This is a genomic window from Rurimicrobium arvi, from assembly GCF_039540495.1.
Classification (GTDB): Bacteria; Bacteroidota; Bacteroidia; order Chitinophagales; family Chitinophagaceae; genus Rurimicrobium; species Rurimicrobium arvi.
This window is the reverse complement of sequence record NZ_BAABEZ010000002.1, coordinates 1-57,671: the sequence shown is the minus strand read 5'-3', so window position 1 is coordinate 57,671 and position 57,671 is coordinate 1. Positions and strand designations below refer to the sequence as shown.

Annotated in this window: 43 protein-coding genes (1 of these 43 running past the window's edge); 23 read left to right on the top strand and 20 right to left on the bottom strand. The window is 47.7% G+C overall.

Annotated features, from left to right (window positions below; genetic code table 11):
* Positions 1 to 496, bottom strand: the 5' end (the start) of a protein-coding gene (locus ABD846_RS01850) for an ABC transporter permease (RefSeq protein ID WP_344822087.1). 689 nt of this gene lie to the left of the window's left edge; the window shows 496 of its 1,185 coding nt (coding positions 1-496); its start codon is at positions 494 to 496; the stop codon falls past the left edge of the window.
* Between the two features lie 162 nt (positions 497 to 658).
* Between ABD846_RS01850 and ABD846_RS01845 the strand changes: the two genes are divergently transcribed.
* From ABD846_RS01845 to ABD846_RS01835, 3 genes are read left to right on the top strand one after another with little or no spacing between them, the layout of a single operon-like run.
* Positions 659 to 1,525: a penicillin-binding transpeptidase domain-containing protein gene (locus tag ABD846_RS01845; protein ID WP_344822085.1), complete on the top strand. Its 867-nt coding sequence runs from the start codon at positions 659 to 661 to the stop codon at positions 1,523 to 1,525.
* A 24-nt stretch (positions 1,526 to 1,549) separates the two neighbouring features.
* Complete coding sequence (locus tag ABD846_RS01840) at positions 1,550 to 2,098, top strand: NADPH-dependent FMN reductase (protein ID WP_344822083.1); 549 nt, start codon at positions 1,550 to 1,552, stop codon at positions 2,096 to 2,098.
* Positions 2,095 to 2,505 (top strand): thiol-disulfide oxidoreductase DCC family protein, encoded by a 411-nt coding sequence (locus ABD846_RS01835; RefSeq protein WP_344822081.1) that lies wholly within the window; start codon positions 2,095 to 2,097, stop codon positions 2,503 to 2,505. The genes ABD846_RS01840 and ABD846_RS01835 overlap by 4 nt, the downstream gene beginning before the upstream one ends.
* A 58-nt stretch (positions 2,506 to 2,563) precedes the next feature.
* Here the strand turns inward: ABD846_RS01835 and ABD846_RS01830 are convergent, their stop codons facing one another.
* The 3 genes from ABD846_RS01830 to ABD846_RS01820 all read right to left on the bottom strand — a co-directional run bounded on the left by ABD846_RS01830 (position 2,564) and on the right by ABD846_RS01820 (position 6,100).
* Positions 2,564 to 3,268: a response regulator transcription factor gene (locus ABD846_RS01830; RefSeq protein WP_344822079.1), complete on the bottom strand. Its 705-nt coding sequence runs from the start codon at positions 3,266 to 3,268 to the stop codon at positions 2,564 to 2,566.
* A 68-nt stretch (positions 3,269 to 3,336) separates the two neighbouring features.
* Positions 3,337 to 4,845 (bottom strand): NAD(P)H-hydrate dehydratase, encoded by a 1,509-nt coding sequence (locus tag ABD846_RS01825; RefSeq protein ID WP_344822077.1) that lies wholly within the window; start codon positions 4,843 to 4,845, stop codon positions 3,337 to 3,339.
* 10 nt (positions 4,846 to 4,855) lie between these two features.
* On the bottom strand, positions 4,856 to 6,100 hold the full coding sequence (locus ABD846_RS01820; RefSeq protein WP_344822075.1) for a glycosyltransferase family 4 protein: 1,245 nt from the start codon (positions 6,098 to 6,100) through the stop codon (positions 4,856 to 4,858).
* 108 nt (positions 6,101 to 6,208) lie between these two features.
* Between ABD846_RS01820 and ABD846_RS01815 the strand changes: the two genes are divergently transcribed.
* From ABD846_RS01815 to ABD846_RS01800, 4 genes are all read left to right on the top strand, one after another.
* Positions 6,209 to 8,113, top strand: coding sequence for a TonB-dependent receptor plug domain-containing protein (locus tag ABD846_RS01815; protein WP_344822073.1), 1,905 nt, complete (start codon positions 6,209 to 6,211; stop codon positions 8,111 to 8,113).
* A gap of 120 nt (positions 8,114 to 8,233) precedes the next feature.
* Positions 8,234 to 10,078 carry an amidophosphoribosyltransferase gene (locus ABD846_RS01810; protein WP_344822071.1) on the top strand — a complete coding sequence of 615 codons (1,845 nt, stop codon included), beginning with the start codon at positions 8,234 to 8,236 and terminating at the stop codon, positions 10,076 to 10,078.
* Positions 10,079 to 10,215: 137 nt separating this feature from the next.
* Complete coding sequence (locus ABD846_RS01805; protein ID WP_344822069.1) at positions 10,216 to 12,270, top strand: M13 family metallopeptidase; 2,055 nt, start codon at positions 10,216 to 10,218, stop codon at positions 12,268 to 12,270.
* Positions 12,271 to 12,375: 105 nt separating this feature from the next.
* Positions 12,376 to 14,334 carry an LTA synthase family protein gene (locus ABD846_RS01800; RefSeq protein WP_344822067.1) on the top strand — a complete coding sequence of 653 codons (1,959 nt, stop codon included), beginning with the start codon at positions 12,376 to 12,378 and terminating at the stop codon, positions 14,332 to 14,334.
* Here ABD846_RS01800 and ABD846_RS01795 read toward each other — a convergent pair.
* The 3 genes from ABD846_RS01795 to ABD846_RS01785 all read right to left on the bottom strand — a co-directional run bounded on the left by ABD846_RS01795 (position 14,324) and on the right by ABD846_RS01785 (position 17,850).
* A complete protein-coding gene (locus ABD846_RS01795) occupies positions 14,324 to 15,676 on the bottom strand; it encodes a sensor histidine kinase (protein ID WP_344822065.1) in 1,353 nt (450 codons plus the stop codon). The two genes, ABD846_RS01800 and ABD846_RS01795, sit on opposite strands and share 11 nt — an antisense overlap.
* A 190-nt stretch (positions 15,677 to 15,866) precedes the next feature.
* Complete coding sequence (gene groL / locus ABD846_RS01790) at positions 15,867 to 17,507, bottom strand: chaperonin GroEL (RefSeq protein WP_425568006.1); 1,641 nt, start codon at positions 17,505 to 17,507, stop codon at positions 15,867 to 15,869.
* 49 nt (positions 17,508 to 17,556) lie between these two features.
* Positions 17,557 to 17,850: a co-chaperone GroES gene (locus ABD846_RS01785; protein WP_344822063.1), complete on the bottom strand. Its 294-nt coding sequence runs from the start codon at positions 17,848 to 17,850 to the stop codon at positions 17,557 to 17,559.
* A 251-nt stretch (positions 17,851 to 18,101) separates the two neighbouring features.
* Here ABD846_RS01785 and ABD846_RS01780 point away from each other — a divergent pair, with 251 nt between their 5' ends.
* From ABD846_RS01780 to ABD846_RS01765, 4 genes are all read left to right on the top strand, one after another.
* Positions 18,102 to 18,572 carry a peroxiredoxin gene (locus tag ABD846_RS01780; protein ID WP_344822061.1) on the top strand — a complete coding sequence of 157 codons (471 nt, stop codon included), beginning with the start codon at positions 18,102 to 18,104 and terminating at the stop codon, positions 18,570 to 18,572.
* Positions 18,573 to 18,679: 107 nt separating this feature from the next.
* Entirely contained in the window at positions 18,680 to 19,228 is a 549-nt protein-coding gene (locus ABD846_RS01775) for an RNA polymerase sigma factor (protein WP_344822469.1), read from the top strand.
* Positions 19,229 to 19,237: 9 nt separating this feature from the next.
* A complete protein-coding gene (locus ABD846_RS01770) occupies positions 19,238 to 20,044 on the top strand; it encodes an anti-sigma factor (protein ID WP_344822059.1) in 807 nt (268 codons plus the stop codon).
* 318 nt (positions 20,045 to 20,362) lie between these two features.
* Complete coding sequence (locus ABD846_RS01765; RefSeq protein WP_344822057.1) at positions 20,363 to 20,926, top strand: fasciclin domain-containing protein; 564 nt, start codon at positions 20,363 to 20,365, stop codon at positions 20,924 to 20,926.
* A gap of 133 nt (positions 20,927 to 21,059) precedes the next feature.
* On the opposite strand, the gene gcvP is transcribed toward ABD846_RS01765, so the two are convergent.
* The 4 genes from gcvP to ABD846_RS01745 all read right to left on the bottom strand — a co-directional run bounded on the left by gcvP (position 21,060) and on the right by ABD846_RS01745 (position 27,526).
* Positions 21,060 to 23,921 (bottom strand): aminomethyl-transferring glycine dehydrogenase, encoded by a 2,862-nt coding sequence (gcvP, locus tag ABD846_RS01760; RefSeq protein WP_344822055.1) that lies wholly within the window; start codon positions 23,919 to 23,921, stop codon positions 21,060 to 21,062.
* A 140-nt stretch (positions 23,922 to 24,061) separates the two neighbouring features.
* The gene (locus ABD846_RS01755; RefSeq protein WP_344822053.1) at positions 24,062 to 25,537 is read right to left on the bottom strand and encodes a hypothetical protein; all 1,476 of its coding nucleotides are present in this window, start codon (positions 25,535 to 25,537) and stop codon (positions 24,062 to 24,064) included.
* A gap of 12 nt (positions 25,538 to 25,549) precedes the next feature.
* A complete protein-coding gene (locus ABD846_RS01750; protein ID WP_344822051.1) occupies positions 25,550 to 26,740 on the bottom strand; it encodes an ABC transporter ATP-binding protein in 1,191 nt (396 codons plus the stop codon).
* A 9-nt stretch (positions 26,741 to 26,749) separates the two neighbouring features.
* Entirely contained in the window at positions 26,750 to 27,526 is a 777-nt protein-coding gene (locus ABD846_RS01745; RefSeq protein ID WP_344822049.1) for an enoyl-CoA hydratase-related protein, read from the bottom strand.
* Between the two features lie 101 nt (positions 27,527 to 27,627).
* Here ABD846_RS01745 and ABD846_RS01740 point away from each other — a divergent pair, with 101 nt between their 5' ends.
* The 5 genes from ABD846_RS01740 (at position 27,628) to ABD846_RS01720 (ending at position 32,728) form a co-directional block, all read left to right on the top strand.
* Positions 27,628 to 28,704, top strand: coding sequence for a PA0069 family radical SAM protein (locus tag ABD846_RS01740; protein ID WP_344822047.1), 1,077 nt, complete (start codon positions 27,628 to 27,630; stop codon positions 28,702 to 28,704).
* 77 nt (positions 28,705 to 28,781) lie between these two features.
* Positions 28,782 to 29,639, top strand: coding sequence for a T9SS type A sorting domain-containing protein (locus ABD846_RS01735; RefSeq protein ID WP_344822045.1), 858 nt, complete (start codon positions 28,782 to 28,784; stop codon positions 29,637 to 29,639).
* Between the two features lie 120 nt (positions 29,640 to 29,759).
* Positions 29,760 to 30,566 carry a T9SS type A sorting domain-containing protein gene (locus ABD846_RS01730; RefSeq protein ID WP_344822043.1) on the top strand — a complete coding sequence of 269 codons (807 nt, stop codon included), beginning with the start codon at positions 29,760 to 29,762 and terminating at the stop codon, positions 30,564 to 30,566.
* 139 nt (positions 30,567 to 30,705) lie between these two features.
* Complete coding sequence (locus tag ABD846_RS01725) at positions 30,706 to 32,091, top strand: MBL fold metallo-hydrolase (RefSeq protein WP_344822041.1); 1,386 nt, start codon at positions 30,706 to 30,708, stop codon at positions 32,089 to 32,091.
* Positions 32,092 to 32,353: 262 nt separating this feature from the next.
* A complete protein-coding gene (locus tag ABD846_RS01720; RefSeq protein ID WP_344822039.1) occupies positions 32,354 to 32,728 on the top strand; it encodes an ArsR/SmtB family transcription factor in 375 nt (124 codons plus the stop codon).
* 45 nt (positions 32,729 to 32,773) lie between these two features.
* Here the strand turns inward: ABD846_RS01720 and ABD846_RS01715 are convergent, their stop codons facing one another.
* From ABD846_RS01715 to ABD846_RS01690, 6 genes are all read right to left on the bottom strand, one after another.
* Positions 32,774 to 35,923: an ATP-dependent helicase gene (locus ABD846_RS01715; protein ID WP_344822038.1), complete on the bottom strand. Its 3,150-nt coding sequence runs from the start codon at positions 35,921 to 35,923 to the stop codon at positions 32,774 to 32,776.
* A 75-nt stretch (positions 35,924 to 35,998) separates the two neighbouring features.
* Positions 35,999 to 36,709 (bottom strand): head GIN domain-containing protein, encoded by a 711-nt coding sequence (locus tag ABD846_RS01710; protein WP_344822036.1) that lies wholly within the window; start codon positions 36,707 to 36,709, stop codon positions 35,999 to 36,001.
* 20 nt (positions 36,710 to 36,729) lie between these two features.
* A complete protein-coding gene (locus tag ABD846_RS01705) occupies positions 36,730 to 37,893 on the bottom strand; it encodes a hypothetical protein (protein ID WP_344822035.1) in 1,164 nt (387 codons plus the stop codon).
* 64 nt (positions 37,894 to 37,957) lie between these two features.
* Positions 37,958 to 39,751: a carboxypeptidase-like regulatory domain-containing protein gene (locus ABD846_RS01700; RefSeq protein WP_344822034.1), complete on the bottom strand. Its 1,794-nt coding sequence runs from the start codon at positions 39,749 to 39,751 to the stop codon at positions 37,958 to 37,960.
* Between the two features lie 10 nt (positions 39,752 to 39,761).
* Positions 39,762 to 40,721: a FecR family protein gene (locus ABD846_RS01695; RefSeq protein WP_344822032.1), complete on the bottom strand. Its 960-nt coding sequence runs from the start codon at positions 40,719 to 40,721 to the stop codon at positions 39,762 to 39,764.
* Between the two features lies 1 nt (position 40,722).
* Complete coding sequence (locus ABD846_RS01690) at positions 40,723 to 41,292, bottom strand: RNA polymerase sigma-70 factor (RefSeq protein WP_344822030.1); 570 nt, start codon at positions 41,290 to 41,292, stop codon at positions 40,723 to 40,725.
* A gap of 190 nt (positions 41,293 to 41,482) precedes the next feature.
* Between ABD846_RS01690 and ABD846_RS01685 the strand changes: the two genes are divergently transcribed.
* Positions 41,483 to 42,148, top strand: coding sequence for a DUF2461 domain-containing protein (locus tag ABD846_RS01685; protein WP_344822028.1), 666 nt, complete (start codon positions 41,483 to 41,485; stop codon positions 42,146 to 42,148).
* Between the two features lie 8 nt (positions 42,149 to 42,156).
* On the opposite strand, the gene ABD846_RS01680 is transcribed toward ABD846_RS01685, so the two are convergent.
* Both ABD846_RS01680 and ABD846_RS01675 read right to left on the bottom strand, forming a co-directional pair.
* Positions 42,157 to 43,197, bottom strand: a complete 1,041-nt coding sequence (locus ABD846_RS01680; protein ID WP_344822026.1) for a PorP/SprF family type IX secretion system membrane protein — start codon at positions 43,195 to 43,197, stop codon at positions 42,157 to 42,159.
* A gap of 12 nt (positions 43,198 to 43,209) precedes the next feature.
* Positions 43,210 to 47,958 (bottom strand): PKD domain-containing protein, encoded by a 4,749-nt coding sequence (locus ABD846_RS01675; protein WP_344822024.1) that lies wholly within the window; start codon positions 47,956 to 47,958, stop codon positions 43,210 to 43,212.
* 224 nt (positions 47,959 to 48,182) lie between these two features.
* Here ABD846_RS01675 and kynU point away from each other — a divergent pair, with 224 nt between their 5' ends.
* From kynU to priA, 6 genes are all read left to right on the top strand, one after another.
* A complete protein-coding gene (gene kynU, locus ABD846_RS01670) occupies positions 48,183 to 49,445 on the top strand; it encodes a kynureninase (protein WP_344822022.1) in 1,263 nt (420 codons plus the stop codon).
* Positions 49,446 to 49,518: 73 nt separating this feature from the next.
* A complete protein-coding gene (locus ABD846_RS01665) occupies positions 49,519 to 50,811 on the top strand; it encodes a sensor histidine kinase (protein WP_344822020.1) in 1,293 nt (430 codons plus the stop codon).
* A gap of 58 nt (positions 50,812 to 50,869) precedes the next feature.
* Positions 50,870 to 51,436 carry an RNA polymerase sigma factor gene (locus ABD846_RS01660; protein WP_344822018.1) on the top strand — a complete coding sequence of 189 codons (567 nt, stop codon included), beginning with the start codon at positions 50,870 to 50,872 and terminating at the stop codon, positions 51,434 to 51,436.
* A 26-nt stretch (positions 51,437 to 51,462) separates the two neighbouring features.
* Positions 51,463 to 51,774 (top strand): hypothetical protein, encoded by a 312-nt coding sequence (locus tag ABD846_RS01655; protein ID WP_344822016.1) that lies wholly within the window; start codon positions 51,463 to 51,465, stop codon positions 51,772 to 51,774.
* Between the two features lie 59 nt (positions 51,775 to 51,833).
* Positions 51,834 to 54,059: a helix-turn-helix domain-containing protein gene (locus ABD846_RS01650; protein ID WP_344822014.1), complete on the top strand. Its 2,226-nt coding sequence runs from the start codon at positions 51,834 to 51,836 to the stop codon at positions 54,057 to 54,059.
* Between the two features lie 46 nt (positions 54,060 to 54,105).
* Positions 54,106 to 56,580, top strand: coding sequence for a replication restart helicase PriA (gene priA / locus ABD846_RS01645; protein ID WP_344822012.1), 2,475 nt, complete (start codon positions 54,106 to 54,108; stop codon positions 56,578 to 56,580).
* Here the strand turns inward: priA and bla are convergent, their stop codons facing one another.
* Positions 56,581 to 57,498 carry a class A beta-lactamase gene (gene bla, locus ABD846_RS01640; protein WP_344822010.1) on the bottom strand — a complete coding sequence of 306 codons (918 nt, stop codon included), beginning with the start codon at positions 57,496 to 57,498 and terminating at the stop codon, positions 56,581 to 56,583. It lies immediately after the preceding gene.
* Between the last annotated feature and the right edge of the window lie 173 nt (positions 57,499 to 57,671).

The following is a 57,671-nucleotide window of genomic DNA, read 5'->3' as shown; positions in this document are numbered from 1 at the left end:
CCGATTCGAGAAAATAGATGAATACCGAGTCGCCCGCGTGAAGGGATAATTTATCTGCGGTGGTCTGTGAAATCACAATCTGCCGTGCGTAATCGGTATCAGAAAAACCGATCGCCCGCCCATGCAGATTCAATGAAGGGCTCCAGCGGTAGTCGGGACCAATCCCTTTAAGCTTAATACCTTCCATCTGGCCTTTACCTTGCACAATAGCAGGCCTGACAATAAACCTGCTCAATTGCCGCACCCCCTGGTAAGAACGGATCTTCTGTTCCAGCTCAGGTGAAGCCTTTATCGGATCCGGAGCGATGATATTGCCGGGATTCTCATTGTAAGGCACCACCAGCACATGTCCCCAGAAACTATAGATCTTGTCCCGGATCACACTTTTAAATCCACCGATGATGCAAACAGACGTGATCATCACAGCCACACTGAGCGCAGTGGCTACAATAGCAAGCTTGATGATGAAAGAGGAAAAAGATCCTTTTTGCTTCACCAGGTACCGCCGTGCTATGAAAAATGAAAGATTCACCCTGCAAATCAACTAAAAAACGACATAAAAACAGCCCTAAGCGGTACGCATACTCAAAATAAACCTTGGCCATGTGCCAGCCGATTATGCGCTATCTTCGCGGAACGGAATATCTGGGTACTAAATATGAAGCAATTATCTGCAATCTCTCTGCTTGCCATCCTGTTATTGAACGCCTCCTGCCGGGACGCACGCATTAAAGAACACAAAGAATGGGCTGGCTTCTTCTCCGCCGCAAAAGCACTGGATGGAGGAATTATTTTACGGGATCAGGCCCATGATGCTGTGGCCTATTACAACCTTAACCGCGATACACAGCACCTGAGCCCCGCATCAACATTTAAAATCGTATTGTCGCTTGCCGGCCTTGAGCTCGGTATCCTGCAGGATGATAAATTTGTTATCCCCTGGGATGGAATTGCTACCGGAAAACCTGAATGGGAGAAAGACCTGACGCTGAGAGAAGCATTCGAAACAAGCTCGGAACCGTACTTTAAAGAACTGGCACGCCGCATTGGCCGTGAGCGCCTGCAGCATATGCTGGATACGCTCAATTACGGAAATAAAAAACTGGGCGATTCTGTAAGCACCTGCTGGACAGACGGATCGCTGAAAATTTCGGCGGACGAACAAGTGGGCCTTATGAAAAGACTCTATTTTGATGAGCTTCCGCTGAGCGACCGCACGCAGCGTATCGTCCGCAGCCTGATGCTGCATGAAACAGAGGGTGGCAGGAAGATGTATTATAAAACAGGCTGGGGCCGGAACGGCAACAATTCACTGTTATGGGTGGTCGGATTTGCAGAGTATGAAATAAAGGTAAAAGAGATGAAAGGCTCCATGAATAAAGCCGGGGAGCGCAATTACGTATATTTCTTTGCTGAAAATATTGATATCCCTTCAGATTCCGATCCTTCAGATGGATGGAGAGACCGTAATATCCGGATAGCCAAACAGGTGCTCGACAATTACGTAAACCTGAAGCAAAATTAATATCGGACAACACACACCACCTAAATGAAACATATCGTAATCATCTCCGCCAGTGTACGTAAAGGCGCCAAAAGTCCGCGCGTAGCGCAATACTTCAAAAACTTTATCGAAAGCAGGCAGCTCGCAACCACTGAAATACTCGACCTGAACGAATACCGCTTCCCCGTATTTGAAGAGCGCCTGAAATTCCAGGAAAACCCTTTACCCGCTGCAGTTTCCTTTGCCGAAAAAATTGAAAAAGCAGACGGCGTACTGATCGTAACACCTGAATATAACGGCGGCTACCCGGCCAGCCTGAAAAACGTGATCGACCTGCTGGTGGAACAATGGAAGCGTAAACCGATCGGGATATCAATGGTTTCTGCAGGCCCGTTTGCCGGAACACAAGTGATCACATCATTGCTGTTTTCTCTGTGGAAGATCGGTGCGCTGATGGTTCCTGCAATGTTTCCCGTACCCACTGTGGAAAAAACATTCGACGAGCAGGGAACACCTGCAGATAAGGAAGCAACCGACAAAAGGGCGCAGCTGTTTCTCTCCGAGTTGCTCTGGTATATAGATAAAATGTCGTGATTACAGAACGCGGATCATATATATTGTTGTTTGACGGGGATTGCAGTCTCTGCAACCGGGCAGTACAATGGGTATTGCGCCGCGACAGCAAAGACCTGTTCCGTTTTGGCTCACTGCAATCCGAAAAAGGCAGGGAACTGCTGCTTTCCGCACCGGCTGCGGTGGCAGCCAGTGACAGTGTGATCCTGGTTACCGGCGGAAAGTATTATCATGAATCCACCGCTGCACTCAAAACAATTGTTGCACTCGGAGGGATTTACCGGCTTGCCGCACTACTGATGCTGCTGCCACGATCATTGAGGGATCGGGTTTATCGCTGGGTGGCACGCAACCGGAAACGCTGGTGGCCTTACGACGCAGCCTGCATGATACCACGGAAAGATTGGGAACATAAATTTATCGACTAAAAAAAAAGCGCCGTCATGATCAAATGACGGCGCTTTCGATTTTAGAAAAAAAGGAACATTAACTTTCAGGAACCACCAGACGGAAGCCCATACCGTGAATGTTCACGATCTCTACAGCAGAATCATCCTTCAGGTATTTGCGCAATTTTGCGATATACACATCCATACTTCTGCCGTTAAAATAGGTATCACTGCCCCAGATACGTTTCAGAGCCTGCTCGCGGGGCAGCAGGTCATTTTTATATTCTGCAAGCATCAGCAGCAACTCATTCTCCTTCGGAGAAAGTGTTTGTGTATTCCCTTCCGCAGTGAGTGAACGGATCTTGCTGTTGAATTCGTATTTACCGATCTTAAACTCAGTTTGTGAATGTTGCTTCTCATTCAGTTCCTGATTACGTTTTAATACGGCTTTGATTTTGTGCAGCAACACGTCACTGTCAAAAGGTTTCGTGATGTAATCATCTGCACCGAGTTTATAGCCGTTAAGGATATCATCCTTCATGCTTTTCGCAGACAGGAAGAACAAAGGTACATCCGGGTCTACATTGCGGATCTCTTCTGCCAGTGTAAAGCCATCCATATTAGGCATCATCACATCCAGCAGACATATATCAAACTTCTCACGGCGGAATGCTGCCAGCCCCAGAATACCGTCGCGGCACAGTTCCACAATAAGGTCATTTAATTCTAAAAAGTTCTTGAGTACAAGCCCGAAGTTCGTATCGTCTTCTACCAGAAGCACTTTTGATTTTTCTTTTTCCATTTTGTATTCGTTTCAATAAATCAAATGTAATAGCAGTAAGATGCAATAGCAAATAACATGAACGAAATTTACATTTTTGCTAACTTTTGCCAGGCGGCAGGCAGCTGCAATACGAGATCTCCTGCATTCATCGCTTCCTGTCCCATAAAACCCGCTGCGATATCTCCTGCGATGCCATGCAGATGCACACCCAGCAAAGCTGCTTCAACAGCAGTATGCCCCTTCGCAAGCAAGCCTCCGATAAGTCCGCTCAGTACATCACCGCTTCCCGCCTTCGCCATTCCGGCATTGCCGGTGGTATTGTAAAAACAGTCGCCTTCCGGCGTGGCAATCACGGTATAGCGACCCTTCAATACAATACACACTTTATAGCGCATCGCCTGCATACGCACATGTTCCACCCGCTGCATGCTGTTCTGCGAAACACCAAACAGACGGTCACATTCTCCTACATGCGGTGTCAGCACAGATCGTTCCGGAATTTTATGTAACAGGTCGGGATGTGCCGCCAGCAGATTCAGCGCATCGGCATCAAAAACACAAGGCAGTTCACAGGTTGCCATGAATTGCGCAAATGCTTCTGCGGTAGCAGCATCGGTGCCCATACCCATACCCAGCACACAAGCCGTTGCCGTCTCCGGCAAAGGAAAGTCGTTCAATGTATCGTCGCCTGCAACAATGCACATAGCTTCCGGAACCGAACTCTGATAAGCATGGTAACAGGCCTCCGGTATGATGCCCGTGACCAGTCCGGCGCCCGAGCGCAGCGCAGCTTTAGACGAAAGAATCAGTGCACCCGTTTTCCCTTTACTGCCTGCCGCAACAAATAAGTGCCCCTTCCTGTTTTTATACGTAAACGGATCTCTTGGCGTAATAAGCCGGGCCATATCCGGCGATTCTATCGTGGAGTAATGCGTATGCGTCGCTTCAATGAAAGTAGGATGCAGACCGATGTCCAACAGGGTGATTAGCCCGGCATATCCGGCGGTTTCAGCATGCAGAAAACCACGTTTCAGAAATTGAAAAGACAAAGTTTCGTTGACGCGCATCACTGCATGATCGGCAGGCAATGCATTATCGGCAGGAAGTCCGGAAGGTACATCGATCGCTATTTTGAAATTAGGCAACTGATTGATATGCGCGAAAAAATCTGCAAGCCACCCCTGGATAGGTCTCGATAATCCCACACCGAGTATTGCATCTATAATCACCACCTGAGGGTGAAAGTCTGCAAGAAAAGATTCGGGAGCCACATAATCCACCAATGCGGCGTTTACCTTAAGTATCTGATTGAGGTTACTCTTGTATTCGGGTGTACCCTGATCTCTGTGCTGTATCACAAACACCTTGATGCCATATCCGTACTGCATCAGGATCCTGGCAAGCGCGAGTCCGTCTGCCCCGTTATTACCCATACCGCATAGAAACACAAACGGAGTATCAGTGCTGAAATACTGACGTATATGCGTGGCACAGGCGTTCGCTGCCCGTTCCACAAGGTCGGAAGAGGAGATTCCCTCAGCATGGATCGTGTAAGCATCACATGCTTTTATCTGAGGAGCAGAAAATATTTTCATTTTGCTTTGTTTAGGAAACAGTGACTGTTTTCTTATGCTGACTGACAAAAAGCGTATCTGTAAAAACCGAGAGTTGCTGCATGAGCGCAGGCAGACTATGATGTGCGCGCAGCAGGTCTTTGGCATTTGCCACAATACGTTGAGCGGCCTGCGGGTGCTGCATTACCCATTCCAGCTTATCCGCAAATTCCGAAGCGGTATCCGCTTTGAGGAAGTGAATATTGTCCAGCGCATCAATGCCCTGTATACCAACCGAAGTGCTGATGACGAGTTTGCCTGCAGCCATCGCCTCGAGTGTTTTCACCCGTAAGCCGGAGCCTGATTTTAAAGGAACAATGAGTATCTGCTTATCTGCTATGAATGCCTGGGCATCGGCCACCTCACCGCAGCAATTGAAGGAACTGCTTTGCTCCCGGTTCAGAAAACGTTCAGGCATGCTCCTTCCCGCAAAGTCAAAAGTAAATTCCTTCACTCTTGCCTGCACGGCAGGTACAATCGCATCCCGCATCCAATCCATCGCTTCAGCGTTTGGCTTCCAATCCATAGCTCCTATATGGTAGGCCTTCCAGCGGCCGCCCGGAATTTCACTCTCCGTATCGCTCCAATGCATGCCGTAAGGAATAACTATCTGAGGCGTATCGATATTACTGTGGCGGATATAATCTGCATCTTTCTGTGTGATCGGTATAACGGCATCGCACTCCGACCAGACCTGCCGTTCGTACACCGCGATACGACGTGCAAGATTTTCGAGATATGCTTTTTTGAGCGCGCCGGTTGTCTGACGGGCAAGGCGGGCCCATATCTCATGTTCCACATTATGCAACCTTTGTACGATGAGCGCATCCCCGGATATCCTGCGCAACTCAGGCATATATTCGTGCAGGTAAATACTTTCAAACTGAATCAGTGCCGGACGCACCTGCTGTACAAGTACTTTAAGACGACGGGCAAACTCCTTTTTAAAAAAGCGCTGTGCATGTTCCGGTTTCCGGGAAAGCATCAGATTACCGAATACCCGGCTCCAGCGAATATCTGTGTCTACATCCACCATCTCAAACGAAGCGATCTGCCGGAACAGTTCCGGAAGTTGCGCATGCGCAACACGATGACGTGATGTATTCATAGCCAACACATGGACCTCCCATCCCTGCTCCTGCCATCCCTGTATCATTGCGTACATAGCGAGCGCTCCCCCATCTTTCAATGGGTAAGGAACTCGGTTACAAACAATTAGCACGGATCTGCGATTCATGTGTACAAATGTAACAAGTAAAGTGCTAGCGGGGGGTTCCGATACCTTAAAAGCGATTAAATTTTGTTCCCCTAAATTCGCCGCGCAAAAAACCAAATTCAGACAAAAATGAAAAAACTGCTACTTCCGATTTGCGCCCTCAGCCCCTTCCTGGTAAAAGCCCAGGCAGGCGTAGATCTGAATCCGGTATCGGTGACCACTTCGCGCGTTGCGCAGAAGGTAAACGAAACCGGCAGAAACATTAGTGTGATCGACGGAGCCATGTTCCGTCAGCTTCCGGTACAGTCTCTGGACGAACTGCTGAAGTATGTGCCCGGAGTAGAGGTACAGGCCCGCGGACCTATGGGTGCGCAAAGCGATATCGTGCTGCGTGGCGGCACCTATCAGCAGGTACTGATTCTGCTGGACGGCGTAAAGATCAATGATCCGATCACCGGACACTTCAACAGCTACATTCCTGTAGCACCTTCGGAAATCCTGCGCATTGAGGTACTGAGAGGTCCTGCTGCTGCGGTTTACGGAGCCGAAGCGGTAGGTGGCGTAATTCATGTGATCACCAAAACATTCGCGGCACAAGACACCGCATCCGGCCTGCACGGTGTGGTAAAAGCCTCCGGTGGTGAGTATAATTTCTGGAATACGGACGCCGGCGTGCAATACGCAAAAGGGCGTGTGAAAGCTGCGTTAGGTGTATTGAGCAACAATACCACAGGTCAGCTGCTGCGGGGTGACAACCGCGGGTACATTCATAACAATACTGTCAGCGGATCGGTATCTGCTGATATGGCAAACAACTGGAAAATGGCCCTGCGCGGATCTTACGACAATCGTGATTTCGCCGCACAGAACTTCTACACCACATTTGCCAGCGATACTGCAACCGAAAAAGTAAGCACAGCCTGGGCCCAGGCTCAGTTGAAGCAGCATAAAAACAGGCACTCCCATGAGATAGATGCGGTGTTTAAAAATGCTTCGGACAACTATCTGTACAATTCCGTTTCAACCGCCAATGAAAACAAATCAAAATATGCAATGGCGCAATACCTGTACACGTTGTCGCTCAGCCACGGATTTGATATCGCCGGAGGTGCACAGAGCTCACTGAGGGTTATTCGTTCCAACGATCGCGGTAACCACCAGACAGGCCAGATTGCCGGTTTCGGAACCCTGTTGTATCATTATGAGCATCTTAACCTGAGTGGCAGCCTGCGTGCCGACTATGATGGTAATTACGGCTTTGCACTCATACCGCAGCTGAATGCATCGTACAATGCCGGAATCATTACCTTCCGTGGTACCGCCGGGCGCGCTACCCGCAGTGCCGATTTCACCGAGCGCTATAACAACTACAATAAAACACTGGTAAAAAGCGGCAGCATCGGCAATCCCGATCTTACAGCGGAACAATCCTGGAGCTACGAAGCAGGAGCAACCCTCAATGTTGCACAATACCTCAAACTGAGCGGAACCGCGTTCTACCGCAGTCAGGATAACGTAATCGACTGGGTAACCACGCCGTATGCCGATATGCCCCGCCAGACGAACCTCGATCCTTCAGGAACATACGCCCTAGCCAAAAACCTGAAACAGGTAAAAACCAAAGGCATGGAATTCGAGGCCACTTTCCAGAAACAACTTTCTAAAAATCAGAGCATTTATGTCAATGCCGGGATTACACTGATGCGCTCCACGAGCAACGACCCCGTTCCGTCATTCTATATTATCGCTCATGCTAAAACGCTGATCCAAAGCACGGTAATGTACCAATTCGGCCGGTTGAGTCTTTCCGGCAATATGATCTATAAAGAGCGGAATCCGCAAATGGCCAAGGGGATCAATGCGGAGATCACCTCGTCTTATGCCGTATTCAATGCGCGTGTGGGACTGCGTATCCTGTCTCAGCTCAGCGTTTACGCCAGCTGCAACAACATCGGCAATATCCGCTATTCCGACCTGCTCGGAAGCACCATGCCGACGCGCTGGTTTATGGGCGGAGCTTCTTACAACTTCTAAAAAAGGAACATTGTTCCGATACGCCGATAGCTTACAGCTATCGGCGTATTTTTTTATCGGCACGTCATTAAGAAATCGATATGTTTTTATTAGTAAAATACGTCCTAATTTTGCCGCCTCATGTCGGACGCAATTAAACACGAATGCGGTTTAGCTTATATCAGATTGCTGAAACCGTTTACTTATTACCGCCAGAAATACGGAAGTTCTTTTTACGCGCTGAATAAGCTGTATCTGCTGATGGAAAAACAACATAACCGCGGCCAGGATGGTGCGGGTGTTGCTACGGTAAAACTTAATACGGAACCGGGATATCAGTTTATGCACCGGATGCGCCTGAATGGTGCCGGTGCGATTGCCCGTATTTTCCAGGACATACATGGTCAGGTAGCCGAACTCGAAACGGCTCACCCTGAAATCAGTAACCACCCGGGTCTGCTCAAAGGGTACCTTCCTTTTATGGGAGAAGTATTACTCGGGCATCTCCGCTACGGAACCCAGGGTAAAAATGATGTCAACTTCTGTCATCCGTTTATCAAGTCTGACATTAATCCTACCCGCAACCTGATGATGGCGGGTAACTTCAACCTCGTAAACACAGAGGACATCCTCAGCAAAGTACAGCCGGATATCACCACTCCTGCAGGCAGCGACCTCGGGGCGATGATTGAGACGATCCACCATTTCCTTAAAAAAGAAGACGCAAAGAACCCTGCCGCCCTGGATGTGGAAAATATCCTGCGCGAATCCACAAGCCTGTTTGATGGCGGATATGTATGCAGCGGTCTTATCGGTAACGGGGATAGCTTTGTAATGCGCGACCCGAACGGTATCCGTCCCGCATTTTTCTACAAAAATGACGAGGTGGTGGTCGTTGCCTCCGAACGTCCTGCGATCATGACCACTTTCAATGTATCAATCGAAGACGTACATGAACTGAAACCGGGCCATGCGATTATCGTAGATGCCTCCGGCAACTTCAGACATACCGAAATACTTGCACCACGGGCTTATACGGCATGCAGCTTCGAAAGAATCTATTTCAGCCGCGGCAGCGACGCAGACATTTACAAAGAGCGTATGCAGCTCGGCCGCAATCTTGCAGGATCTGTATTGCGCAAACTCAACAACGATCTTAAAAACACGATCGTATCCTTTATCCCGAATACCGCAGAAACTGCATTTTACGGGTTGATCAAAGGACTGGAAGATTACCTGAAAGATATCAAACTTCAGCGCATCCTTACCAAAGGAGCGGAAATGACTCCGGAAGAAATGTCTGAGCTGATCAGCCGCCGGGTACGCATCGAAAAACTGGCCATCAAAGACGTGAAAATGCGCACCTTCATTACCGAAGATGCTTCGCGTGATGAAATGGTACAGCACGTATACGATATCACTTATGGTACGGTACAAAAAGGAGTGGATACACTCGTGGTGATCGACGATTCGATCGTACGCGGTACCACCCTGCGCCAGAGCATTATCAAAATGCTGGATCGCCTCGGACCCAAAAAGATCATCATCGTATCGTCTGCTCCGCAGATCCGCTATCCCGACTGTTACGGCATCGACATGAGCAAGATGGGTGATTTTATCGCATTCCAGGCCGCAATCGGGTTACTGAAAGACACCGGAATGGAGCACGTGATCCAGGATACCTACGATGCCTGTAAAGCAGCTCAGCAGAATGGCACTTTGCACCAGGAGAATTTTGTAAAAGCGATCTATGCATCCTTTACCGATGAAGAGATCAGCCATAAAATTGCTTCAATGCTGAAAGACAGTCAGGTACATGCCGATGTGGAAATTATTTACCAGACTCTGGAAGGCCTGCACGACGCCTGTCCGCATAACAAAGGAGACTGGTATTTCACCGGGAACTACCCAACTCAGGGCGGTAACCGCGTATCTAACCGCGCATTTATCAATTACATCGAAAAAACAACATCAAGAGGTTACTAAACGTAAGCTCCGCATACACCATAAAAGCAGTCACCTGTACAGGGGCTGCTTTTATTTTTCCCCTTAAATATCCCTTTCCCGAACATTTCTCAAATGAAATGCTTCGCTTACTTTTACACTTTAACATCTGATACAATATGGCATTGAACCATTTTACACGCGTATTACCGCTCAGCCTTGCGGTAGCGTTGGCATCATGCGCCGGCAACGGTGAGCACAAAGATCCGGCAACCCCAAAAGCGGATATCCTTGCCGCGAATGCCGATACCACGGTAAACCCGGCAGAAGATTTCTTCGCGTTCGCAGAAGGTGGTTGGCTGAAAGCGAATAAGATTCCGGACGAAGAAAGCAGCTGGGGTATCGCCAATCTCGTTAACGAAGAGCTCTACAAACGCAAACTCACCATTAACGAGGAAGCAGCGAAAACAGCCGGCAGCAACCGCACCTCCGAACAGCTTGCTAATTTCTGGGCCGCCGCCATGGATACCGCAAAAATTGAAGCTGATGGCATGAAACCCTTACAGCCGGTGCTGGACAAGATCAATTCGGCTCAGAACCTGGAGCAATTGATGGACGTGGCAGCCTATATGCATAAAATAGGTGTGGGGGTTTTCTTCAGCGAAGGCGTGGGCCAGGACGAAAAAAATTCTGAGTTGATGTCTTACCAGCTCTACCAGGGCGGACTAGGACTTCCCAACCGCGACTATTATTTTAAAACGGATGAACGCACCGCGAAAATCCGCAATGCTTATCCCGCTTATATCCGCAGCATCTTTATGCTGAAGGGAGACGACAGTGCCACAGCCAACGCGAAGGCTGAGTCCGTTTTCAAACTTGAAACGGCTATGGCAAAAGCTTCCCGTACCATAGAAGCTTTGCGCGACCCGTATGCCAACTACAATAAAATGGACATCGGCCGACTTTCTTCAACCGCACCTGGCGTCGCCTGGCAGCGTGTCTTCACAGGGATCGGCCTGCCAAAAGTCGATACCGTGATCGTGGGTCAGCCGGAATTTTACAAGCAATTGAGCATGCTGCTCAAAACCACACCTATCGGCACCCTGAAAGATTACATGTCATTTCACCTGATCAACGACTTTGCTTCCTATATGGACAGCAAACTGGTGAATACCAAATTCGATTTCTACGGCAAAACGATCCGCGGCGCCAAACAAATGCGTCCGCGCTGGAAGCGCGTGCTGGATGCCGAAGAGCAGGCCATCGGAGAGATTCTCGGACAATTGTTCGTGAAAGAATACTTCAATGCACAGGCCAAAAAAAGGTATGAAGACATGACGGAGGCTGTACGTGCAGCTTATAAAAAACGCATGGAGAACCTCACCTGGATGAGCGACAGCACCCGTAAAAAGGCGTTGAACAAGCTTGCCGGTATGACAAAAAAAGTAGGATATCCTGACAAATGGAAAGACTTTTCTTCACTGCAGATCGGCAAAAACTCATTCGCTGAAAATATGATGAAAGCAAATGAGTGGTGGAACAATTACAGCATCTCTAAACTGGGCAAACCTGTGGACCGTACGGAGTGGGATATGACACCACAGACTTACAACGCATATTACAATCCCTCTAATAATGAAATCGTATTACCGGCGGGTATCTTCACGGTACCCGGCTTCCGCGATGAAGAGCTGGACGATGCGCTGGTTTATGGATACGCTGCAGCTTCGACTATCGGACACGAGATCACGCACGGATTTGACGACCAGGGCCGCCAGTTCGACGAGAAAGGCAACCTCCACAACTGGTGGAGCAAGGAAGACGAAGCACAATTCAACAAGCGTGCGGAAGTATTGGCCAATCAGTTCAGCAATATGGTCGTGATCGATACGCTGCGCATCAACGGCAAGGCAACATTGGGAGAAAACCTCGCAGACCTGGGTGGTATCCTGATTGGTCTGGATGCATTTAAAGAAAGTAAAGCATACAAAGAGAACAAAACGATAGCCGGATACACCCCTATGCAGCGCTTTTTCCTCGGGTATGCCCTCGGATGGCTCTATATGCAGCGGGATGAAGAACTGGCTACACGTCTGCTTACAGACGTTCACTCCCCGGCAAAATACCGTGTGAATGGTCCGTTCCCGAACGTTCCGGAATTCTACAAAGCCTTCAATATCCCGGCAGGCAGCAAAATGTTCCTGCCAGACAGTGCCAGAGTGGCACTGTGGTAATCGTTACCGGCTGGTTATTTATATAGAATGCCTTCACTTTAAAAGTGAAGGCATTCTTAATTAAGGACGAAAAAATTTAAAACAAATTTAAATTTGCGTCCTCAAATGAAAAATAAGTTATTTGTAAAGGCAGGGCAATTCTCCTTTCCCTTACGTGTATTCCTGCTGGGTATAGCCTTCTTTACCGTTTTCCGCCTGATTGCACTCTTCTATAACCTGGAAGGATTGCAGACAGTGACTGATCATAAAGGGAGCTTGCTCGCCGAAGCATTTCTGGTAGGCTTCCGGTTCGACGCGTTGGTGATGTGCTTTGTTATGAGCATACCGTTTCTCACCGGCAGCCTGCTGTATCTGGCGGGCAAATTGCACCGGTACGTACTTGCAGCTCTGTACACCCTTACCGGCATCTTATTTATATTCTGCCTGCTGGTAATGGCGGCAGATATGCCTTTCCTGCAATACTTCTGCAAAAGGATCAACGATACGATATTTAACTGGAACAATGCAGGCGGCTTCGGCGTGAAGATGATCTTCGAGAATATCAAATTCTGTGTGTTTGCGATCTTATATCTCGGCGTACTCGGCGTGTATATCCGTATCCTGCGCGGCATTTACAAAGATCATGTGCGCAACTTACCCCTGTCGGCACCCAGCTTTTCCACCACGCTTCCCGTAGTACTCGGCAGCATCGCTCTGCTGAGCGTAGGTATGAAAGGCCGCTTTGGCAACGACGACAAGATGATATCGAAAGCCTTTTTTTCACCTTATGGTTTCGTTAATCAGCTAAGCCTGAACCCTGTTTATAATTTCTGCACTTCTTATTTCGACCGTATCAGACCGGGCAACGAGCGATTGCACTGGATGAGTGATTCTGAAGCACAGATGATCGCCCAGGCCGATATGCAGGGAGATCCGCAGTATGCAGCCCTTTCACCCGTGGCACGTATGCAGCATACGCAGGCAAGCTATCCCCGCAGAAATGTGGTGCTTGTACTGATGGAAAGTATGGCTGCTCACCGTATGAAGCGTTATGGTAATAGGGAAAACCTGACGCCGTTTCTGGACAGTCTGGCCGGAATCAGCTATTGCTTCGACAGCACCTTCAGTTCCGGGATACATACCTATAATGGCATTTACAGCACCATCTACGGCCACCCCGCACTGATGAACAAGCATATGATGGACGTGACGCCATTGCCGCAGATGGACGGACTGAGCACAACCCTTAAAAAACAAGGCTATCAAACCGTGTTTTTCCTCACGCACAACGAGGCTTTCGATAATATGCATACTTTCCTGCTCGGAAACGGGTACGACTCCATGATCGGTCAGAAAGATTATCCGGAATCCGAAGTGCTGAGTGCCGTAGGTGTGCCCGACGAATATATGTACCGTTATTCCATGCCCCTGCTCGGTCAATTGTACGCAAATCACAAACCTTTCCTTGCAACTTTTATGAGCGGGTCCAATCATGCCCCTTACTTCGTGCCCGAAAACATTCCGTTCAGGCCTCATAGCAGTTCTTCAGAAAAAGCGGTGGTGGAGTATGCGGACTGGTCGCTCAGGAAAATGATGGAGTACGCTTCAAAGCAGCCATGGTATGACAGCACGATATTTGTATTCATTGCCGACCACGGCGTCTCTATGTGGAACGACAGGTACGAAGTTCCCTTTTCACTGCATCACATTCCCTTCATGATTTATGTACCCGGGGAAGCCCAGGGTAAAGCAATAGGCCGCCTGGCGGTGCAAACGGACCTTTACCCGACGATTATGGGACTTGTGGGGTCGGACTATATCAACACCACTTTCGGCATTGATGTGATGAAAGAGCGCCATAATGCGATCGTATATTCCAGCGACGATATATTAACCTGCATGAACGATTCGTTACTGTATGTATACCATAGTAACGGCCGTAAACCGGGGCTATTCAAGTATCGCAATAACGGAGATCTGACAAATTACATGAACCTCATGCCCGATGCCGGAAAGAACATGGAGACAAAAGCATTTGCCAGGTTGCAGTGTTCACAGTCTATGGTGTGGCCGCTTAAACGATAGATATTCCTTTATACAAGGGTAAAGAAACGGATAAAACAGTCCCCACTCCTTCTTCGCTGTGCGCATGGATCGTACCGCCCTGTGCCTCGGTAAAGTCCTTACATAATACGAGTCCGAGACCTATCCCTTTTTCATTGTTTGTGCCGAAAGTGGAGTGGATATTCATGCTGAAAAGTTGCGCCAGTTGTTCCGGGAACATACCGATACCATTGTCCGTAATGGTGATGACACAACTGTTTCCCCGCTCTTCCGCAGCCATTTCGATAAGTCCGCGGTTGCCCGTAAACTTCAATGCATTGTTCAGAATATTGCGCAGCACCAGAACCAGCATGTCCGGATCAGCCATAATGTAAATACTGTCGCTGATATCCACCTGAACGGTTATTGATTTTGCTTCGGACAGACTTTGCTGGCTTGCCAATACCTGCTGAACAATTTCCAGCAGACGGACGCGTTGCAGGGAAACAGTCATTCCTTTCATCTGACGCGAGGTCCAGGTTAGCAGATTCGTAAGAATATCTGACGTGTTACGCGTAGTCTGCAACAATCCCTTTTGCAGCTCCCGGGCTCTTTGCTCCGGAACCGGGTATGTAGTCAGCAGTTCGAGAACTGAACTGATGGAGTTGAGCGGTCCCCTGAGATCCTGACCCAGTACGGAAATTAGCTTATTCTTTTCCTGGCCCAGCTTTTCCAGCTCCTGGTACTGCAGTCTGATCTGTTGATTCTGCTCTTCTATCTGCCGCGCATGTTCTGCAGACAAACGTGTTTCCCGGTTGTAATTGCTGCGCAGGTATATCGTGATACAATACATGCATGCCAGAATGATCAACGCACTCGTGCTGAGATCAAAGCAACGGTCGGATGGCTTTGCATATTGCTCCATAATCCATTCCGGGTACCAGTAGTGGATGTAGAGCAGCGAAACAGTTAGTACGATGTGCAGTATCGCCCAGGTAAGATGTTGCCGCTGTGGAGTAAAGGCAATAAGCAATTGAAAACTCAGGAAAAACAGGAAAATGGTAGGACCATCTGCCCCCGCATTGAAAAAAAAGTTCAGCACCAGCAGCAGGTAGCTTCCTGCGGCGTATATGCTCATCGAATAAGCATATTGTTTGCGGTAGCGTGCGTAGTAGTAAAGGACGATCAGCAAGCCCATTGTGATGGCAACACTTGCCCACACAAAGGGCAGACCCAGGTAAATGTTGATCGGGAGTAAAAACAGCAGGATAATGATGGAGATAATACTGATGGCATTAAAAGCTCTGTTGTCTATGCTAAACTCATCTGCGTCCCCGATGAGATTGCCCCAGAATAAACTGATACGGTCTTTTAACTGTTCCAATTGTTCGTCTTCTATTTACGGTTGAGGGCGGCAAATTACAGAAATTTTTGATTAAAAAAAGTACTCATAACAATTATAAATTAGTGAAATATAGATTTTTTACTAATTCCAAAATCTGTGATATTTCGAAAAAAAGACGGACCATCCTGCGATGGTCCGTCGATACGTGTATAGGAGGGTAATTCCTGTATTAATAATCCATACCCATACCACCACCCATGCCACCGGGCATTGACGGTGCAGCAGATTTCGGCTCTGGTTTTTCAGCGATAACACACTCTGTGGTCAGCAGCATTCCTGCAATAGACGATGCATTTTCGAGTGCCACACGGCTTACTTTGGTAGGATCGATTACTCCGGCTGCCAGCATTTTCTCATATGTTTCGGTACGGGCATTGAATCCGAAGTCGTCTTTTCCTTCTTTTACTTTCTGCACTATGATAGAACCTTCGATACCTGCATTGCTTACGATCTGGCGCAGTGGCTCTTCAAGCGCACGGCGTATGATAGCGATACCGGTATTTTCGTCTGCATTGGCGCCTTTCGCTTTAGCGAGGCTTTCCACAGCACGGATAAAGGCAGTTCCGCCACCGGCTACGATACCTTCTTCCACAGCAGCCCGTGTTGCATGCAATGCATCATCCACGCGATCTTTCTTTTCTTTCATTTCCACTTCAGTGGCAGCACCCACATACAGCACAGCAACTCCGCCGGCCAGTTTTGCAAGGCGCTCCTGCAGTTTTTCACGATCATAATCAGATGTGGTTGTTTCAATCTGGGATTTGATCTGATTTACACGTGCAGTGATATTTGCTTTTTTGCCTTTACCGCCTACAACAGTGGTATTGTCTTTATCTACAGTGATGCTTTCTGCCTGGCCCAGGTATTCGATTGTGGCAGCGCTCAGCTGGATACCCTGTTCTTCGCTGATTACGGTACCGCCGGTAAGGGTGGCGATATCCTGCAGCATTTCTTTACGACGGTCGCCGAAGCCCGGAGCTTTTACCGCACCGATTTTCAGTGAACCACGCAGTTTGTTCACCACCAATGTGGTCAATGCTTCTCCTTCTACGTCTTCTGCAATGATCAGCAATGGACGGCCTGCTTTCATGGTAGCTTCCAGAATAGGCAGGATGTCCTGCAACGTGCTGATTTTCTTTTCGCAGATCAGGATATAGGGATTAGCGAATTCAATCTGCATTTTTTCCGTATTGGTTACGAAGTAAGCAGAAAGATAACCGCGATCGAATTGCATGCCTTCCACGATATCAACAGTGGTTTCCGTTCCTTTCGCCTCTTCTACGGTGATTACACCTTCGTTGCCCACTTTCGCCATAGCCTGAGCGATCAGTTTGCCGATTGCGTTATCGTTATTTGCAGAGATAGTAGCTACCTGCTCAATTTTCTTATTGTCTTTACCTACAGCCTGACTTTGTCTTTTCAGATCTTCCACCACGATTGCAACAGCCTTGTCGATTCCGCGTTTCAGATCCATAGGATTAGCACCTGCAGCTACATTTTTCAGTCCTTCAGAGATAATAGACTGAGCCAGAACGGTTGCAGTTGTGGTACCGTCACCTGCCATGTCAGCAGTTTTTGATGCCACCTCTTTCACCATCTGAGCGCCCATATTCTCTACCGCATCTTCCAGTTCGATTTCTTTTGCAACGCTTACACCGTCTTTAGTGATAGCCGGAGCACCGAATTTTTTCTCGATAACCACGTTACGGCCTTTAGGACCGAGAGTTACTTTAACGGCGTCAGCCAGAATGTCTACGCCCTTCTTCATTTTATTGCGGGCCTCAATATTGAAATGCAATTGTTTTGCCATGATCAGTTATTGTTTATTTGTATTATATGGTTGTTATAAAAGTATCGGATTAGAGGATCGCCAGGATGTCGCTTTCACGCATGATCAGGTAATCTGCACCTTCAATGCTGATCTCCGTACCGGCATATTTACCGTACAACACGGAATCGCCTGTTTTCACGGTCATCGGCTCGTCTTTCTTACCGCCTCCTACTGCGACCACAGTACCGCGCTGAGGTTTTTCTTTTGCGGTATCGGGAATGATGATTCCTCCAGCAGTTTTTTGCTCGGCGGCATCAGCCTTTACAACTACCCTGTCGTGAAGGGGGGTGATGTTCACAGATGTGCTTACTTTTTTTGCCATAATAATGCTATTTTGATATGATGGTTTTATTGTTTGCTACTTCCCTGCATATTTTATGCCAAAGCACGTGCTTAAGACATTTTTTCAGCAGATTGCAGGTTATGCCGCATGAAGCGACATTTTTTCAGTACCGGCAGCAGACCAACCATCATTCTGTCAGTCTAAAATAGCCGGAGCAGTAATGCTTATAGCTTATTTCTAACAGCTTTATTGGCAGGCACTGATTACATTTGTCCAAAACCAACAATTATATGTCTGTACAAGTAGGCCAAACTGCCCCTGATTTTACACTGTTCAATACAGAAAAAAAAGAAGTAACACTCAGCGCTTTACGCGGCAAAAACGTGGTATTGGTATTCTTCCCCCTGGCTTTCACAAGTGTATGTACTGCCGAATTATGCGCACTGCGCGACAATATCAGTCAGTACGTTGCATTGAATGCAACCGTATTGGGTATCTCCGTAGACTCTCTGTTTACGCTGGACAAATTCAAATCAGAACAAAACATCAATTTCGATCTGCTGAGCGATTTCAATAAAAATGTTTCCGAAACGTACGGCACTATCTACGAACAATTTGCGTTCGGAATGAAGGGTGTATCCAAACGTTCCGCGTTTGTGGTAGATAAAGAAGGGATCATCCGTTATGCCGAAGTGTTGGAAGATGCCGGAAAAATTCCGGATTTTGACGCTATCCAGCATACGCTGAACCAGCTTGCGTAACCGCATTACTTTTACAGGAATCAAAGGGATAAAATAAAATTATTTTATCCCTTTGATTTTTTAATGTGGCATATACTTATTTTTGAAGCGTAACGACCAATAATTATATTCTGAAAAACGCCGTTGAAATCAATGAACAGGATTTAATCGCTCTGCTGCGAAGCAGAGATGAGCGCGCGTTTCAATACGTTTACGACAATTATTCCCAAGCCTTATACGGTATCGTGTTCAAAGTTGTTGAGCACCAGGAGCTGGCCAACGACATTCTACAGGAAGTTTTTATTAAAATCTGGCGCAATATCGATCAGTATGACAGCAGCAAAGGCAGACTGTATACCTGGATGCTGAATATTGCGCGCAATACCGCCATCGATACACTGAGATCGAAAGGATACAGAAACGAACAGAAAACCACAGATATTGAAAACACCGTATATACCGGGGACCAAAAAAGCGTAACAACCCAGAATACGGATACGATCGGATTGAAGAAGACTGTCATGACACTGAAGAAAGATCTGCGCGATCTGGTAGATATGGCTTACTTCCAGGGATATACCCAGGAAGAAATTTCGAAAACATTAGATATACCTTTGGGGACGGTTAAAACCCGTTTACGAAATGCGCTTATAGAATTAAAATCAATTTTTAAGTAAGAGGCAAAAGTGAATATTGCAGAGTACATAGAAAGTGGGGTGATTGAGGCTTATGTGTCTGGCATAGCTTCAGAAGCCGAGGTACGTGAACTGGAACAACTGATGTTACAGTACCCGGAACTGAAGGAAGCTGTGCTCGAATGTCAGGCCGTGATGGGGACGTATGCAGCAAGTTACCGCAAAGAGCCTCCGGGGGCTTTGAAAGAAAACATCAGGGAAAGACTTATTGCCGAAGATCTGCTGATCCCTGCCGTTGTCAATATACGAGCGGAAGCACCTGTCAGACGCAGCATTCCCACATGGGCAATGGCAGCCTCGCTCGTACTGCTGGTCGGTAGTGTCATCACCAATCTGGTATTGCTAAGCAACCAGCAACAGCTGAAAACGGAAATGAACCAGGTGGCTGCGCTTCAGAAAGCCACCTTGCAGGAAAAACAACTGGCTCTCGCCAAGTCGGAATCTATGCTGCAGGCAATGCGTGTGCTGGAACTGCCCAAACTGAAAAAAATAAACCTTGCAGGTGTAGCCGGACACGAGGCGCATTCCGGTATGCTGTACTGGGACGGAGCAACAGGGGATGTATTCCTCGATCTTGCCAGCATGCCTGCAGCGCCCGAAGGAAAACAATACCAGCTCTGGGCTATTGTAGACGGCAAACCCGTAGACGCCGGCGTGTATGATGGTAGCCCGGACACCCTGATGCAGCGCATGAAAACGATCGCCCGGGCAGAAATGTTTGCCATTACCATCGAGCGTAAAGGCGGCAGCCCCAATCCTACGTTAGACCAAATGGTCGTCGCGGGAAAAACCAGCTAAGGAAAAAAAAATCACAAAAAAGCTGTCCTGTTCGGGACAGCTTTTTTTATGCCGGGATGATGCCGAAGTTTAGTGCGTCAACTTTTCAGGCGGCAGCAGTAAAGGCATGGCTCCAAACCTTAAATATTCCGTACGGTATATAACCGGCAATACTAACTCGTATTTTCCGCCTCCGCAATATTACCTTACAACAATACCCGTGCCGCTGTATGCAGGTATCAACAGCATTCGGTAAGCGATTTTCATTTTTTAATTTTGCGAAAAACCGTGTTCTGCATGTTTGCGTATATGATCGCATACAACAAACAAGCATTACTTATGAAAAGCAATCCAATGAAAATGCTGGTGGTAGCCGCAATGCTGCTCGGACCAGCAATGACACAAACTTCCTACGCACAGGAAAAAACAGTAATGGTGGGGGGAGCTCCGATGTATCCTTCAAAGAACATTGTGGAAAATGCGGTGAATTCTAAAGACCATACAACACTGGTTGCCGCAGTAAAAGCTGCCGGATTGGTGGAAACACTTTCGTCTCCAGGCCCCTTCACCGTATTTGCTCCGGTAAACAAAGCATTCGATATGCTTCCGGCCGGAACGGTGGAATCCCTGCTGAAACCGGAAAACAAAGGCAAGCTCACAGCCGTACTCACCTATCATGTGGTTGCGGGCCGACTGGACAGTAAAGCAATTGCCGAAAAAATCAAAGCGGGTAACGGCAAGGCCGTGCTGAAGACAGTGCAGGGTGAAAATCTAACGCTGATGATGAAAGGAAAAAATTTGTGGATCATGGATGCCAAGGGTGGCAAAGCCGAGGTTAGCATCAAAGATGTGTACCAAAGCAACGGGGTTATCCATGTGATCGACAAAGTGCTGATGCCTTAATATAGAACAGGACTCAGTATCAGCAGCCGCGGTAATTGCCGTGGCTGTTTCATCAGATACCGGTGGGGAAAAACCGCCGCCAAAAAAAAGCCGGAATACATACAGTATTCCGGCTTTTATCTTATCGCACATCTTAAGCGTAAGCGCTTGTAGGCTCACAGGTACAGATCAGGTTACGGTCTCCGTGCGTATTGTTGACGCGGGAAACTGAAGGCCAGAACTTATTCAGACCTACGTAATGCAGCGGGAATGCCGCTTCTTCACGTGTATAAGGTCTGTCCCAGTTGCTGCTGATCACTACATGCTGCGTATGAGGTGCATGTTTCAGCGGATTGTTCTTCTTGTCAGCTGATCCGTTTTCAACAGCTGCAATCTCCTTACGGATAGACAACAGCGCGTCGCAGAAACGATCCAGTTCAGCTTTGTCCTCGCTTTCCGTAGGTTCGATCATAATCGTACCGGGTACAGGGAAACTCATTGTCGGAGCATGGAATCCATAATCCATAAGGCGCTTCGCAACATCTTCCGCTTCTACTTCAGCTGTCTTTTTCAGCGGACGCAGATCTACGATGAACTCATGCGCACAGGTACCGTTTACGCCGCTGTACAGGATATCGTAGTCTTTTTGCAGGCGTGCTTTCATGTAATTCGCATTCAGAATGGCGAATTGCGTGGCTTGCTTCACACCATCCGCACCCAGCATGCAGCAATAGGCATAGCTGATGAGCAGGATGCTTGCAGATCCGTAAGGCGCTGCAGAAACGGCAGTTGTATTGGTAGCTGCATTAGACAACGCGACGTGTCCCGGAAGGAATGGTGCCAGATGTGCTTTTACGCAGATCGGTCCTACTCCTGGTCCGCCGCCGCCGTGCGGGATCGCAAATGTTTTATGTAAGTTCAGGTGACACACATCAGCTCCGATAAGGCCCGGAGCGGTAAGTCCCACCTGCGCGTTCATGTTCGCACCGTCCATATACACCTGTCCGCCATGCTGGTGGATCAGGTTTGTGATATCAACGATCGTTTCTTCAAAAATCCCGTAGGTGGAAGGATAAGTAATCATGATACCGGCGAGATTGGCGCTATGCTGCGCAACTTTTGCGTTCAGGTCTTCCATATCCACATATCCGTTCTCCAATGCTTTAACCACCACCACTTTATATCCTGCCATCACAGCCGACGCAGGGTTGGTACCATGTGCAGAGATCGGGATGATCATTACATCGCGGTGCTTGTCGCCACGGCTTTCATGGTAGGCACGGATTGTCAGCAATCCGGCGTACTCCCCTTGTGCCCCACTGTTAGGCTGCAGGCTGCACGCATCGAAAGCAGTAATGGTACTGAGGTAGCGACCCAGTTGCTCTGTTATGTACTGATACCCTCCGGCCTGTTCAGCAGGAGCGAACGGATGGAGTTTGCTCCAGTGTGCCCAGCTCAGCGGGATCATTTCCGTGGCAGCATTCAGCTTCATCGTGCAGGAACCCAGGGAGATCATACTGGTATTCAGCGACAGATCTTTGTTTTCCAGCATTTTGATATAACGCATCATCTGCGACTCGGAATGATGACTATTGAATACGTCCTGTTGCAGATAAGCAGAAGTACGTATCAGCGCTCCCGGAATATTATTCAGTTCCTCCTGGGAGAAATCAAATGCATATGCAGTATTGTCTGCACCGAAAACGCGGATAATGTCCGCTACATCACTTAACGTAGTGGTTTCATCCAGTGCAATGCTTACAAAATTACCGTTGTAGTGGAAATTGATTTTAGCCGCTTCAGCTTTACTGCGGATAGCCGCAACATCTTTCACGGTTACGGTCACAGTGTCGAAGAAGTTTTTGCTGAACACCTCATAACCGAGTTCAGTGAGTTGCTCGGACAAGGCGTGCGCGACAGATGCGATGCGCATTGCGATATTTTTCAAACCTGCAGGTCCGTGGTACACCGCATACATTGCTGCCATATTGGCCAGCAGTGCCTGGGCAGTACAGATATTGGAAGTTGCTTTTTCGCGTTTGATATGCTGCTCCCGTGTCTGCAGGGCCATGCGCAATGCGCGGTTACCCTGAGCATCGATACTAATACCGATGATACGGCCGGGAATAAAACGTTTGAATTCGTCGGTTACGGCAAAGAATGCAGCGTGAGGGCCACCGTATCCCAACGGAACACCAAAGCGTTGTGAAGAACCCAGCGCCACGTCGGCACCCAATTCTCCGGGAGCTTTCAGCAACGTAAGTGCAAGCAGATCCGTAGCCATGGCAACAAAGCCGCCGATCGCGTGTACCGATGCAATAAACGATTCGTAGTTCTCAATCGCACCTTTCTCGTTCGGATATTGTACCAGCGCACCGAAATAACTGTTGTCGATCACTGCCTCATTAAAGTCGCCGATCACCAGCTCAATACCCAATGGCACAGCGCGTGTGCGCAATACATCGATAGTTTGTGCGTAGGTATACTGATCCACGAAGAATTTCGGACGATCAATAACATCGGTTTTATTCACCGTGTGGAAGAACATAGTCATCGCCTCTCCCGCTGCAGTTCCTTCATCCAGCAGGGAAGCATTTGCGATAGGCAGACCGGTAAGTTCGCAGATCATAGTCTGGTAATTCAGCAAACTTTCCAGACGACCCTGGGATATCTCTGCCTGGTAAGGCGTGTATTGTGTGTACCATCCCGGGTTTTCGAAGATGTTACGCAGGATAACGCTTGGAGTATGTGTATCGAAATAACCCTGCCCGATATAACTGCGGAACACCTGGTTTTTCATGGAAACTTCTTTGATATGCTTCAGGTATTCAGCCTCACTCATTGCCGAAGGCAGATTCAGCGGCTGTTTCATCCTGATCGCATCAGGTACGGTCTTGGCTATCAACTCATCGATGCTTTCCACGCCGATGGTTTCAAGCATAGCAGGAATATCGGACTCACGCGGACCGATATGGCGGCTTGCAAATTCATTATTCAATTGTTGGAACAAGCTCATTTTCTATGAAAAATTTTGCGCAAAGGTAGCTATTTAGATGATTGGTTGGTTGTGGCAAGGAGCCCTGATACACACAATGGAATGCATGATATGCATTCCATTGTAAAAAGAAGTTATACAGATAATACGATTTAATATATCTATTCCGCCATAGCCTGCCAGCGCCGGTAAGCGGGCACCAGCACCAGCCTTACCACAATAATGTAGGCTATGAAGAAAAGATAAAAATATTCCGTTGCATGCTCCCGGAACCAGTATTCAAAATCTTTTTTACCGCTATGGCGATCCGCTGCAAGCCACCCGAGGATAATCAGTGAAAAATAGGGCAGCGACAATGTGAACCAGTTCAGCGCTGCGCCCGACCAGGATTTCCGGGTGCTCAGCAAATGCATCACAAAGAAAGAGGCAATGATGAATGAATAGAACGCAAGCAGACTTTCTGCGGCTCCGGAAAATGCGATCAGTGCCGAAAATGCACCCACAATCAGGGAGATCAGTGCCGCTCCGATAATGGTAATGAGCCAGACACGGCGATCGGTTGCACGGAAGGTAAAGATCAGCAGGCTCATACCCAGCGCAGCATACAGCATACCGCACAGCACGCCCGGTTCCACACGGAATCTGCGCACCTGCTGCGCTATGCGGAATTTCCGCTCCAACGCATAACGATCGATATAGTACCCTTTGCTTAGCTCCGGTATACCCTGCGCATTGCGCATACTGCTTTGCGCTATCAATTGAGATACCGGGAAATACGGCGGATGGTATACTGCATTGAACCAGGCCTCGGCAGTGATCGTATGGTCGATGTGTTCTTCGTCTAACAGCCGCACGAATGCCTCCATATCCGCACGCAACTGTTTCGGATCGCTCAATACATCTTCCTGAATATTCGTTTGGTACATTTCACGGGGATCGCCAACGTCTACCGAAAGCACCGGATAATTGTTGCAGTAATTGAGGTAGGAATAGGAAACACCGCCTGTCATCGAATCGATCTGCCTGTTCGAAAAGCGCCTTCCGTCATTCGCCTCATAGAAGAAGTCGGAGGGTTTCAGCATTTCCGGGCTAAGTCCCTGCTTTTCCGGATCCACGAATTTGCGCAAAGGAAAAGGATAGGTACCGCAGCGAAACTCTATGCCGTAAGATTCTTTATTATCGTTCATGAGACCGACCAGTCGATTATACAGCTTTGTGCCGTTTTTCAGATTGGTATAATTCACCCCTTTCAGTCCATGATGCACAAAACCCATGGTATAGGAATAGTAGTACGTGATATTCAGGAACGAGACGAGCAACAGGATCAGGAACTGCGAAAACAACTGACCATTACTGAATGGATAAAAGCTCTTGAACGGATTGTTGCGGAACACGCGGACCAGCCATAAAATGAATACCACAAAAGAGCCGATAATACTGAACAGCGCGAAAGAGCTGCTGAAAAACAGGCCTGCAGGATTCTCCCAGTAAGCGTCAGAAGAACTGTTGAAATGTACGTAGCCGATAAAATAGTGAAATATGTGCAAGAGCAGTATAACGAGTAATACGCTCGGCAGGCGCATATTCCACAGCAATGGATAATTTTCCAGCAAATACTTATGCCACTTACGGATCATGGGGTAATTAGGTTAGGATTGAACAAAAAAACGACGTGTGGATTTGGAGATGTCTCTGATGTACAATAGTGAAATACCTGCGGACACCAATACTTCCATAACAGCGGGCATCGTTACTTCCACCGGGAATTGCGCCACGTAAGTGCCTCCGTTAAAGCTGATTTTCTCCACCGATAGTTTTGCAAGTGCAGCCTGCAGCTCTTCCCGCGGGCTCTGCGTTTCAAATTCGATGATGAAGTGTTCGGGGGGCAGGACATCACCAGGATCTGCTGCACGCTGATCCTGCCAGAGCGGTTGCCCCCTGCGCAAAAACAGCACCCGGTCAGACACTTTCTCCACCTCATACAGCTGCTGGGAGCTCAGTACCACACCGATCGGATTAGCGAGCGAACCTGCAAGGCTTTTCAGGTCTTCGAGAATAGTTTGCTGCGCCTGCATATCCAGATTGGCCAGCGGCTCGTCCAACAACAGAATATCCGGCCGTCTCAGAAAAGTCCGCGCTAATTCAAAACGCATTTTGTAGCCGGAGGACAGCTCGTTCCACTGCATATTTTTATACTTCCAGAGACCCATGCGGGCTACCATCATCAGCACGTAAGACTCGTTGGCCTGTCCTTTTACACCATAGCAGGAAAGTGTGAACTTAAGATTATCCATCAGCGAACCGAACCATTTCGGGGTACGCTGGGGAATGTAGGCCAGCTTGCTGCGCAGATCGTAGGCATTGCCGCTCTGAGGCAGAAAATATTCGATGGAGCCTTCGTCTACAGACAGTTCCTGAGCCAGGATACGCAGTAGGGTTGTTTTGCCGTTTCCGTTTTCACCCACCAGACCCAGCATTTCCCCTCTCGCAAGCACGGTATCTACCGGTCCTAATTCGAAAGAGCGGGAGGTATACCGCTTACGTACGCCCGACGCTTCTAAAATACGTTCTCCGAATGTGGTTCTCGGAGCGACCCCTGCGGCGGCTATGCGGTTAAGTAATGTCTGACTGGTTTCCCAGTTCTGAGCTTCGTCCGGATTCGCATTTTCGAGCCACTCGATATGAGCAGTGACAGCATCAAAAATATCTGTATTTGCAGTGTCGATCGCAGCGTCCATCAGACGCCTTAACGCGAGCTGCGAATCGCCCTGCTGATAAATTTCAGCCACCTCCTTCAATCGGGAAGCAAACCTGCCCTTTATGTCCTCTGCTTGCTGCATGGTAGTGTTTTAGTTTCCCTGGAAAGCCGGTTTACGCTTTTGCATAAATGCCGATACGCCTTCCTTAAAATCGTTTGTTTTGCCTGCCTCGACCTGTAAACGCATCTCCTGTTCCAATTGTTGCTCCAGCGTATTGCTGAAGCTTTCATTTAACAACTTTTTGGTCAGCGCTATTCCGCGCGTAGGCAGGGAAGCAAGACGCTCCGCCATTGCAGTACATTCTTCTTCAAAACGCTCATCGCTCACTGCACGGCAGATCATACCCATACCTGCTGCATCCGCAGCGCTTACTTTCTCTCCGGTAATGCATAGCGCCATCGCACGTGCGGCGCCTACCAGGCGTGGCAACATAAATGTTCCGCCACAATCGGGAATCAACCCGATGTTGATGAACGCCTGAATAAAAGCTGCGCTCTCCTTTGCAATCACAATATCCCCGGCCAGCGCGAGGTTAGCACCCGCACCTGCTGCAACGCCATTAACGCCGCATACCACAGGCTTCTCCATATTGCGGATTTTCAATACGATAGGGTTGTAACGTTCTTTAAGAATCTGCTCAAAATCCAGCTGAGACGGGTCGGCCGATTCTCCCAGGTCCTGTCCGGCACAAAACGCTTTTCCCGAACCCGAAAGTAAGATGCAACGGACAGCGCTATCCTGTTCCGCTTCGTCCAGTCTCTTTTGCAGCGCAAGCGCCATCTCAAGGTTAAAGCTGTTATATTTTTCCGGGCGGTTCAACACGATATGCGCCACTCCATTCTTTACTGAATACAGGATTACTTCCATATGATTTTTTTTATCTGTCGCAAGGTAGTCGATCCGGTGTTTACATTTTCTAAAAAATCGGACTTAATTGGCTATATTGATAACAGAAAATTGACACTATTATGATCAGTCAGAAAGCGGACAACGAATATGAAGCAGGGAGGGGTGCGCAATACAATCATCCGAACCGTTTTTTAAAAGGCACGTATATCCGCGAACATGTGGAAGGAGTGGACGACTGGGAACAGGAAGTGCGCAAGACAGAATTCATCTATGATAACAGCAAGACGATCGTCAACGAGGTGAAAAGTCCCGATGTAGGAATGGCTTTTTCTGCAAACCCTTACCAGGGCTGCGAGCATGGCTGTATTTATTGTTATGCGCGCAACAGCCATGAGTATTGGGGATACAGCGCGGGGCTAGACTTCGAAAGCAGGATTATTGTGAAAAAAAATGCGCCGGCGCTGTTACGCAGGTATTTCGATAACAGGAATTACGAGCCTGCCGTGATCTCCCTTTCCGGTAACACCGACTGTTACCAGCCTATTGAGAGAAAAATGCGCCTTACGCGACAGATGCTGGAAATTTGCCTCGAATACCGCAACCCTGTCGGCATTATCACGAAGAATGCACTGATCCTGCGGGATCTGGATCTGCTCGAATCTCTTGCTGCGCAGAATCTCGTGCGTGTGTATTTCTCGGTTACGGGCACCGACGAAAAACTAAGGCTTGCCCTGGAGCCAAGAACGGCAACTTACAAAAACAGGCTGAACGTAATGTCCGCTCTGAGTGCTAAAGGAATCCCCGTGGGTGTAATGAATGCGCCGATCATCCCCGGACTGAACGATCATCAGATGCACGATGTGCTGCAAAGGGCAGCAGCGGCAGGAGCCACCACAGCCGGGTATACAATGGTGCGGCTCAACGGAGCTATAGGGCCGATATTTGAGGATTGGCTGCGGAAGACTTTTCCCGACAGGGCAGAAAAGGTATGGAACATGATTTGCTCCTGTCATGCCGGAAATGTAAATGACAGCCGCTTTGGCACAAGAATGACAGGTGAAGGAAATATCGCGGAACTGATCAGAACACAGTTTGCGCTTTATTGCCGGAAATTTGGTCTGAACAAAACATCTCACAGCCTGAGCCTCGATCTTTTCAGACGCTCTAAGGGCGGACAGACCTTTTTATTCGATTAAAATTGTACTTTGGATATCTTTTAAATATCATTTGTAAAACATATCTTCGTATCAATTTTTAAACAAATTTTACAGCCATGAAAAAGCTTTACTTATCCCTATTACTGTTAATGGCGGGACTTGTTTCATTCGCACAGCGTACGATACGTACCCGGGTGTCGATTAACAAACCCATCGCCAACTACTACATGACGATAGGCTCCTACGTCGATGTGGACTACACGATTACCAATCTCGGACCGGACACCATCAAAGCAAGTGATACCATCATGCTGAGAGATTCGCGCCACGTGATCGGCAAAGTGACACCGTTTTTCTACACGGTGGACATTCCTCCCGGAAGTTCTATTCAGCTCAACTCAACCGTACTCGGTGCAACCTGGAAAGTTCTGTATGACACCTTGTACATGTCTTCCTACACCGGTGCAAAAGTTTCGGTTCTGTTAGATCGTGAGGATGCTAAAATCGAGTTCCCGACAATGCGTAAGATTTACACGCCACGCTTTAAAGACAGTTCGCGCTACGCCTGGTATGTGGAAATTACCGACATCAAGTCACAGGGGAAAATCAATGCGATCACTTACGCATCTTCCGGAATGGGCAATTCTATGGACACCGCTCATATCTGGACCGACGGATGGCCGCTGAGTGTACTGGACGTATTCTCCGTTTCCACCGAGCAGATCAAGGTTTTCCCGAACCCGGCCAGCAGCCAGATCTCCTTTGAGCACAATTTCACTTCGGGAGAAAACGCAGCGTTATACGTTGTAGACCTGCTCGGACGCGTTGTAAAACAACAATCCCTGAATAAAGGATCATATTATGGCCTGCAGCAGGTAACCGTGGATCTGAATGATGTAAGTGCGGGAACCTACTTCCTGCGTCTGCAATCAGGAGATAAGGTGCAATCTGCCAAATTCCTTATAAATAAGTAAATTAATAAACCCTATTTTATATGGGCCCCGGATTTCCCGGGGCCTTTTCTGTTTTATAAAAATTTTGGCTTTTACGAATCGAAAACAGTAACTTCGCTTCTTTAAAAAAATAAAAAACTCATGAAAAAAATTTACTTTGCCCTATTAGCAGTGCTCGGCATCAGTGCCGCAGCAAGTGCCCAAAGAAACCTGAAATTTACTGTTGAAGTGGTAAAACCGAAAATTGATACCAACATCGTAACAGGTTCTACCATTTATCCGGTGTATCGTATTTACAACGTATCCTCTACTACTGCTGACTCCGTTTCCAGAAAGGATACATTGAAAGTTAAAATGCCGAATTTGCCAATTGGTTATTATACAAACATCTACGGGCTTGCAATTCCTCAGGGAACTTACGCTGAGATAAGTGATGCGACTATTTCCGGAGGTTTCAGTCTGCCTTTTGCAAATATCGAAACCCTGGTTAACCTTACTGCCGATACGTTTAAAGCAAAACCTTTTACTGCAAACAAACAATACCTGTGGTACATTCAGATGACAGGTTTTGGCGTAGGACCTTCCGTGCCTGGTGTTACTACAGCGAATGTAACAAACACATCCGGATTGGATACACAACGTGTATGGATCAACAAATCCACTGGTCTGATGGAAATTGCAAACAGCGAAAACCCGCTCACGCTGTTCCCGAACCCTGCAGTTAACAGTGTATCATTCGAATATAACTTCGAAACCTCAATGAATGTAACTGCGTGCATCGTTGACCTCGCAGGTCGTCAGGTATATGCAAAAGACCTGGGAACTATTGCTTCCGGTAAGCAAAGTGCTCAGCTTGATATCAAAGAAGTACCTGCCGGCATCTATTTCCTGCAAGTGAAAAGCGAAGGTTCAATTATCAAAGTTGAAAAATTTGCAGTGCAGAAATAGTAATAACATCATTACTTTCTTCAGACCGCCGGTATTATTACCGGCGGTTTTTTTATATAAGAAATCCTGCTATGGACATCAATAATTCATTCCGCAGTCAACACGCAGCTTCGTTATCTTTGCGGTCAAACTTTTGTGCATGAATATCCAGCAATTATATACCAAATGCCTGAGCGAGGCAGCTTATTTTATCAGCGATGGCAATGAAGCGGCGGTTATAGATCCGCTCAGAGATGTGGACACTTACCTGCAAATGGCTGAAGAACAAAATGTGCAGATCAAATATATTTTCGAGACACACTTTCATGCCGATTTTGTAAGCGGGCACCAGGAGCTTGCGGCCCGCACCGGCGCACAGATTGTATACGGCCCGGATACGGAGGCCGATTTTCCTTTTTATAAGGCTACAGACGGAGAAACCTTCAAGATCGGTGCACGCTCTATCGAAGTATTGCATACACCGGGACATACACTGGAAAGCAGTTGTTATCTGCTGCGCGACGCACAGGGAACTCCCTATTGTATTTTTACAGGCGACACGCTGTTTGTAGGCGATGTCGGCCGTCCGGACCTGTTTTCAGGAAATCTCAGCAAAGAGGAGCTTGCTGCCAAGATGTATCATTCCCTGAACGAAAAAATAAAGCCCCTGCATGATGATGTGATCGTGTATCCCGCTCACGGACCCGGCTCTTCCTGCGGAAAGAATTTAGGTCCCGAAACTTACAGCACGATCGGCCAGCAGAAAGCTACGAACTATGCATTAAAGGATATGAGCGAAGAGGAATTCGTTCAGAATGTGACACAAGGCCTGAGTGAGGCACCGGCATACTTTCCTATTAATGCACGGCTGAATAAGTCAGGCGTTTCTTCACTTGAAGACGTAATGAGCAAAGGGCTGAAGCCTCTTTCGCTTCAGGAATTCAAGGAGAAAATAGCGGGAGATGCGCTTATTCTGGATACAAGAAAGTCCACATCGTTCACGGAAGGTTTTATTCCTGAGTCGATCAGCATTGGCCTTGACGGACGTTTTGCGGAGTGGGCAGGTGTCTTGCTTCCTTTCGGTAAGGAAATCGTATTGGTGACCGAACCGGGAAACGAAGCGGAGAGCATTACACGTCTCGCGCGCATAGGCTACGATACCGTCTCCGGTTACCTCGAAGGGGGATTTGAACAATGGCAGAATGCAGGAGAGGAAGTGGACCTGATTATTGATATTGAGGCTGATGAACTGGCTATGGATCTGCCGCATGATCCGAAACTGGAGATTCTGGATGTACGTAAAGAAGGGGAGTTCGGGGAAGGTCATGTCCAGGGTGCCACCAATATGCCATTGAACAAATTTTCAGATATTCTTTCAATTGCAAACGTAGACACAGAAAGAAACCTGTATATCCATTGTGCAGGTGGTTACCGCTCAGTGATTGCGGCATCAATTCTGAAACGACAAGGCTTTCATAATCTGCGGAATGTACTCGGCGGATTTGCGAAAATCAAAGAAACTGAGGGGATCAATATCGTTAAATAACTATACAAAAAGTGCTTTGATTTAAAGATATATTATATATGATAGTTTTCGGTTTATATTGTTTCTTAGCACTAAAGATATATGAGTTGACGCCTTTCTTAAGAGGATTTTAACTAAAGCGTAACGTTTTTAACGATATGTGGCGTATCTATTTTTTACGAATATCGTAAGTTTGCATATCCCTTGTTCTTAACACCTAGAAAATAGTTTCGTTCAAATTTCTTAACAAACAAACCAAACAGTAAAACAATTTTTAATTTAGATGGAAACACTAATGACATCGAATACCTTGGTTATTCGCAAAGAGGACAATGCAGCAGATCAAATAAGGCTGGATTATGTAGCAGTTAAGAGTGCTGCGATGACGTTGAGAGCTATCAACCATAAATTGCGTCAGCAAATCATCAAGTTGCTGAACGAACACAAATCGATGAAGGTGACTGACATTTATGTAAAGCTTCGCCTGGAGCAGTCTGTTGCTTCTCAGCATCTGGCTATTCTGCGTCGCGCAAACGTTGTGAATACTATCCGTGACGGAAAGTTTATTCACTACTCTCTGAATCCTGAAAAAATTGCTTCCGTAGCAAAATTCGTTCACGATATGGTGAATGCAGGAAAAGAGAATGCAAACAACTAATCAGGCTCCTTATAAAAAAGCCGTCTCTTCTCAGAGACGGCTTTTTTATTGGTCTTCGTTCGGCTCCGGCCGCGGGACCTTCATTCCATAGTCGTGCGCAAACTTGCACCACACGCAATCTTCCTCGCCGCATCCGGTCTCGAATTCCAGGTTTTTGATCCGTGCGTATACATCTTCTATCTGCTGCCGTACCAGAGTCGTATCTGTTTCAAATACGGGTAACTTATAATCATATTTACCTTCGGCAATCTGCTCCACATATTCAAAGCTTCCTTCTGTTACATTCAGTTTGTTGTAAGGCTGACTTTCCACCAGCAATTTGTAAAACACCATCTGGCGCCAGTAATCACCACCCTTCGGTTGCAGTTCGGACGGCGGACTCAGATAATCTTTACTTTCCTTCCGCCACTTACCGGTCTTGTAATCCACTACCCTGCAGGTATTGCCCTCAAACAGTTCTATCTTATCGATCTTCCCTTTGATCGGTGCAGCACCGACATTGCCCTGCATCCATTTTTCAAGCATTACATCTTTATGCCATTGTTCGTGCCGGTCTTCATAATACTGGCGCAATACTTCTTCGCCATGTACCATACGCCGTTCAAACTGTAACGGTGTAAATGCAAGTTCCCGTTCCCGCATTTTGTAGCGGAAGTAGTTGAGCACATCCTGGATCGGAGGGAATTGCTTGTCCGGTGATTTCTGCATCTCGATAAACAAGCGCTCCAAAGCATAGTGGATAGCAGTACCAAACGCAAGCGAATCGTTCTCGGCAGAAGGTACACAGAGTACCTGCTCATAATAGAATGCAACAGGACAACGGAGGTATTTGTTCATTGCCGAAACGCTCAGGCTGAAATGCTCCAGCTGGCGTGCCATCAGTTGCCGGTCGATCAGCTTCAGCACGCCGCCTTGCAGCGGATTCATCATGCTGGCCATATCCTGAATGAGTGTCTCATTGTCTGCGGTAAAGTGTTGTACCGGCAGATCACCTAATATTTCAGTAATAAACAATGACTGCTGCAGGGGCTTACCGTCATTCTTAGCGGCGGCATAGGAAAGATGCAGGAATTTTTTAGCACGGGTAACCGCCACGAAGAACAAACGCCTGGCAACTTCCACTTTATACTGCTTGTCCTGATCATCGTTGGTCCGGGTGAGCGTTTCGGGCAACTTATACTCCATTCCGGCGCCCTTTCTGGCTTCCCAGTTATCGCTGGTTGCGCCGATCAGGAACACATGTTCAAACTCAAGTCCTTTCGCACTGTGTGCGGTAAACAGCTGAACGCCCTTCTCCTGCCGTATAACACGCTGCAGCCGCAGCGAAATCTTTTCTTCGCGCATCTGCCTGATGGTTTCGAGGAATGAAGCCACCGTGCTCTGCACGCTGACATTTTGCTTTACGAAATCAAAAAAAGTATTGAGTACCTGCATATGCCATGCGGGTTGTTCGCCGGCCAGGCACCAGCGCACCATACCGCTGTCGTAAGCGATCTTTTCCACCAGCATAGGCAGCCGTAATGTCTGCATGTTCTGAATCCAGTTATCCAGATGAGCACTTGCATTCAGTATCTGCGGAAGCGTTTGCAGATCCAGCGTGCTCAATATCATCGAATGGGAAAAAAGCTGACGCCAGTGACGGATATTGAGTTCGCGGGCTTCCTTTCCGGCGAGGTACAGCGAAAGGCGCGCCAGATCGAACGGAGCGATTCCGAAATAAGGAGCGTGCAGTAATTCGAACAACAGATGTTCCCCGCTGAAAGGCTTACGCAGTTCGTGTACCAGGTAATCGAAAATGCGCAGCACCTGACGCGGAATCATTTCGTCGAGCACATTCACACCCTGCTTTATGGAGAAAGGAATCTGCTTACGCTCCAACAGGGCCACAATATTATCGGCCTGTCTGTTTTTGGCAAACAAGACGGCAATTTCTTCGAGGGGTACTCCGGACTTACCAAGAGCTTCAATACGCTCAACGGTCATCACTTCTTCTTCGAATATATGCGCGTACACCGTTACATCGGGCTGTGGCACTTCTTCCGACCGGAAACGCGGGTGTGCGGCGACAATGTCCTTTGTCAGCGTAAATCCTGCAGCTTTCCAATCATTCAGCTTATTGATCAGTCGTTCCTCGTTATTCAGAATACTGCGCATGGCAAGATCCAGGATGGGTTGTCCTGACCGGTAATTTTCCGTCAATACGATGATGCGCGCAGTAGGATATTTTTCATAGAAATCGAGGATATTCCGGATGCGGGCTCCCTGAAATTCATAGATGCTTTGGTCGTCGTCGCCCACTACAAAAATATTCGCTTCCGGTCCCCAGTAATCCAGCAACAGATTCAGTATTTCGTTCTGCGCACCGTTGGTATCCTGAAATTCATCTACGAGTATATACTGGAAACGCTCCTGGTATTGCTGCAGGAGCCAGGTATTTTTCCGGAACGCATCAATGACCCACAGGATCATATCCGCGAAATCATATCTTCCCGCTGCGGCAAGCCGCCTGTTATATTCGTCGTACAGCGCTGCTGCCGCTTCCGCCTTCTGCATGCGCGCCTTTTCCTCATCCAGCGCCTTCTGCTTTACATCTCCCTTTTTATACGGTCCGCTGTTGCGCTTATAGATATAACGCTCGTCGTCCGGAAGCATTCCCAGATAGCTTTCTATCTCCTCCCTGATCCGATCAGAAGACCAGTTTTCACGTTTCATATCTTCGAAGAACTTCGAAAGCGGCACTGCATCCATAAAGGTGCTGTTACCGATCCGGTGCATCGGGTGGCCGTAAGGAAGTCCGCTGAGCAGTCCTCTCAATATTTCGTTTTTTTCGAGATCGCTTACTACTTCCATCTGCCGGTAGCCGAACTCTTCGGGATGCGCCTGGATAACGCTGTTGCAAAATCCGTGGAATGTAAAAATATTCACTTTCTGTGCGGCGGCACCTACGATTGATGTAAGTCGCTTACGCATGTTGTACGCTGCCTCTTCCGTGTAGGTAAGACATAAAATCTCCTGTGGGTTCACCTGTGCTTCACTGCGCAGCAGATTGGCAATACGCATTCCAAGAACCTCGGTCTTACCGGTACCGGGTCCCGCAAGCACCATAACGGGCCCGTCCAGTGTGGTTACCGCTTCCTGTTGCCGTTCATTCAGCTTTTTGAAACGTTCCTGATAATTTTCTTCGTACATATTCATCTCCACAAATCTAATTCAAACGCGGCTCAGACCAATTGCCGCAAAAGAAAATGTACGTTACGGAAATGGATGCTCTTACAAACGGATCAGCTTTCCCGAACCGGAAAGGTGTTTGCTGATCACCGGCGTCCCCTTATAGAATATATCGCCCGATCCGGATAATTGCACGTTCAGGAAATCCGTAACACCGAGCTTTGTCGTACCGCTTCCGGAAGTATTCAGGCTGGCGGTGTTGCTCTGTACTCCAGCCATATCGACAGAGCCGCTCCCGCTCAATGCACTGTTTATATTATCTGCATATCCTGACGCTACACTTATATCGCCGGAACCGCTAATGGCAGCGCTTAACCCGGCAGCAGCAACAGTTGCAGCCTGTATAGAACCACTGCCGCTTACCTGCAGTGCAATCGTCCCTTCAGATGTAATACCTGATGCCATAATGTTACCTGATCCGCTGGTACTGAGCTTACGGATATCGGGACAACTAATGTACACTTCCACCCTTTTCTGCGTGGCAACCCGCTTGTTGTAATCGAAATCAATCTTCAGCTCTCCTCCCGAGACAGAGGTGTTCAGTACGCTTAGTATATTCTGCTGAGCGTGTACTTCTACTTTCGTAATACTATCCTGAACTACGAACACATCCGCATCGCAGGCAGTCCGTATTGCGGAAAATGCTACGGTAGCACGTGTTTCAACTGCAATTGGTCCTTCTCCCGTAATGCGTGTACAGGAAGAAAACTGAAGCCCTATCAGAATGGCCATGGGCAAAATAAATGGTTTCATATACATTTAATTATCATATTTTATAAGCGAACCTGTATACCGGCAACGGCGCCCAATGCGATTCCGTAAAACGTGCCATTTCTGCGATGCTCCCATAAATACGGCAGATCGGGAAGAAGAGCATCCCGCTGGGGTGTATTGATAAAACAACCTGAAATACCTCCATACAATTCGATACGGTCACCGAATCTCACTGCCGGCAGCATACGCAATGCAGAGCGCATGTACACACCGTCGTCGAACGCAGTTACCGAGGTAACGGTCAGTTCTGTTTTTAAACGAAAATGTTTTGTTGAAAAGGTGTTCAGCCCCAATCCCCCTTCCAGTGCATAACGCAGCTTGTTACCTGTGTTATTGACTCCTGCGGCAAGGATTCCATACAGGTGACTGCTGCCCGAGCGGAAAGCAAGCAACGCCGACCCTGTTTCGTCTGCCTCGGCCCCGAGCCACAGCTCACCGCTTCTGATGATGTTGATGAGTCCGACCGGATATTCACAGGAATCTGCAATATTGATAAAACCGGCGATCTGTGCACCTTTTACCTTATCCGCAATATTGATAAAACCGGATAACTGTACTCCGGAAATTTCTTTTGCCGTATTGATGAAGCCTGCACACTGCATACCGCTGAGTGCTCCTGCTACATTTGCAAAGCCTGCTAACTGTATTCCGCTCACCGAACGGGCTACATTACAAAAACCGGAAACCTGGTTTTCCGCATAGCGGGAAATACTCGCGAACCCCGATACCTGGGCACCTGTCAGCGAATCCTTAACCACTCCGGAAAAACCGGAAAGCTGGCATCCAGAGACAGAGCCTGCAATACCGTTACAACCGGAAAGCTGCAGCCCTTTTACCGATCCGCGGACAATACCCGTACAACCGGATATCATGCAGCCATTCATACCGCCACCCGTAATACTGAGCACTCCGGAAAGCAGGAGACCCCGGGCATCAGATCTAACGGAGGAAACCACTCCGGAGAGGCAAAAAGACGCTTCGGCAAATGAAACGCCTGCAATTGCATGGAAGGACGCTCCGTTCGTGATATATGGAGCATCTGTGCCGTTGGTGCTCAACGGATAACAAAACCCGATGTGAACGGGTCGGCTGCTGTCTGACTGTGAGAAAGCGATTTCGGAAAAGCAGAGTAGCAGGAATAAGAGTGCTGCACGTAATTTCATTTCTGTGTTGTTTTCCAATAAGACAACACAGCAGGAATTTACCCCTATTGCCGCAGGGATTTTTTTACAGTACTCTTATTCCCAGCTGGAACCCGTTCCAGGCAGTGATTCTGTCACTTATATTTCTGTACTTCCGTTCGGATTGTTGCAACCACGCCATATAGCCATTCGTTGCCACGCTTGTTTTGTTTTCGGTGCAGGAGAGGGAGACTCCCGCAAACAGCTCAAGACCCGACCAGATACGGCAAACCAGACTTGACTGCAAGCGCGCACTGATCGGCACATAGTTCCAGCTACCGAGGTACCAGCATTGCAGCTGCGCATCCGTCTGGAGCGAGACATACCTCCCGATTGTTGCACGATTGCCCAAACCCCAACCGCTGCTATAGGATTTTTTATCACCAAAACCTGCGCCCAGAGAGAAAAGGGTATACAGATGTTGTGTGCCGGATATCCAGGAAACCTGCATGGACTGTATTTCCGTGGCCGCAATGGCCAACTTATGGTACCCATTGCCGTAATAATTGAACAGACCCAGTCCCAGCCCGTTCATCGAATCTGCAATATTGATGATCCCCAATTGCATGCCATCCATCAGCCCCGCGCGATTAATGAAGCCGCTGATCTGGGCGCCGGTCATTGTATCCGCATTATTGATGAGCCCGGAAACAGAAACGCCCTCAGATCTCCGGCCGTTATTGTTGATGATGCCCGCAGCCTGGAAGCCTCTGAATCCCGAGTGGTTGTGATCCGCAATACCTGCGGCCTGAAATCCCTGCGCTTCGGTTGCATTGAGATTTGCAATTCCTGCGGACTGAAAACCAGCCACTGCAGCTCCGTTCACGTTAACAACCCCTGCAGCCTGAACGCCTTGCATACCATGGCGAACATAGTTACTGATGCCGGCGCACTGAAACCCGGCAGCAGATTCATTTACCCAATTATAAATGCCGGCAGCCTGCACTCCCTTCATACTCCCATTACTATTGTTGAACAATCCGGCAAGCTGGAAATACCGCACATCGCCTTTATTGATATTGAAAAGGCCTCCCATTTCAAAACCGTTCACACCTGCGGTGTAACCGCCAAGAATATTCAGGGAAAAATTATTGATTACCTGTGCGCCCATAAGCCCATGTGTTCCCAGCCCCGGCAGGAAAGACGTCTGCACGGGCCGCGACGCAAGAAAATCGCCGATATTCAGGCTTTGTATCTTTTGCCGTGAAGAAAGCAGCAATTTTGCCGCCCAGGAAGATTCTTCCGTTGCCGGTTTTATCCACACGTCTTTCAGCATTACTTCAGAATCGGGGACGATCGCCATTTCCAGCTGATGATCGCAGCCTGCGTTCAGCGCGACAAACGTTTCTGTGTAAGCCTCTTTGCGCGCGATGATCGAGATTGTCTTCAGTCGACGCTTATTCTTAATAGGTAAGCGAAAATAACCTTTATCATTTGTGGTTGCCGATGCAAGAATCTGGTCTTCGTATACAGTAACATTGCTGAGATAAGCTCCTGTACGACCGTCACGCACAAATCCACTGACGGTAAACTGGAGTTCTCCTCCCGGATGAATGATGACATAGGTATTGCGTTCCGAATAATGGTAGCGCCCGCCAAACACTTCATCGAGTATCTGCTTCACGGGCTTATTGTCGGCGGTGATGCTTATGCGTTCCCCGGCAGGAAAAATGTCGCTTTTATAGGAAAAGCGGAAATCACCCTTTTCCGCGATCAGATCCAGGGCCTGGGTAACCGGTACCTGGCTGCAATGAATGGAAATGCTTTTGCCCAGCATAGGCCGGGCAAAAAGAACGCTGCTGTAAGCAACAAACAGAAGCAGGAGTATTTTTACTCTCATAAGCGGTGAACTAATGTAATATAAAAGCAGACGCACGCTGTTCGACCGTAAGCCCGAGCGTTTCGCTCACCACGGTCAGTACATCATTGAGACGCTCGTTCTTAAATGTTGCGGTGATCGGCATGGCTGCCTTTTCCGGATCAGCAACGGATATCTGTACTCCATAGACCTCGCTGAGCACGGAAACAAGCCGTGATAACGGCGTGTGATCACAGATAAACTCGTGTGTGCGATAATAGTTATACAGCTTATCATTGCTATAGGCCTTTACCGGAGCCGATGCCGCACTTTCGACCAGTGCACGTTCGCGTGGTGCAACACGGACATGCTGATTCTTATTGGACACATCCACCAATCCCGACTCCACAATCACTTCCGTTCGTCTGTTGTCTGATTTCACATTAAACGATGTGCCGACCACCTTAACCACCACATCATTTGCGGTAATAATAAAAGGATGCTGTTTATCCGGTGCTACTGAAAAGAATGCCTCCCCTTTTAATGTAACGGTACGGTTGCCGGAGCTGAAATGACGTGGATAAACCAACTGTGTATTTTTATTCAGCGTAACTGCAGATCCGTCCGGTAACTGTTGGGTGATCACCTGGGTGCCGGAGCTTACTGTAAGTTGCTGTGTCCACCAGTAACGCCCGCCGGCAAATCCCCCGAGCAGCAATAGCAGTGATGCCGCAATGCGGAATGTATGCATCCGCCGGACAGAAATACGTTCAGGAAGCTTTTCGGGAACAGCTACCCGCTCGCGAAAACGGTTCCATGCAGCGTCCACATCCAGAGTCGAATCCCGTTGCAATTGCTTGCTTTGTTCCCATATCTGTGAAAATTGTTCGTAGTACCGTTCATTATCCCGGGAACGTTTTCTCCAGTTTGCCACGTATTGGCTCTGTGCATCGTCTGCCTCTCCCAGGAGATCCTTTACGAGCAACTCATCGATATAATCTTGTCTTTCCACTTCAGGAGATTTTAGTTTCAATAAATAAAAACAGAAATAAGGGCAGAAAATCCGCGAGCGAAATCCGCATCAGGCGTAGCGCTTTACCCATCTGGTTTTCTACTGTTTTTACGGAAATGCCCATCCGGTCCGCGATTTCCCGATATTTCAGATCTTCAAACCGGCTTAGCTGAAAAATGGTGCGGCATTGCTCCGGGAGCTTCTCCAGCGCGTCGGACAGCCGAAGCTGCAATTCTTTATAAGAAACAGCTGAACCCCTTGATTCCGGCTCTCCCTGTGCCATCGCATATTGACGGTGTGCCTGCCTCACCTTATGATGCTTTAATGCATTCAGACAGTCGTTATAGACAGACCGGTACAGATAGGATTGGATCGAATGTACGATCTGCAGGGAGCTGCGTCTTTCCCATAGCCGGCAAAATACCTGCTGCACAATTTCCTCGGCCTCATCTTCATCTTTCAGGATAGTATATGCATAGGCATGAAGGCTTTTGAAATAAGCACGAAACATACCTTCAAAATTCATTTCCACATCGACAGCGCCGGCGGAAGCGTTTACAGGATAATCCATATGTGAGAGCTGACGGATCAAAACAAAATTAGCAATATTGGGTACCAATTATTTCTTTTACTGATAAGACAAACGAAAAGAACTTTACCCCTATGCAGACAGAAAAATTATTTTGCGCCTGAAGCCTGGTCCGTAAGCACATTATTGTTCGTCCGGTACCATTACATTTGTAACACACAATTTGTTTCCTATGCTACAAAAAGCAACTGCCGATTTTCTGGTTCAGCTGGACAAAAACAACAATAAGCCCTGGTTTGACGCAAACCGGAGCAGCTATGAGACTGCAAAAAAGGATTTTGAACAGTTCATCGATGCTGTGCTGCGCGAAGCCGAAACACTGATACCCGAGCTGACAGGCCGGAAAGCAAAAGACGCAATCTTCCGGATATATAAGGACGTTCGTTTTGCGAAGGATAAGACCCCCTATAAAAACAATATGGGAGCGGGCTTTGGTAAGTTTGAAAAAAACAAAATGAATGCGGCGGGCTACTACATTCATTTCCAGCCGGGCGCGTGTTTTGTGGGTGGCGGATTGTGGATGCCTGATGCATCAGGGTTAAAAGCGATCCGTCAGGAAATTGATTATAACTGGGCCGCATTTCAAAGTATTGTCGGAAAGGCCTCATTCAAAAAGATGTTCGGTACGCTGGACCAGGACCAGAAGCTGAAAACACTGCCTAAAGGGTATGATGCGGATAATCCCGCTATTGAGTACCTGAAGCTGAAGAGCTTTACTGTTGGCCGTCCGTTGCAGGAAGAAGAATTTTACAAAAAAAATGCTGTCAAGATGATTCTCGACAGCATTAAGGAGATGAAACCCTTTGTTGATTTTCTGAATACAGCGGTTGAAGTTTAAAACCGAGGTTAGCGGCGCGGGCAAACCGTGCTGCTGAAGCCTCGCTGCGGATCTGTCATTAATCCGGTTTTGAACAGCGATATTTCGAAACCACCTTTCAGGTTAGATGCGGTAGAAAGCTTGGATACGTTCATATCGTAACTGAATCCGAGCGTGAGATCATTATAGTCGATTTTGAACACCGGGACGATCGCATCCTGCAAACGATACATCAGACCGCCGTACAGCACAAGCTTATTCTCGCCGCCGGATCCTTCGTTGCTTCTGCCGACCATTCCGCCGACCATCACCTGGTAATATTTACCCTGCAGCATCATATTGCCCAATCCCTGTATACTCCAGGTATCGTCCATCAGCCAGTTGCCGCTTGCATTTACATTGAAGCGCATTTCCTGGCGTACTCCCGCCAGGTTGCCATAAAAATTGTTCTCCGGTTTGGTAAGATGATATGCGGAAGCTCCGATTGAAAAATTGGTTTTGTTATCAGCGCCCGTATTCGATGTATAATTCAGACCAAGCCCGAAATCCAGCTGATTGAGCTTAGGGTTCGGAAATGCTTCACCCGAAGGATTAGCAGGGTCGTATCCCGAGCCTGGAATATATTGTGAACCAAGCGTGATTTTACTGGGATCGTAGCTGCGCTGCAGGTAACCCACCATCAGTCCCGCCGAAAGAAAGGTACTGTGCTCTTCGTTCAGTTGCTTATTGTACGAGATGGCTGCGTTCCCGGAAACGGTGTTGAGGTTGATCGAACCTGTTTTATCATAAAAACCCAGCACACCAATGCCGATAAAATCCTGTCCCTCGCCTATCTGGCGTTTGATCTCTGCCTGCGCCGTTGCCGTCTGGAATGGTGCACTGATGCTGCTCCACTGGCTCCGGTACATCACACCGAAGCGGTAATCCCCATTGTAAATACCGGTGAGTGCGGGATTACGTAAAGTGCTCGTTTCATAAAATTGCGAAAAGTGAATATCCTGCGCAGCCGCGGTACTGCACAAACCGCACATCAGCAATAATTGCCTTCCTGCTTTTAAAAGTGTCTTCATAGTTCCGGCTTATTATTTAATTATGGTTACATCCCCTTTCAGAAATACGGTTTCTCCATTGTCGCAGGTAGCCTCCACCGTGTACACATACGTGTCCGGTCCGGCGGGTGTTCCGTTTACAGAACCATCCCATCCCTGCTGCTGCACATTGGCATCCATATCGTGGCGCTCAAATACTTTTTGTCCCCAGCGGTTGAATACAATAAACGATTTGATCTTACCGACTCCCTGCCCCTGCGGATAGAAATAGTCGTTTTTACCGTCGTTGTTAGGTGTAAACGTGTTGGGAATAAACAGTTGACTCTGGTCACAGAATACAATGATCTGCACGTCATCTGAGTCCACACATCCGAATTCTGAAGTCACTTTAAGTGTATAGATCGTAGTGGAAACAGGGTGAGCAACGGGACTCTGGCATGCTGCACAGGTGAGGGTTTGTTCCGGGCTCCAGAGATACGTTTTCCCGAACTGCGAATTACCATTCAACTGAACTTCCGTACCCGCAAGCACTTTCTGATCGGCACCGGCATCAGCTTTAGGAAGCGGATGAACGGTAAGGTTCACAAACGCCGTATCCGGTATACATGAGCCTTCGATTCCGATAACACGGTAAACAATACTCGTATCTGCTGTGGCAATCGGTTCGGCAATAGTATAGCTGTTCAGGAACTTCTCAGGACTCCAGATATACTGTTGTGCACCGGAAGCGATAAGCTTGATTGGCGTCTGCGCACAAACATCTTCGTTTTCCCCTACCACAATGGTGGTCTTTGTCTTAATGCCCAACTGCAACGTATCGATATTGGTACAACCATATTGATCGGTACCGCGGACAATATAATTTTTAGCCACCTTACTGCTGGTGGTTGGCGTGTTACAATCAGAACAGCTCAGCGTTGCATCCGGGAACCAGTAATAGGATACGCCGCCCGATGCTGTGAGCGCAACCTGATCGCCCAGACAGATAACCGTATCGGCAGCGGTAATCTTAGGCAGATCATGTACCTGGAATTCGATATCCGTGGTATCTATACATCCGTTGGTATTTGTTGAAATCAGTCGTAACGTATGGGTGCCGGTACTGGTGTATGTTTTCCGGAATGAGCGGGTGAACACGTGTGTACCATCTTCAAGAATCCACTCGGAAGATTTGTAATCTGAAAAATAGCTGGTGGAGGCATCGCTGAATGTGATCTCTGCATTAATACAGGCGGGAGTCATTTTAATGATTGCATCCACGCCATCCACCTTGATCGTATCCAGACCAAGGCTGGTGGTCGCGCATCCTTTTCCGTCTCCGAGGGCAAGTCGTGGTACGTATGCGCCTGGTTTATCGTAGGTATGATCCATCGTATAAACACCGGTGGTAGCTTTTGTATAACCGTCAGCAAAATCCCATACAAATTCCGCACCACCAAATGCGTCTGACTTAAAGCGTACTTCCAGCGGGGCGCATCCGCTCAGGGGCGAATACGTAATAGCGCCGTCGTAGCCGGCCACGCGTGCATAGTGACGCACCGTATCGGGGCAACCATGTGCATCATAGGCCACTAGCGTGATTGTGTACACACCCGGAGCAATATAAGGAGCTGTCGGGTTATCCAATGTGGAAGTACCTCCGCCGTCAAAATCCCAGGCGTATCGGATTGCATTTACCGAAGTATTGGTACATGCAACAAATAGAGGAGGACATAATGCAACGGAATCTGCCATGGTAAACGCGGCAACCGGCTTAGTGAGTTTTACAAAACCTGTTTTCGTGATCGAATCTTTACATCCTGAAGCATCGGTAACCACCAGGGTCACATCATAGGATCCCAGGCTGTTGTATACGTGTGTAGGAGCATCGCCTGTACCCGTTCCGCCATCTCCGAAATACCATTTGTATGAAAGTCCGGTACCGCCTGAAGTACTCCTGAATTTAACCGTTTGCCCGATACAGGAATAAGTATCGATATTGTATACAAAAGAGGCCGAAGGCTTACGTAGATCCACATTGGTTGTTGCAGAGTCTTTACAACCCCAGGCATCGGTGGTCACCACTTTTATCGGGTAGGTACCTGGTGCGGTGTATAGTTTAGATGCCTTAATAGCGGTATCCGTAGTAGTGGTAGCGTCTCCCCAGTACCATGTCCGGCGTACATTCTTTACACCCTGCACATTACTGCTGCTGTCAGATACGGAGACGGAACTCGGGAAACATGCGATCAGCGGGCTGGCTATAATTTTCATCATTGGTTTGGCGGCTTTCACCAGGTTGTTTTTACTGAAAGTGTCGAAGCAACCATGATCGTTTTTGGTGATCAGCCTGAATGAATAGTAACCGGTGTCTCTGAATATCGCATATTCTTTTCTCCGGGAAGTATCGAACTGCACGGGAGCGGCTGTTGTAGACCACACGAATTCAGTGACCCAATCCGGCCTGGTCCAGGTGATAAAGCTGGTATCATTCACACATACGTTATTTGCCGTATAGTCCAGACGAGGATAATACAGATGAATTGTCTGGTAGGCGGTATCCACGCAGGAGAAAGTGTCATTTTTCGCGATAAGGCGTATTGTATAGACACCCGTATCTGCATAGGTATGTATGGGATTTTTACTGGTGGCAGTATAGCCGTCCCCGAAATTCCATTCCCAGCGATTGGCACGGTAAGAGGAGTCGAGCACCTGCACTTTTCTCAGTGAGTCGCAGAAATATTTAACGCCGAAACGCGCACCGGGAGGATTGATCACGAGTAATTTTGAAAGCGTGTCCTCGCAACCGTAGCGTATGGCATGCAAAGTCACGTAGCGATCGCCTGAGACAGTATACCGGTGAGAAACACCCGTGCTGGTATCTTCATCTGAGTGACCATCACCCCAGTCCCATATATACCGCAAAGCACCACCGGTCAGACGCGTGCCGGTTATCCTGTCACCCTTACAAATCGTGTCCGGATTGATAACAAAATTTGCCACAGGTTTGAAACCTGCTTCAGTATAAATTGTATCTGTAAACGTACAGCTGTCGGTGGTCATTGTACAGATAACCCGGAACCGGCCTTCCGTAAGATAAATGTGCACAGGCGCTGCAGCGGTTGATATCGGACTACCGTCTCCGAAATCCCAACGGTAAGTTCTTATAGTGTAAGGGTAAAGAAACGGAGGGGCGATTCCCGGATACGGAGGGTCAAAATAATCATCCGGATAAGGGTCAGTCATTTTCCACAAGTCGGAACAATACCAGTAAGGTTTGCTGTAACCTTTTATGACGGTACAGGAGGGAGTCGGATACGTAGTGTCGGGAGCCGAAGGAAGATGGGTGTTTGTAGTGATTCTTGCCGAAAAATAAACAGTATCAGGAATACAGGGATTATTGGTAAAACCTTTTGCTTCCGGCTCCGCATCAAAAACCCTAACAATCATCGGGGAGTTTTTCTCGTTATAAAAATTAGTCGCATAACCTCCCGGATAAGGGAAAGTAGTGTCGCGCACACGGAATGTATCCAGGCAGCCCTTGTCTGATTTCGCAATCAGCCAGACGGTGAATACACTGTCCCAGGTGTAGGTATGAACCGGATTGGTGACTTTGGAAGTGGTTCCGTCACCAAATATCCAGAACAGACTGTCCGCTCCGCGTGAACGGCTTGTAAAATGCACGTCCACAGGTGCCGGACAGGGATAAATAGGCCAGTAAGAAAATACAGGAACAGGTTTTGGATAAGCGGTGTACGTTTTTACCATGGTATCCAGACATCCGGGGCCATAGTTGTCAATCATGGTAACCGTAAATGTTCCTCCTTTCCAGAAGTCACGCTGCATTACCAGCCCCGAGCCGGTAGGTCCGTCGCTCCAGGTCCAGGAAGTGGATAAAGGAGTCGGTTTGGAAATATTGTCGAAACGCACAAGACCGGTACCTGCGCAGACGCTGGAAGGCACTTTGAAGTCGGAGTGCATGGAATCTACAAGGATATAATCTTTCTTTAAAACGGTATCCTTGCATCCGTTCGCGTCCGTCACAATCAGGCGAACATCGTAAGAACCAACTGCGCCATAACCGATTTTCGGAGAGGAAGACGAAGATGTGCCGGCAGTACCAAAATCCCATGAATAGGAATAAGGTGCTTTCCCGGAAGTAACGGTGATTGAAAAAGTAACCGAATCAGGGAATTTACAAAGGTTCGTTTTGGAAGCGGTGAATCCTGCAACAGGCTTTTCGTTTATCGTTATTTTATTTGTATCGATACGCGACGATACGCAACCGTAACTGTTGGTCACTTTCAATGCGACATTATATTTACCCGGCGTACAATAAGTATGGGCACTGCTATTTTTGGTATCGATACCGCCGTCTCCGAAAGACCATACGGAAGTATAGGCTCCGGGTGCATTTGCAACCGAAGTATTCGTGAATGTGATTTCGGAACAGGGGCACGCCGATAAGGGAGAAGCGGTGTAGCTTACCGTAGGATTCGGATAAACGGTAATGACCATCGTTTTCACAGAGGTTCCCCCGGTGCTGTTTTTAGCAGTGAGCTTAACCGTATAAGTTCCGGTACCCGAAAATACTTTAGAGGGATCTTTGAGCGTTGAAGAAGTAAAATCACCAAAATCCCAGGAATAACTTGTAGCGCCTGAACTTTTATTGGTGAATGTGACGACCAGCGGATCACAACCGGCGGTTTTATCAGCAGTGAAATCTGCCACCTGCGCATTCGAGACAAGTGCTACAGATAAAAACAGCGATAGAAAACAAAGAATCTTTGTAAATGTTTTCATGAGACTCATTATTAAATGTTAAAATGGGGGTATTTCAGCGATAGGGATAGGTTCGAAGAAATACACGAAAGTGTAAGATACAACAAATATTTAATTTGCCAATTGATCGCACGGAATGCAGCGCATAGCCCGAAATATTAATTTGCGGTAATGCAGCGCTTTCAGCTGAAAGAAAAAATACAATTTGTGGTTACTTTTGCCGCGGACTTATAATTATGCACTAAATGACTGCTTTTAATACCAGCTTTGAATTTGCACATACTCAGGATCAATTGGATATTCTCCACCCGTTTCGTGAGCGCTTTCTTTTTCCGCAGCACAACGGCGTGAATACGGTTTATTTCTGTGGAAATTCGCTTGGGTTGCAGTCGTCGGGTGTAAAATTTCTGATGGATGCAGAGCTGGAGGATTGGGGCAAATATGGTGTCGAGGGTCATTTTCAGGCCAGAAGTCCCTGGTTTTCGTATCATCAGCAGTTTTCCGGCCCGCTTTCCCGCATTGTTGGTGCCCAGCCTGATGAGGTGGTTGCCATGAACACGCTTACGGTAAATCTGCATCTGCTTATGATGAGCTTTTACCGGCCGCAGAACGGTCGTTATAAAATCATTATGGAAGCAGGCGCATTCCCGAGCGATCAATATGCTATTGATACTCAGGCGCGTATGTACGGATTCGATCCTAATGACGCAATTATCGAAATCAGCCCCCGCGAAGGAGCCCACATTATCGAGGAAGAAGATATTATCAGCGCAATTGAAGCTGCCGGTACGGAACTTGCATTGGTATTGTTCGGAGGAGTGAATTACTACACAGGCCAGTTGTTCGACATGCAGGCCATCACAGCAGCAGCGCACAAGGCAGGCGCTTATTGCGGATTCGACCTGGCCCACGCTGTAGGTAATGTGCCTTTGTCGCTACACGACTGGGATGTGGACTTCGCATGCTGGTGTTCCTATAAATACCTCAACTCCGGCCCCGGAGCAGTAGCAGGAGCTTTCGTCCATGAACGCCACGGTAACAATCCCGAAACGTTCCGACTGGCCGGCTGGTGGGGCAATGAAGAAAAAACAAGGTTTCAGATGAAAAAGGGATTCATGCCTGCTAAAGGTGCGGCCAGCTGGCAAATGAGCAATGCACCCGTATTTAATATGGTGGCGCACCGCGCATCCCTGGATCTGTTCGATAAAGCCACGATTGCTGCTCTCCGTGAAAAAAGCATTCGCCTGACGGCATACATGGAATTCCTGCTCCGCGAAATACAACACCTTTCTTTTACGATTATTACTCCCCCGGATCCGGCACGCAGAGGAGCGCAACTATCCCTCCTGTTTGATGAGCGTGGCCGGGAAGTATTTGAAGCGCTTACTGAAAACGGCGTGATAGCCGACTGGCGTGAACCGAATGTGATCCGCATCGCGCCGGTGCCGATGTACAATAATTTTGAAGACTGCTACCGCTTCTACAAAATACTGGAATCCATACAGTAAGCCGTACACATTACCGAAAATTACGTTAAACGAATCTTTTCGTAAAGGCAACGCTTATCTTCGCGGCATGCCAATGAAGAAAGTATACCCCTTAATTATTGCGCTTATTACCTTTTCGGTATTGGGCATCCTGTATATTCAACTTTCGTGGATCAAGAATGCCCGCATCGTAAAAAGTGAAGAATACCTGCGGGATCTTGAAAAGACAGTGTTGGGCGTCCGCTCTCTTTGTTACAATTCCTTCATCAATGCGGAAGGGTATAATCCGGAGCAACTGGACGAGGCTAATAAAGAATACCTGCTGATCACCAAATTTACCGCACAGGCCATTTCTCCTGAAGAAATGAATATGATCATCGTGCGCGCCATGAAAAATCAGGGTATCAAACAGCCCTTCGAATATTGTGTGACGAATCTCTATAACAATCCGATCAGCGCCAGTAAGGGGTTTGAAAGCTCGATGTTTGCAGAAAGCGTGGATATACGCCTGAGTCCGCCGATGAGTCCGCAAACAGAAACTTTTTTCCTTTATGTAAAGGAGCCCCAGAATTATATCACCCGCCAGATGGCGTCTATGATCATAGCGTCGATCTTCTTTACTATTATCATTATCTCCGCTTTTGCACTTACCATACGCACTATGCTGCGGCAAAAAAACATTTCGGAAATCAAATCCGACTTCATCAACAACATGACGCACGAGCTGAAAACACCACTCGCAACGATATCCTTAGCGGTAGATGCACTGAACAATGAGAAAGTGATCCACGATCCGGAAAAGATCAGGTACTACGGTGGTATGATCAAAGAAGAGAACCGCAGGATGCACAAACAGGTGGAAACCATTCTTCAGGCTGCCAAACTTGAGAAACAGGAGGATCTGAATCTCAGTGTTCAAAGCCTCGATGCGCATGCTGCTATAGACAAGGTAGCTAAAAACCTTTCTCTGCAGATACAGGAAAAATCAGGCGAACTGCACCTGAACCTGATGGCAGGAAAATCTTTCGTGGATGTAGACGAAATGCATTTCTCGAACATTATTTTCAACCTGCTCGATAACGCGATAAAATATTCCAAAGACGCTCCTGTGATCCATATCACCACACAGGTGGTCAACGGCATGCTGTCCATCAAAATAAAAGATAACGGGATCGGGATGAGCCGCGAGACCGCGAGTCGTGCGTTTGAAAAATTCTACCGTGCACATACCGGCAATCTTCACAATGTAAAAGGGTTTGGTCTCGGATTAAGTTACGTAAAGAATATGGTGGAGGCGATGAATGGCCACATAAAGCTGGAAAGTGCACTGGGTAAAGGAACTACGTTTACCATCCTGATGCCCCTGTCCAAGCACAATAATGATTAGATGCTTTATGGAAAACGCCATAAACTGTGTCTGAAAAAAGCAACAACGCCTTATCTCCTTGAACAAGCAGGATAACCATAAAAGCGATGACGAACTGATCCTGTCTTTCCGGCAGACAGGCGATAATCGCTGGCTGGGATTACTGCTGGAAAGGCATACACTTTTGTTACTGGGTATCGCGATGAAATACCTGAAGGATAAACATGCTGCTGAAGATGCCGTGCAGCAGGTATTTATCAAAACGATCACCGCTTTTCCGAAAGAACCGATCCAGAATTTCAAAGGATGGCTGTACATCCTGATGCGTAATCATTGTTTTGGTGTGCTTCGTTCTCCTGAAAGGTTTATAACAGATGATGGTCTGGAGTATGTGCCTTCACCGGAAAATAATTCTCCTGAAGACTGGAAGCTCCGAGAACAACAATGGGAACATATGCATACCGCGCTGCAATTGCTCAATCCGGAGCAGCAAACCTGCATCCGCATGTTCTACATGGAAGAACGCAGCTACAAAGAAATAATGGAACGTACTAACTTTAGCTTCGAACAGGTGAAAAGCTACGTCCAGAACGGGAAACGCAACCTGAAAATATTAATGCAAAAAATGGAGCAGAGCCGGTCATGAAAAAGCCTGAAAACATAATAGGCAAGGTGCCAGAAATTTCTGAAGAAGAAATGCTGGCCTATCTGCAAGGTTCGCTTCCAAGAGAAAGACAGCGGCAGATCGAGGAGCTGATCAGTGAAGACGCTCCCGAAGCAGATGCACTGGAAGGACTAAAACTGTTGCAGAGCAGCGAAGCATTGCGCAGCACACGACTGCTGCAGCAGAAACTGCATACGGAATTGCTGAAAGACAGAAAACGGACACGCAGTATTTCCTCGGATTACTGGAACTGGATTGCCGTTATTGTGATCCTGCTGCTGATCATTGTGGGCTACGTTGTGGTACGTATTGCATCCTGATTAAGCATTTAATTGGATACAGGAATAGGTGGGTCCGAAGGGTTTTGGTAATTTGCGGCATGTCTTTTAATCCGGTCATCCATTCAGACTTTTCCATAGCGGCACAATACGTTACCCAGACCGACCGGTCTTTGTTCGTAACGGGAAAAGCTGGTACGGGTAAGACAACTTTCCTGAAATATATCCGCGAAAACTGTCCCAAAAAAATGGCAGTCGTAGCACCGACGGGTGTGGCGGCCATGAATGCCGGCGGAGCAACTATCCATTCTTTCTTTCAGTTGCCTTTCGGAACGTACATTGCTGATTACCGTCCGGACTGGGGCAGTGGCGGTATGGAGATCAACAACCGTCATTCTCTGCTGAAAAACCTGCGTATACGATCTGACAAGCGTGAAACGATCAAAGAACTGGAACTCCTGATCATAGATGAGGTGTCTATGCTGCGGGCAGATATGCTGGATGCAATCGATGCTGTTCTGAGACACATACGTGAAAAAGACCAGATCCCTTTCGGCGGTGTGCAGATCGTATTTATAGGCGATTTATACCAGCTGCCTCCGGTGGTCACGCGCGAGGAATGGCAATTGATGAGTAGTTATTACCGAAGTGCTTTCTTTTTTGATGCGCAATGTGTGCAACAGATTCCGCTGCTCTCCATCGAGTTGAAGAAAGTGTTCCGCCAGAGCGACAATACATTTATCCGGGTACTCAATAACATCCGCAACAATCAAACCACGAAGCCGGACATGGATATCCTGGAGGAGCATTATCTTCCCAATTTCACTCCGGAACCGGGTTATATCCTGCTTACTTCACACAATGCACAGGCAGACCTGATCAACAAATCGGAACTGGAAAAGCTCGATGCACATCCGCATTATTTTGACGCTGCGGTCAGAGGGGATTTTAATGAGCGAAACGTACCTGTAGACAAGCAGATGATGCTTAAAGAAGGTGCACAGGTAATGTTTGTAAAAAATGACAAAGGGGAAAACCGTAGGTATTATAACGGTAAGATTGTAACGGTATCAAGAATACAAAACGGGAAGGTATTCGTATGGCTGGATAACAACATTGAAATAGAGCTGGAGAAAGAAGTCTGGCGGAATATCAGCTACCAGTATGACCGCGATAAAGATGAAGTCAAAGAAGAGGAACTGGGTTCATTTACACAATTCCCGGTACGTCTGGCTTGGGCAATCACCATTCATAAAAGCCAGGGGCTTACATTCGACAAAGCGATTGTAGACGCAGGTAAGTCCTTTGCTGCCGGACAGGTGTATGTTGCACTGAGCAGGCTTCGTTCTCTGGACGGACTCGTATTGCATACACGGATACAGCCCTCACAAGTGATCACCGATGAACGCGTGGTACAGTTCTGCAACAGGCTTACCGATACCGAAGAACTGCAGGCACATCTTGCCGGCGAGCAGCAACGTTATGCGTGTCAGCGGCTACAGCAAAGTTTCGATCTGGAAAAATTATTTGAGCAGGTGCAGGAGTTGTTACGAACCGTTCATAAATCAGCTATTCCGGAGAAGGAAACAGCAAGTAAGCTCATACTTGCCTGGTTTGAAAAACTGGAAAAGGAAAAAGACGTTGCAACAAAATTCCGGAATCAATTATCCCAAATCCTGAATACCGGCGCAGACACCGACTACCCCTTCCTGTATCAGCGCACATTATCTGCGGGACAATATTTCCTTCCGCTGATGCAGCGTATGAGTCAGGAATTATCGGAGCATATTACGGTTTACAAGGTGAAACCTAAAAGCAAAAAATACCTCCAGTATCTGAGGGCTGTGAACATCCTGCTGCAGCGGAAAATTTTTGAAATAGAGCAGTCACTCAGTCTGGCACAGGGACTCGCTAAGGGGGGCAACGTAACGAATCTGCTCGAAAGCATCGCCAAAGACAAAAAACAGTTTGAGCATACCAATGAGCAGCTGCACCAGGAGGAAGACACTTCAGTGAAAGAAACTGTTCCCTCCCGCAATATCAGCCTGGAAATGTACCAGTCGGGAAAAAGCATTGAGGAAATTGCTGAGACGCGCAGCATGGCCGTAAGTACTGTGGAAGGACATCTCACTCATTTTGTAGGTACAGGTGAAATGCCTGTCTCCGCCTTTGTTTCGTCTGAAGAACTTGCATTGCTGCTCCGGAAAATTACCGCACAACCGATGGCCAGCGCCACACAGTTGAAAGCGGATTTGCCCGACTCCTACTCATATACAAAGATCAGAGCTGTACTTGCTTACCACACATTCGTAAAAAACAACGGATAACACCACCTTTTTTCTTCTCCTTTTTAATACCTAATTTGCAGTAGCGATGCTATCATTTGGTAACCAGAAGGATTTTCAGTTTGCAGAGGTAATCCTGCCGCTCAATTTTGCCAACACGCTTACTTACGGCGTTCCGGTGGATATGCAACAAAAAATTGTTCCCGGAATGCGGGTAGAGGTTGCGCTCAAAGACAATAAATTTTATGCAGGCATTGTGCTGCGGCTGCACAACGATAAACCCGAAGCATACAGTATCCGTCCCATACGTGCAATTCTGGACCCTTATCCGGTAGTTAATCAGCAGCAGCTTGATTTCTGGCGGTGGATCAGCAGCTATTATATGGCGAGTCCCGGGGAGGTGATGAATGCTGCGTTACCCGCTCATCTCAAACTCTCTAATGAGACACATCTTGAGTGGACCTGTCGCCAGGACCATGATCTGCATCAATGGGATGATTATACACACAGGGCTATCGAGCAATTGATTCTACGCAAGACTATCACTATAAGTGAATTGCGGCAGATAGTCGGATCGGGACAGTTATCATCAGTCATTCACACGCTTATCGAAAATGAGCTGGTCTACGTGAATGAAGGATTGGAACCCTCCTACCGGCCTAAAAAGGAAAAGATCGTTCGCCTGAATGATGTATTCAGCGATGATGAACAATTGCATATACTGTTTGAAAAATTAGGTAAAGCGCCTGTACAGCAAAATCTGTTGATGGCCTTCCTGACGCTAAGCAGGCAGGAGGGATTCGTCCGGAGGGAGGATCTATTGCAACAGGCCAAAGCGAAAGCCCCACAATTGAAACCGCTTGTTGATAAAGGCGTGTTTCTGATTGAGGAAACAGTCATCGACCGTGTACAGTTAAAATCGGGGAAGGAACCGCAATCTGTTATATTGTCCGAACCGCAGCAGCGGGCTTTCGGGGAAATCGGTCATGCCTTTTCGGAAAAGAATGTTTGTTTGCTGGAGGGAGTTACCGCCTCGGGCAAAACATTACTATATATTGAGCTGATCAAAGAGCAAATTGCAGCCGGCAAGCAGGTACTTTTTCTGTTACCGGAAATAGGAATTACCACTCAGCTCGTACAACGTCTGCTCGCGCATTTTGGTAACGAGCTTGGTGTATATCACAGCCGGTTTTCCCATAATGAACGCGTGGAGATATGGGAAAAGGTACGGAAGGCCGAATATAAAATAGTATTGGGTACAAGGTCCGCACTATGGCTTCCTTTTAGCGCTCTCGGTCTCATTATTGTGGATGAAGAACACGATAGTTCTTATAAGCAACACGATATGTCACCGCGCTTCCAGGCAAGGGATGCTGCGATATATCTTGGCGGACTGTATCAGGCCAGAATATTACTTGGCTCTGCAACCCCTTCGGTAGAAAGCGTGTGGAATGCCCAGCAAGGTAAATACGCACATGTATTATTATCCGAGAGATATGCCGGAATTGCTTTGCCTGCTATTCAAATTGTGAGTGCGCATACTTTAAATGAAAAAAATGCGGCAGGCGTCCGCCTGCTTACTCCCGAGTTGTTGGATGCGATACAAAATACGCTCACAAAGCGCAAGCAGGTGATTCTTTTTCAGAACAAAAGAGGATACGTTCCATTTCAGATGTGCCGCAGTTGCGGATGGGTGCCGCAATGTGTGAATTGTGCCGTTTCGCTCACCTATCATAAACCGACCAATAAATTACATTGCCATTATTGCGGCTTAAAAGTACCGGTGGTATACCGTTGCCAGAAATGCGGGAGCTCCGATATGCAGCCCCGTACTTTCGGCACACAAAAGCTGGAAGAAGAAATTCAGACACTGTTCCCTAAAGCACGAGTGGCACGTATGGATACCGATACAACCCGTGGAAAGCTGGATTTTGAACGCTTGCTGGAGCAACTCAGGCTCCACGCGATCGATATTCTGATCGGCACACAAATGGTGGTAAAAGGTCTGGATTTCCCGGATGTGACACTTGTTGGGATTATCAGTTCTGACAGTCTTTTGAGTTTTCCCGACTTCCGTGTGAATGAAAGAGGGTTTCAGCTGATGAGCCAGGTTGCGGGAAGAGCAGGCCGGAAAGACGGTGACGGCAAAGTGCTGATTCAGGCATTTAATACGAATCACCCGGTATTACATTGGGTTAAAGACCACAATCTCCGGGACTTCGTTGCTGCAGAGCTGAACGAACGCAGCCAGTTTTTATACCCGCCTTTTTGCAGGATGATCCGGATAACCCTGCGCCATCATGATGAGGAAAAAGCAATACGGGCAGGAGGAATAATCGCAAATCAGTTTGAAAATTCGGAGTCCGTGATTGTACGCGGTCCTGTGCCGGCACTTATTTCCCGCGTACGCAATCAATATTTGCAGGAGGTATGGCTGAAAGTTCCGCATCAGTCGAACGTGCAGGAAGCAACCAAACGCGACCTGTTGAAGGCACGTGATCTTGTTCATAGTCAGAAAGGACTGTCGGGAGTACAGATAATTTTTGACGTAGACCCCTATTAATTATTTTCCTGCAAAATACCGATACACCAGCCTGGTGGCATTTGCAATAGCCGCCTGTCCGTGGTCAACATCAACATGGGCATCCGTTATATATACGCTTAATGCAAGGTGGTTTCCATTTGGCAATGTAACGATAGCAATATCGTTAACCGTTCCGGGACCGTTGTCGGGATAGCAGGTTCCGGTTTTGTCAGCTACCGGGGTACCTTCCGGTACGCCGGCACGAATACGTGCATCTCCCGTTTTGTTATGTAGCATCAGGTCCAGTAGATAATCCGTATGTTCCTTATTGACAACTTTATTTTTATAAAATGCGAGCAATAACTCTGACATTGCATGAGGAGATGTACTGTTTTTGTATTGTCGTTGCCAGACTTCATGCAACTCGGCTTCCGTGTTCCTGATTTCAATATCCGGGAAGCCTTTTTCTGCTATAAAGGAATCTACCTGATCTGGTCCACCGCAGAACCGGAAAAGTACGTCACAGGCAATGTTGTCGGAGCATGCGGTAACAAAATACAGAAGGTCTTTCAGCGGCAGTCTGAAGGATTTTGTACCCAGACTGTCCCTCATAGGACTCCAGGTATTTTCTATGAGATCTGTCGCGTATATCTGAATTGATGTATCAAGCCTTATATTCTGAACTTCACACTGATGGAGTACAGCCAATGCAAGCGGGAACTTAAACGTACTCTGCATGGGCATTGCCGTATCGCCATTTACAGAAATTGATTCGCCCGTTTCCAGTTCTGTTGCATAAAGCGCCAGCTTCATATTGCTGCCAATACTGTCAATGGCTTTTACCAGCACAGTCATTTGCTCCGGTTCAGTCTCCCTGTTAGCAGACTGAGGGGAAGAGCATGCAATTACCTGTATCAGTGTTATAATTGAAAAATAAACAGACCGCGTTCGTAGCATGTGTGTAATTTAATGCATTTTACCTGTCCGCATCTGAACAAAGTTGTCATTCAATACTGCTTTGATTTCAGTTTTACAGTAGGGTAAGCGCAAAAAAAAGCGTCTCAGATTGCTCTGAGACGCTTGTAATAAATATGGCAGCTACCTACTCTCCCGCATTGTTGTGCAGTACC

Coding starts and splice junctions, on each gene's coding strand:
- ABD846_RS01845 (WP_344822085.1), top strand. CDS start 659: ATGAAGCAATTATCTGCAATCTCTCTGCTTGCCATCCTGTTATTGAAC.
- ABD846_RS01840 (WP_344822083.1), top strand. CDS start 1,550: ATGAAACATATCGTAATCATCTCCGCCAGTGTACGTAAAGGCGCCAAA.
- ABD846_RS01830 (WP_344822079.1), bottom strand. CDS start 3,268: ATGGAAAAAGAAAAATCAAAAGTGCTTCTGGTAGAAGACGATACGAAC.
- ABD846_RS01825 (WP_344822077.1), bottom strand. CDS start 4,845: ATGAAAATATTTTCTGCTCCTCAGATAAAAGCATGTGATGCTTACACG.
- ABD846_RS01820 (WP_344822075.1), bottom strand. CDS start 6,100: ATGAATCGCAGATCCGTGCTAATTGTTTGTAACCGAGTTCCTTACCCA.
- ABD846_RS01815 (WP_344822073.1), top strand. CDS start 6,209: ATGAAAAAACTGCTACTTCCGATTTGCGCCCTCAGCCCCTTCCTGGTA.
- ABD846_RS01810 (WP_344822071.1), top strand. CDS start 8,234: ATGTCGGACGCAATTAAACACGAATGCGGTTTAGCTTATATCAGATTG.
- ABD846_RS01805 (WP_344822069.1), top strand. CDS start 10,216: ATGGCATTGAACCATTTTACACGCGTATTACCGCTCAGCCTTGCGGTA.
- ABD846_RS01800 (WP_344822067.1), top strand. CDS start 12,376: ATGAAAAATAAGTTATTTGTAAAGGCAGGGCAATTCTCCTTTCCCTTA.
- groL (WP_425568006.1), bottom strand. CDS start 17,507: ATGGCAAAACAATTGCATTTCAATATTGAGGCCCGCAATAAAATGAAG.
- ABD846_RS01785 (WP_344822063.1), bottom strand. CDS start 17,850: ATGGCAAAAAAAGTAAGCACATCTGTGAACATCACCCCCCTTCACGAC.
- ABD846_RS01780 (WP_344822061.1), top strand. CDS start 18,102: ATGTCTGTACAAGTAGGCCAAACTGCCCCTGATTTTACACTGTTCAAT.
- ABD846_RS01765 (WP_344822057.1), top strand. CDS start 20,363: ATGAAAAGCAATCCAATGAAAATGCTGGTGGTAGCCGCAATGCTGCTC.
- gcvP (WP_344822055.1), bottom strand. CDS start 23,921: ATGAGCTTGTTCCAACAATTGAATAATGAATTTGCAAGCCGCCATATC.
- ABD846_RS01755 (WP_344822053.1), bottom strand. CDS start 25,537: ATGATCCGTAAGTGGCATAAGTATTTGCTGGAAAATTATCCATTGCTG.
- ABD846_RS01750 (WP_344822051.1), bottom strand. CDS start 26,740: ATGCAGCAAGCAGAGGACATAAAGGGCAGGTTTGCTTCCCGATTGAAG.
- ABD846_RS01745 (WP_344822049.1), bottom strand. CDS start 27,526: ATGGAAGTAATCCTGTATTCAGTAAAGAATGGAGTGGCGCATATCGTG.
- ABD846_RS01740 (WP_344822047.1), top strand. CDS start 27,628: ATGATCAGTCAGAAAGCGGACAACGAATATGAAGCAGGGAGGGGTGCG.
- ABD846_RS01735 (WP_344822045.1), top strand. CDS start 28,782: ATGAAAAAGCTTTACTTATCCCTATTACTGTTAATGGCGGGACTTGTT.
- ABD846_RS01730 (WP_344822043.1), top strand. CDS start 29,760: ATGAAAAAAATTTACTTTGCCCTATTAGCAGTGCTCGGCATCAGTGCC.
- ABD846_RS01725 (WP_344822041.1), top strand. CDS start 30,706: ATGAATATCCAGCAATTATATACCAAATGCCTGAGCGAGGCAGCTTAT.
- ABD846_RS01720 (WP_344822039.1), top strand. CDS start 32,354: ATGGAAACACTAATGACATCGAATACCTTGGTTATTCGCAAAGAGGAC.
- ABD846_RS01715 (WP_344822038.1), bottom strand. CDS start 35,923: ATGAATATGTACGAAGAAAATTATCAGGAACGTTTCAAAAAGCTGAAT.
- ABD846_RS01710 (WP_344822036.1), bottom strand. CDS start 36,709: ATGAAACCATTTATTTTGCCCATGGCCATTCTGATAGGGCTTCAGTTT.
- ABD846_RS01705 (WP_344822035.1), bottom strand. CDS start 37,893: ATGAAATTACGTGCAGCACTCTTATTCCTGCTACTCTGCTTTTCCGAA.
- ABD846_RS01700 (WP_344822034.1), bottom strand. CDS start 39,751: ATGAGAGTAAAAATACTCCTGCTTCTGTTTGTTGCTTACAGCAGCGTT.
- ABD846_RS01690 (WP_344822030.1), bottom strand. CDS start 41,292: ATGGATTATCCTGTAAACGCTTCCGCCGGCGCTGTCGATGTGGAAATG.
- ABD846_RS01685 (WP_344822028.1), top strand. CDS start 41,483: ATGCTACAAAAAGCAACTGCCGATTTTCTGGTTCAGCTGGACAAAAAC.
- ABD846_RS01680 (WP_344822026.1), bottom strand. CDS start 43,197: ATGAAGACACTTTTAAAAGCAGGAAGGCAATTATTGCTGATGTGCGGT.
- ABD846_RS01675 (WP_344822024.1), bottom strand. CDS start 47,958: ATGAAAACATTTACAAAGATTCTTTGTTTTCTATCGCTGTTTTTATCT.
- kynU (WP_344822022.1), top strand. CDS start 48,183: ATGACTGCTTTTAATACCAGCTTTGAATTTGCACATACTCAGGATCAA.
- ABD846_RS01665 (WP_344822020.1), top strand. CDS start 49,519: ATGAAGAAAGTATACCCCTTAATTATTGCGCTTATTACCTTTTCGGTA.
- ABD846_RS01650 (WP_344822014.1), top strand. CDS start 51,834: ATGTCTTTTAATCCGGTCATCCATTCAGACTTTTCCATAGCGGCACAA.
- priA (WP_344822012.1), top strand. CDS start 54,106: ATGCTATCATTTGGTAACCAGAAGGATTTTCAGTTTGCAGAGGTAATC.
- bla (WP_344822010.1), bottom strand. CDS start 57,498: ATGCTACGAACGCGGTCTGTTTATTTTTCAATTATAACACTGATACAG.